At 70.9% G+C, this 53,962-nt stretch carries 61 protein-coding genes and 2 riboswitches (2 of these 63 cut by a window edge); of the genes, 32 read left to right on the top strand and 29 right to left on the bottom strand.

Annotated features, from left to right (window positions below):
• Positions 1 to 1,040, bottom strand: the 5' portion of a protein-coding gene (locus tag SM418_RS22350) for an acyl-CoA dehydrogenase (RefSeq protein WP_371943034.1). 796 nt of this gene lie to the left of the window's left edge; the window shows 1,040 of its 1,836 coding nt (coding positions 1-1,040); the start codon lies at positions 1,038 to 1,040; the stop codon falls past the left edge of the window.
• A gap of 281 nt (positions 1,041 to 1,321) precedes the next feature.
• On the opposite strand from SM418_RS22350, the gene SM418_RS22345 reads away from it, so the two are divergent.
• The 5 genes from SM418_RS22345 to SM418_RS22325 all read left to right on the top strand — a co-directional run bounded on the left by SM418_RS22345 (position 1,322) and on the right by SM418_RS22325 (position 6,365).
• Entirely contained in the window at positions 1,322 to 2,659 is a 1,338-nt protein-coding gene (locus SM418_RS22345) for a UDP-glucose dehydrogenase family protein (RefSeq protein ID WP_371943035.1), read from the top strand.
• 29 nt (positions 2,660 to 2,688) lie between these two features.
• A riboswitch (guanidine-III (ykkC-III) riboswitch) is annotated at positions 2,689 to 2,754 on the top strand.
• 31 nt (positions 2,755 to 2,785) lie between these two features.
• Positions 2,786 to 3,112: a DMT family transporter gene (locus tag SM418_RS22340; protein WP_371943036.1), complete on the top strand. Its 327-nt coding sequence runs from the start codon at positions 2,786 to 2,788 to the stop codon at positions 3,110 to 3,112.
• A 131-nt stretch (positions 3,113 to 3,243) separates the two neighbouring features.
• Positions 3,244 to 4,029, top strand: coding sequence for a sporulation protein (locus tag SM418_RS22335; protein WP_371943037.1), 786 nt, complete (start codon positions 3,244 to 3,246; stop codon positions 4,027 to 4,029).
• Positions 4,030 to 4,109: 80 nt separating this feature from the next.
• Positions 4,110 to 5,567, top strand: coding sequence for a hypothetical protein (locus SM418_RS22330; protein WP_371943038.1), 1,458 nt, complete (start codon positions 4,110 to 4,112; stop codon positions 5,565 to 5,567).
• 51 nt (positions 5,568 to 5,618) lie between these two features.
• A complete protein-coding gene (locus tag SM418_RS22325) occupies positions 5,619 to 6,365 on the top strand; it encodes an SDR family oxidoreductase (protein WP_371943039.1) in 747 nt (248 codons plus the stop codon).
• Here the strand turns inward: SM418_RS22325 and SM418_RS22320 are convergent.
• The gene (locus SM418_RS22320; RefSeq protein ID WP_371943040.1) at positions 6,362 to 6,949 is read right to left on the bottom strand and encodes a rhomboid family intramembrane serine protease; all 588 of its coding nucleotides are present in this window, start codon (positions 6,947 to 6,949) and stop codon (positions 6,362 to 6,364) included. The genes SM418_RS22325 and SM418_RS22320 overlap by 4 nt on opposite strands.
• Positions 6,950 to 7,038: 89 nt before the next feature.
• On the opposite strand from SM418_RS22320, the gene SM418_RS22315 reads away from it, so the two are divergent.
• Entirely contained in the window at positions 7,039 to 7,968 is a 930-nt protein-coding gene (locus SM418_RS22315) for an NADPH:quinone oxidoreductase family protein (protein ID WP_371943041.1), read from the top strand.
• A 35-nt stretch (positions 7,969 to 8,003) separates the two neighbouring features.
• Here the strand turns inward: SM418_RS22315 and SM418_RS22310 are convergent, their stop codons facing one another.
• Positions 8,004 to 8,405: a WhiB family transcriptional regulator gene (locus SM418_RS22310; RefSeq protein WP_371943042.1), complete on the bottom strand. Its 402-nt coding sequence runs from the start codon at positions 8,403 to 8,405 to the stop codon at positions 8,004 to 8,006.
• Between the two features lie 96 nt (positions 8,406 to 8,501).
• On the opposite strand from SM418_RS22310, the gene SM418_RS22305 reads away from it, so the two are divergent.
• On the top strand, positions 8,502 to 8,960 hold the full coding sequence (locus SM418_RS22305; RefSeq protein WP_371943274.1) for a GNAT family N-acetyltransferase: 459 nt from the start codon (positions 8,502 to 8,504) through the stop codon (positions 8,958 to 8,960).
• Between the two features lie 19 nt (positions 8,961 to 8,979).
• On the opposite strand, the gene SM418_RS22300 is transcribed toward SM418_RS22305, so the two are convergent.
• Genes SM418_RS22300 through SM418_RS22290 form a run of 3 tightly spaced genes read right to left on the bottom strand, consistent with a single transcriptional unit; the run spans position 8,980 to position 11,324 of the window.
• Entirely contained in the window at positions 8,980 to 10,293 is a 1,314-nt protein-coding gene (locus SM418_RS22300) for a phosphotransferase family protein (RefSeq protein ID WP_371943043.1), read from the bottom strand.
• On the bottom strand, positions 10,290 to 10,691 hold the full coding sequence (locus SM418_RS22295) for a nuclear transport factor 2 family protein (protein ID WP_371943044.1): 402 nt from the start codon (positions 10,689 to 10,691) through the stop codon (positions 10,290 to 10,292). Before SM418_RS22295 ends, SM418_RS22300 begins: the two co-directional genes overlap by 4 nt.
• Before the next feature lie 12 nt (positions 10,692 to 10,703).
• Positions 10,704 to 11,324 (bottom strand): TetR/AcrR family transcriptional regulator, encoded by a 621-nt coding sequence (locus tag SM418_RS22290; RefSeq protein ID WP_371943045.1) that lies wholly within the window; start codon positions 11,322 to 11,324, stop codon positions 10,704 to 10,706.
• Between the two features lie 120 nt (positions 11,325 to 11,444).
• Between SM418_RS22290 and SM418_RS22285 the strand changes: the two genes are divergently transcribed.
• Genes SM418_RS22285 through SM418_RS22265 form a run of 5 tightly spaced genes read left to right on the top strand, consistent with a single transcriptional unit; the run spans position 11,445 to position 16,356 of the window.
• Complete coding sequence (locus SM418_RS22285; protein ID WP_371943046.1) at positions 11,445 to 12,950, top strand: AMP-binding protein; 1,506 nt, start codon at positions 11,445 to 11,447, stop codon at positions 12,948 to 12,950.
• On the top strand, positions 12,947 to 13,519 hold the full coding sequence (locus tag SM418_RS22280) for a VOC family protein (RefSeq protein WP_371943047.1): 573 nt from the start codon (positions 12,947 to 12,949) through the stop codon (positions 13,517 to 13,519). Before SM418_RS22285 ends, SM418_RS22280 begins: the two co-directional genes overlap by 4 nt.
• The gene (locus SM418_RS22275; protein ID WP_371943048.1) at positions 13,503 to 14,144 is read left to right on the top strand and encodes a carboxymuconolactone decarboxylase family protein; all 642 of its coding nucleotides are present in this window, start codon (positions 13,503 to 13,505) and stop codon (positions 14,142 to 14,144) included. The genes SM418_RS22280 and SM418_RS22275 overlap by 17 nt, the downstream gene beginning before the upstream one ends.
• Positions 14,144 to 15,298: an acyl-CoA dehydrogenase family protein gene (locus tag SM418_RS22270; RefSeq protein ID WP_371943049.1), complete on the top strand. Its 1,155-nt coding sequence runs from the start codon at positions 14,144 to 14,146 to the stop codon at positions 15,296 to 15,298. Before SM418_RS22275 ends, SM418_RS22270 begins: the two co-directional genes overlap by 1 nt.
• Positions 15,295 to 16,356 (top strand): SMP-30/gluconolactonase/LRE family protein, encoded by a 1,062-nt coding sequence (locus SM418_RS22265; protein ID WP_371943050.1) that lies wholly within the window; start codon positions 15,295 to 15,297, stop codon positions 16,354 to 16,356. Before SM418_RS22270 ends, SM418_RS22265 begins: the two co-directional genes overlap by 4 nt.
• Positions 16,357 to 16,375: 19 nt before the next feature.
• Here the strand turns inward: SM418_RS22265 and sepF are convergent, their stop codons facing one another.
• Complete coding sequence (sepF, locus tag SM418_RS22260; protein ID WP_371943051.1) at positions 16,376 to 16,582, bottom strand: cell division protein SepF; 207 nt, start codon at positions 16,580 to 16,582, stop codon at positions 16,376 to 16,378.
• Between the two features lie 231 nt (positions 16,583 to 16,813).
• Here sepF and SM418_RS22255 point away from each other — a divergent pair, with 231 nt between their 5' ends.
• A complete protein-coding gene (locus SM418_RS22255; protein ID WP_371943052.1) occupies positions 16,814 to 17,287 on the top strand; it encodes an ATP-binding protein in 474 nt (157 codons plus the stop codon).
• Between the two features lie 45 nt (positions 17,288 to 17,332).
• Here SM418_RS22255 and SM418_RS22250 read toward each other — a convergent pair whose 3' ends face one another.
• The 6 genes from SM418_RS22250 to SM418_RS22225 all read right to left on the bottom strand — a co-directional run bounded on the left by SM418_RS22250 (position 17,333) and on the right by SM418_RS22225 (position 22,841).
• On the bottom strand, positions 17,333 to 17,977 hold the full coding sequence (locus tag SM418_RS22250) for a choice-of-anchor P family protein (RefSeq protein WP_371943053.1): 645 nt from the start codon (positions 17,975 to 17,977) through the stop codon (positions 17,333 to 17,335).
• A gap of 31 nt (positions 17,978 to 18,008) precedes the next feature.
• Positions 18,009 to 18,857 (bottom strand): L,D-transpeptidase, encoded by an 849-nt coding sequence (ldt-CoaP, locus tag SM418_RS22245; RefSeq protein ID WP_371943054.1) that lies wholly within the window; start codon positions 18,855 to 18,857, stop codon positions 18,009 to 18,011.
• A gap of 142 nt (positions 18,858 to 18,999) precedes the next feature.
• The gene (locus SM418_RS22240) at positions 19,000 to 19,473 is read right to left on the bottom strand and encodes a MarR family winged helix-turn-helix transcriptional regulator (RefSeq protein ID WP_371943055.1); all 474 of its coding nucleotides are present in this window, start codon (positions 19,471 to 19,473) and stop codon (positions 19,000 to 19,002) included.
• A gap of 73 nt (positions 19,474 to 19,546) precedes the next feature.
• Positions 19,547 to 19,984, bottom strand: a complete 438-nt coding sequence (locus SM418_RS22235; protein WP_371943057.1) for a response regulator — start codon at positions 19,982 to 19,984, stop codon at positions 19,547 to 19,549.
• The gene (locus SM418_RS22230) at positions 19,984 to 21,642 is read right to left on the bottom strand and encodes a sensor histidine kinase (protein ID WP_371943058.1); all 1,659 of its coding nucleotides are present in this window, start codon (positions 21,640 to 21,642) and stop codon (positions 19,984 to 19,986) included. Before SM418_RS22230 ends, SM418_RS22235 begins: the two co-directional genes overlap by 1 nt.
• The gene (locus tag SM418_RS22225) at positions 21,642 to 22,841 is read right to left on the bottom strand and encodes a PP2C family protein-serine/threonine phosphatase (protein ID WP_371943060.1); all 1,200 of its coding nucleotides are present in this window, start codon (positions 22,839 to 22,841) and stop codon (positions 21,642 to 21,644) included. The genes SM418_RS22230 and SM418_RS22225 overlap by 1 nt, the downstream gene beginning before the upstream one ends.
• A 359-nt stretch (positions 22,842 to 23,200) precedes the next feature.
• Between SM418_RS22225 and SM418_RS22220 the strand changes: the two genes are divergently transcribed.
• Positions 23,201 to 23,752, top strand: coding sequence for an RNA polymerase sigma factor (locus SM418_RS22220; RefSeq protein WP_371943062.1), 552 nt, complete (start codon positions 23,201 to 23,203; stop codon positions 23,750 to 23,752).
• Positions 23,749 to 24,912, top strand: coding sequence for a CU044_5270 family protein (locus tag SM418_RS22215; RefSeq protein ID WP_371943063.1), 1,164 nt, complete (start codon positions 23,749 to 23,751; stop codon positions 24,910 to 24,912). The genes SM418_RS22220 and SM418_RS22215 overlap by 4 nt, the downstream gene beginning before the upstream one ends.
• 68 nt (positions 24,913 to 24,980) lie before the next feature.
• Here the strand turns inward: SM418_RS22215 and SM418_RS22210 are convergent, their stop codons facing one another.
• The gene (locus SM418_RS22210; RefSeq protein WP_371943064.1) at positions 24,981 to 25,244 is read right to left on the bottom strand and encodes a hypothetical protein; all 264 of its coding nucleotides are present in this window, start codon (positions 25,242 to 25,244) and stop codon (positions 24,981 to 24,983) included.
• A 273-nt stretch (positions 25,245 to 25,517) separates the two neighbouring features.
• On the opposite strand from SM418_RS22210, the gene SM418_RS22205 reads away from it, so the two are divergent.
• The 3 genes from SM418_RS22205 (at position 25,518) to SM418_RS22195 (ending at position 30,050) form a co-directional block, all read left to right on the top strand.
• Positions 25,518 to 26,972 carry a pentapeptide repeat-containing protein gene (locus tag SM418_RS22205; RefSeq protein WP_371943065.1) on the top strand — a complete coding sequence of 485 codons (1,455 nt, stop codon included), beginning with the start codon at positions 25,518 to 25,520 and terminating at the stop codon, positions 26,970 to 26,972.
• A gap of 128 nt (positions 26,973 to 27,100) precedes the next feature.
• A complete protein-coding gene (locus tag SM418_RS22200) occupies positions 27,101 to 29,182 on the top strand; it encodes an RNA degradosome polyphosphate kinase (protein WP_371943066.1) in 2,082 nt (693 codons plus the stop codon).
• Entirely contained in the window at positions 29,175 to 30,050 is an 876-nt protein-coding gene (locus SM418_RS22195; protein ID WP_371943067.1) for an NUDIX hydrolase, read from the top strand. Before SM418_RS22200 ends, SM418_RS22195 begins: the two co-directional genes overlap by 8 nt.
• 46 nt (positions 30,051 to 30,096) lie before the next feature.
• On the opposite strand, the gene SM418_RS22190 is transcribed toward SM418_RS22195, so the two are convergent.
• The gene (locus tag SM418_RS22190) at positions 30,097 to 31,587 is read right to left on the bottom strand and encodes a CYTH and CHAD domain-containing protein (RefSeq protein WP_371943068.1); all 1,491 of its coding nucleotides are present in this window, start codon (positions 31,585 to 31,587) and stop codon (positions 30,097 to 30,099) included.
• 152 nt (positions 31,588 to 31,739) lie between these two features.
• Here SM418_RS22190 and SM418_RS22185 point away from each other — a divergent pair, with 152 nt between their 5' ends.
• Both SM418_RS22185 and SM418_RS22180 read left to right on the top strand, forming a co-directional pair.
• Entirely contained in the window at positions 31,740 to 31,949 is a 210-nt protein-coding gene (locus SM418_RS22185; protein WP_371943069.1) for a hypothetical protein, read from the top strand.
• 23 nt (positions 31,950 to 31,972) lie between these two features.
• On the top strand, positions 31,973 to 32,281 hold the full coding sequence (locus SM418_RS22180; protein WP_371943070.1) for a hypothetical protein: 309 nt from the start codon (positions 31,973 to 31,975) through the stop codon (positions 32,279 to 32,281).
• Between the two features lie 42 nt (positions 32,282 to 32,323).
• On the opposite strand, the gene SM418_RS22175 is transcribed toward SM418_RS22180, so the two are convergent.
• From SM418_RS22175 to SM418_RS22160, 4 genes are all read right to left on the bottom strand, one after another.
• Complete coding sequence (locus SM418_RS22175) at positions 32,324 to 32,608, bottom strand: putative quinol monooxygenase (RefSeq protein WP_371943071.1); 285 nt, start codon at positions 32,606 to 32,608, stop codon at positions 32,324 to 32,326.
• Between the two features lie 276 nt (positions 32,609 to 32,884).
• On the bottom strand, positions 32,885 to 33,331 hold the full coding sequence (locus SM418_RS22170) for a lamin tail domain-containing protein (protein WP_371943072.1): 447 nt from the start codon (positions 33,329 to 33,331) through the stop codon (positions 32,885 to 32,887).
• Positions 33,332 to 33,559: 228 nt separating this feature from the next.
• The gene (locus SM418_RS22165; protein WP_371943073.1) at positions 33,560 to 35,341 is read right to left on the bottom strand and encodes a serine/threonine-protein kinase; all 1,782 of its coding nucleotides are present in this window, start codon (positions 35,339 to 35,341) and stop codon (positions 33,560 to 33,562) included.
• Between the two features lie 114 nt (positions 35,342 to 35,455).
• Entirely contained in the window at positions 35,456 to 36,247 is a 792-nt protein-coding gene (locus SM418_RS22160; RefSeq protein WP_371943074.1) for an SDR family NAD(P)-dependent oxidoreductase, read from the bottom strand.
• A 121-nt stretch (positions 36,248 to 36,368) separates the two neighbouring features.
• Positions 36,369 to 36,574, top strand: a riboswitch (cobalamin riboswitch).
• A gap of 99 nt (positions 36,575 to 36,673) precedes the next feature.
• Here SM418_RS22160 and metE point away from each other — a divergent pair.
• On the top strand, positions 36,674 to 38,911 hold the full coding sequence (gene metE / locus SM418_RS22155) for a 5-methyltetrahydropteroyltriglutamate--homocysteine S-methyltransferase (RefSeq protein ID WP_371943075.1): 2,238 nt from the start codon (positions 36,674 to 36,676) through the stop codon (positions 38,909 to 38,911).
• A 69-nt stretch (positions 38,912 to 38,980) separates the two neighbouring features.
• Here the strand turns inward: metE and SM418_RS22150 are convergent, their stop codons facing one another.
• The 5 genes from SM418_RS22150 to SM418_RS22130 form a co-directional block, all read right to left on the bottom strand.
• Entirely contained in the window at positions 38,981 to 39,736 is a 756-nt protein-coding gene (locus SM418_RS22150) for a hypothetical protein (RefSeq protein ID WP_371943076.1), read from the bottom strand.
• 348 nt (positions 39,737 to 40,084) lie between these two features.
• Positions 40,085 to 40,282: a DUF397 domain-containing protein gene (locus SM418_RS22145; RefSeq protein WP_371943077.1), complete on the bottom strand. Its 198-nt coding sequence runs from the start codon at positions 40,280 to 40,282 to the stop codon at positions 40,085 to 40,087.
• Positions 40,283 to 40,288: 6 nt separating this feature from the next.
• Positions 40,289 to 41,131: a helix-turn-helix domain-containing protein gene (locus SM418_RS22140; RefSeq protein ID WP_371943078.1), complete on the bottom strand. Its 843-nt coding sequence runs from the start codon at positions 41,129 to 41,131 to the stop codon at positions 40,289 to 40,291.
• A gap of 125 nt (positions 41,132 to 41,256) precedes the next feature.
• Positions 41,257 to 41,472: a DUF397 domain-containing protein gene (locus SM418_RS22135; RefSeq protein WP_371943079.1), complete on the bottom strand. Its 216-nt coding sequence runs from the start codon at positions 41,470 to 41,472 to the stop codon at positions 41,257 to 41,259.
• Positions 41,469 to 42,299 carry an SAM-dependent methyltransferase gene (locus SM418_RS22130; protein ID WP_371943080.1) on the bottom strand — a complete coding sequence of 277 codons (831 nt, stop codon included), beginning with the start codon at positions 42,297 to 42,299 and terminating at the stop codon, positions 41,469 to 41,471. Before SM418_RS22130 ends, SM418_RS22135 begins: the two co-directional genes overlap by 4 nt.
• Before the next feature lie 180 nt (positions 42,300 to 42,479).
• Here SM418_RS22130 and SM418_RS22125 point away from each other — a divergent pair, with 180 nt between their 5' ends.
• Positions 42,480 to 43,307, top strand: coding sequence for an MBL fold metallo-hydrolase (locus SM418_RS22125; protein WP_371943081.1), 828 nt, complete (start codon positions 42,480 to 42,482; stop codon positions 43,305 to 43,307).
• On the opposite strand, the gene SM418_RS22120 is transcribed toward SM418_RS22125, so the two are convergent.
• From SM418_RS22120 to SM418_RS22110, 3 genes are all read right to left on the bottom strand, one after another.
• Positions 43,298 to 43,561: a hypothetical protein gene (locus SM418_RS22120; RefSeq protein WP_371943082.1), complete on the bottom strand. Its 264-nt coding sequence runs from the start codon at positions 43,559 to 43,561 to the stop codon at positions 43,298 to 43,300. The two genes, SM418_RS22125 and SM418_RS22120, sit on opposite strands and share 10 nt — an antisense overlap.
• Positions 43,558 to 46,155 (bottom strand): MFS transporter, encoded by a 2,598-nt coding sequence (locus SM418_RS22115; RefSeq protein ID WP_371943083.1) that lies wholly within the window; start codon positions 46,153 to 46,155, stop codon positions 43,558 to 43,560. The genes SM418_RS22120 and SM418_RS22115 overlap by 4 nt, the downstream gene beginning before the upstream one ends.
• A 147-nt stretch (positions 46,156 to 46,302) precedes the next feature.
• Positions 46,303 to 46,866: a hypothetical protein gene (locus tag SM418_RS22110; protein ID WP_371943084.1), complete on the bottom strand. Its 564-nt coding sequence runs from the start codon at positions 46,864 to 46,866 to the stop codon at positions 46,303 to 46,305.
• Between the two features lie 228 nt (positions 46,867 to 47,094).
• Here SM418_RS22110 and SM418_RS22105 point away from each other — a divergent pair, with 228 nt between their 5' ends.
• The 4 genes from SM418_RS22105 to SM418_RS22090 all read left to right on the top strand — a co-directional run bounded on the left by SM418_RS22105 (position 47,095) and on the right by SM418_RS22090 (position 49,865).
• On the top strand, positions 47,095 to 47,931 hold the full coding sequence (locus SM418_RS22105) for an SAM-dependent methyltransferase (protein WP_371943085.1): 837 nt from the start codon (positions 47,095 to 47,097) through the stop codon (positions 47,929 to 47,931).
• Between the two features lie 82 nt (positions 47,932 to 48,013).
• Positions 48,014 to 48,208, top strand: a complete 195-nt coding sequence (locus SM418_RS22100; protein WP_371943086.1) for a helix-hairpin-helix domain-containing protein — start codon at positions 48,014 to 48,016, stop codon at positions 48,206 to 48,208.
• A gap of 40 nt (positions 48,209 to 48,248) precedes the next feature.
• Positions 48,249 to 48,584, top strand: coding sequence for an MmcQ/YjbR family DNA-binding protein (locus SM418_RS22095; RefSeq protein WP_371943087.1), 336 nt, complete (start codon positions 48,249 to 48,251; stop codon positions 48,582 to 48,584).
• A gap of 336 nt (positions 48,585 to 48,920) precedes the next feature.
• Positions 48,921 to 49,865, top strand: a complete 945-nt coding sequence (locus tag SM418_RS22090; protein WP_371943088.1) for a pyridoxamine 5'-phosphate oxidase family protein — start codon at positions 48,921 to 48,923, stop codon at positions 49,863 to 49,865.
• A gap of 358 nt (positions 49,866 to 50,223) precedes the next feature.
• Here the strand turns inward: SM418_RS22090 and SM418_RS22085 are convergent, their stop codons facing one another.
• Positions 50,224 to 50,559, bottom strand: coding sequence for an ATP-binding protein (locus tag SM418_RS22085; RefSeq protein ID WP_371943282.1), 336 nt, complete (start codon positions 50,557 to 50,559; stop codon positions 50,224 to 50,226).
• Here SM418_RS22085 and SM418_RS22080 point away from each other — a divergent pair.
• The 3 genes from SM418_RS22080 (at position 50,440) to SM418_RS22070 (ending at position 51,551) form a co-directional block, all read left to right on the top strand.
• Positions 50,440 to 50,769: a Scr1 family TA system antitoxin-like transcriptional regulator gene (locus tag SM418_RS22080; RefSeq protein ID WP_371943275.1), complete on the top strand. Its 330-nt coding sequence runs from the start codon at positions 50,440 to 50,442 to the stop codon at positions 50,767 to 50,769. The two genes, SM418_RS22085 and SM418_RS22080, sit on opposite strands and share 120 nt — an antisense overlap.
• Complete coding sequence (locus SM418_RS22075) at positions 50,760 to 50,948, top strand: DUF397 domain-containing protein (protein WP_371943089.1); 189 nt, start codon at positions 50,760 to 50,762, stop codon at positions 50,946 to 50,948. The genes SM418_RS22080 and SM418_RS22075 overlap by 10 nt, the downstream gene beginning before the upstream one ends.
• 198 nt (positions 50,949 to 51,146) lie before the next feature.
• Positions 51,147 to 51,551 (top strand): VOC family protein, encoded by a 405-nt coding sequence (locus SM418_RS22070; protein WP_371943090.1) that lies wholly within the window; start codon positions 51,147 to 51,149, stop codon positions 51,549 to 51,551.
• Positions 51,552 to 51,726: 175 nt separating this feature from the next.
• On the opposite strand, the gene SM418_RS22065 is transcribed toward SM418_RS22070, so the two are convergent.
• Positions 51,727 to 52,194 (bottom strand): ArsI/CadI family heavy metal resistance metalloenzyme, encoded by a 468-nt coding sequence (locus SM418_RS22065; RefSeq protein ID WP_371943091.1) that lies wholly within the window; start codon positions 52,192 to 52,194, stop codon positions 51,727 to 51,729.
• A 140-nt stretch (positions 52,195 to 52,334) separates the two neighbouring features.
• Between SM418_RS22065 and SM418_RS22060 the strand changes: the two genes are divergently transcribed.
• The 3 genes in view from SM418_RS22060 to SM418_RS22050 are tightly spaced (each overlapping or abutting the next) and all read left to right on the top strand, a layout consistent with a single transcriptional unit that may run on beyond the window.
• Positions 52,335 to 52,712, top strand: a complete 378-nt coding sequence (locus tag SM418_RS22060; RefSeq protein ID WP_371943092.1) for a metalloregulator ArsR/SmtB family transcription factor — start codon at positions 52,335 to 52,337, stop codon at positions 52,710 to 52,712.
• Positions 52,709 to 53,812 (top strand): ACR3 family arsenite efflux transporter, encoded by a 1,104-nt coding sequence (gene arsB / locus SM418_RS22055; protein ID WP_371943094.1) that lies wholly within the window; start codon positions 52,709 to 52,711, stop codon positions 53,810 to 53,812. The genes SM418_RS22060 and arsB overlap by 4 nt, the downstream gene beginning before the upstream one ends.
• A protein-coding gene (locus SM418_RS22050) for an arsenate reductase ArsC (RefSeq protein ID WP_371943095.1) crosses the window boundary here: on the top strand, positions 53,809 to 53,962 show its start. The gene runs 266 nt beyond the window's last position; the window shows 154 of its 420 coding nt (coding positions 1-154); the start codon lies at positions 53,809 to 53,811; its stop codon lies beyond the right edge, outside the window. The genes arsB and SM418_RS22050 overlap by 4 nt, the downstream gene beginning before the upstream one ends.

Here is a 53,962-nt window from a genome sequence, read left to right as displayed (position 1 = left end):
GGGTGGTGGGTGATCGTGACGCGCGGGGCGGTCTTGTCCGCCATCTGCGTCATGTCCGCACCCTGGACGCGCTCCTTGGCGTACTCCAGCGCGTTCAGGTAGCCGGTCGACAGGGTCGCGATGGCCTTGGTGCCGACCATCATCCGGGCGTACTCGATGACGAGGAACATCTGCTTGATGCCCTCGTGCACGTCGCCGACCAGGTGACCGATGGCGGGGTGCTTCTCGCCGAAGGTCAGCTCGCAGGTCGTGGAGACCTTGAGGCCCATCTTCTTCTCGACGTTCGTGACGTAGGCGCCGTTGCGCTCGCCCAGCTCGCCGGTCTCGACGTCCACCAGGTACTTCGGCACGAGGAACATCGACAGGCCCTTGGTGCCGGGGCCGGCGCCCTCGGGACGGGCCAGCACCAGGTGGAAGATGTTCTCGGACATGTCGTGCTCGGCCGAGGTGATGAAGCGCTTGACGCCCTCGATGTGCCAGGTGCCGTCCGGCTGCTGGACGGCCTTGGCGCGGCCGGCGCCGACGTCGGAGCCCGCGTCCGGCTCGGTCAGCACCATCGTGGCGCCCCACTGCCGCTCAAGGGCCAGCTCGGCGAACTTCTTCTGCTCGGGCGTCCCGATGTGCCACAGGATCTGGGCGAAGCCGGGGCCGGAGGAGAACATGTAGACGGCCGGGTTGGCGCCCAGCACCTGCTCGGAGACGGCCCACGTCAGGGAGCGGGGCGCGCCGCTGCCGCCGAACTCGGGCTTGAGGTCGAGCCGGTACCACTCGGCGTCCATCCACGCCTTGTAGGACTTCTTGAAGCCTTCCGGCATCTCGACGTTGCCGGCGGCGGGGTCGAACTTCGGCGGGTGGCGGTCGGCGTCCTCGAAGGAGTCGGCGATCGGGCCCTCGGCCAGCCGGTTCACCTCGTCGAGGATGCTGCGGGCGGTCTCCTCGTCCAGTTCCGCGTACGGGCCGCTGCCGAGGAGGTCCTGGCGCCTGAACACCTCGAAGAGGTTGAACTCCAGGTCCCGGAGGTTGCTCTTGTAGTGCCCCATTCGAGACTCCGTTTAGCTCCGGCGGCGCCGGCGGCCCCGCTGCGTACTGGCTAGTAACTCGCCATCATGCTACCCGCTGGTAACCAGTGGCAACCACTCAAACCGGCCGGATCCGGAAGGGTGCACGGCCATCGATATCACGCCAGAGCGCCTCGCGTGACGCAACTCACGAGGTCGTGCCGCTCCCGTGCGCCACCCACCGGACCCTCCTCCGGGCGGCCGGACGGTGGTGGGAAGATCGGGCGGGGGGCTTGACCATCGTGAGGCACGAGGAGGTGCGCATGAACCACGAGGAGCCCGAGACCCCGAGGCTCACCGTCATCGGGACCGGCTACCTCGGCGCCACGCACGCCATCTGCATGGCGGTGCTCGGCTTCGAGGTCCTCGGCGTGGACGTCGACCAGCACAAGATCGACAGGCTGGCGTCCGGCGAGGTCCCGTTCTTCGAGCCCGGGCTGCCCGAGCTGCTCGGCAAGGCGCTCGACTCCGGCCGGCTCCGGTTCACCACCTCGTTCGAGGAGGCCGGCGCCTTCGGCGACGTCCACTTCGTGTGCGTGGGGACGCCGCAGCAGGCCGGTTCGGACGCCGCGGACCTCTCCTACGTCGACGCCGCCGTCCGCTCCCTCGCCCCGCACCTGCGCCGCCGCGCCCTCGTCGTCGGCAAGTCCACGGTGCCGGTCGGGACGGCCGCGCGGCTCACCGGCCTCGTCCAGGACCTGGCGCCCGCCGGGAAGGACGTCGAGCTGGCGTGGAACCCCGAGTTCCTGCGCGAGGGCTTCGCCGTCGACGACACCCTGCGCCCCGACCGGATGGTGTTCGGCGTCACGTCCGACTGGGCGGACGAGCGGCTGCGCGCGGCGTTCAAGCCCGTCCTCGACCTCGGCACGCCGGTCGTCCGGACCGACCTCGCCACCGCCGAGCTGGTCAAGGTCGCCGCCAACTCCTTCCTCGCCACCAAGATCTCCTACATCAACGCGATGGCGGAGGTCTGCGAGGCGGTCGGCGCGGACGTCAAGGACCTCGCCGACTCGCTCGCGCTGGACGACCGGATCGGCGGCAAGTTCCTCAAGCCCGGACTCGGCTTCGGCGGCGGCTGCCTCCCCAAGGACATCCGCGCGTTCGCGCACCGCGCCGAGGAGATCGGCGTCGGCCAGGCCGTGTCGTTCCTGCGCCAGGTCGACGCCATCAACCGGCGCCGGCGGGCGCGCACGGTCGACCTCGTCCGGGAGCTGCTCGGCGGCGACTTCGCCGGCAAGCGCATCGCCGCGTGGGGCGCGGCGTTCAAGCCCAACTCCGACGACATCCGCGACGCGCCCGCGCTGGACGTGGCGCACACCATGCACGAGCTCGGCGGGGACGTCCGCGTCTACGACCCGGCCGCGCTCGGCAACGCCCGCGGCGCGTTCCCCGAACTGCGGTACGGCGAGAGCCCGTTCGACGTCGCGCGGGACGCGGACGTCGTCGTCCTGCTGACCGAATGGTCGGACTTCCGGGAGGTCGACCCGCGGGCGCTGGCCCAGGTCGTCCGGCAGCGGCGGATCGTGGACGGGCGGCACGCGCTCGACGCCGCGCAATGGCGCGCGGCGGGCTGGGAGTACCGCGCGCTGGGCCGCTCGTAGCGGGAATTCCCTGCCGTACGGGGCCGTTGGCGACGGTGAGGGCATCACCCTCCCGGACGAGGTGCGCCGTACCCGGATTGCGAAGACGACGCGTGACCACCGCCGTCTCGCACCGGGAGCACGATCATGGCCTGGATCCTCGTCATCGTCGCCGGCCTCTTCGAGGTCGCCATGGCCCTCTGCCTGAAGGGCAGCAAGGGCTTCACCGAACCGCTGCCGTCCGTCGGATTCCTCGTGTTCGCCGTGACCAGCTTCGGCCTGCTCAGCCTGGCCCTGAAGAACCTCGACGTCGGCACCGCCTACGCCGTCTGGGTCGGCATCGGCGCGGTCGGGACGGCCACGCTCGGCATGCTCGTCATGGGCGACCAGGTCTCCATCGCCAAGGTCGTCGCACTGGCGTTCATCGTCCTCGGCGTGGTCGGCCTGAACCTCGCCGGGGGCGGCGGCCACTGAGTGTGGCCGCAGATGGCCACACCGCCCTGCGGTTCGCAGGTCACGGACACTTTGCCGGAACGTAATCTCCCGTAACAGCGTCTATGGGACGAGAGAGCGCGGGGAGTGCTCCGACACGGGAGGGACCGGTCTTGGTCTTCAAGAAGCTGCGGCAGGCGATGGGCATCGGCGGGCCGTCGATCGAAACGATCCTGCACGACCCGAACACGACGCCGGGCGGCGTCGTCACCGGAGAGGTCACCATCATCGGCGGCCAGTACAACTCCGACATCAAGGCGGTGAACCTCGCTCTGCGCACCAAGGTGGAGGTCGAGTCCGGCGACAACGAGTACACCTCCAACCTCGAGTACGCCAAGATGCCCGTCGCCGGCGGGTTCAGCTTGCAGGAGGGCGCGCGGCACGGCATCCCGTTCCAGATGCCCATCCCGTGGGAGGCTCCGCTCACCCACATGTACGGACGCCAGTTGCACGGCACCACGGTCGGCATCGCGACCGAACTGGAGGTCGCGGGGGCGCTCGACCCGGGCGACCTCGACCCGATCGCCGTGCACCCGCTCCCCGCGCAGGAACGCATTCTCGTGGCGTTCTCCAACCTCGGTTTCCAGTTCCGCAACGCCGACTGCGAGAAGGGCCGCATCTGGGGCGTCCACCAGGAGCTGCCGTTCTACCAGGAGATCGAGTTCTACCCGCCGCGCCAGTACGCGCGCGGCATCAAGCAGCTCGAAGTGACGTTCGTGTCGAACCCGCACTCCATGGAGGTCGTGCTGGAGCTGGACAAGCGCGGCGGCGTGTTCACCGAGGGGCATGACGCGTTCAGCCGGTTCACCGTCGACTACGCGACCGTCGAGCACACCAACTGGGAGCAGCAGCTCGACGGCTTCCTGCAGGACGCCGGGCGCCGCCGGGGCTTCTTCTAGACGTCCGCTTCCAGACGTCCGCGAAAGATCCCCTCCGCGACGTTGATCGCGGAGGGGATCGCCGCGTAGAAAGAGGTTCCGTGCCCCAGCCCCCCGGACTGAACAACGCGGAACGGCGGCTCTGGTCCGCTTTCCCCACCGGCGCGACCGTCGTCCTCGGCGACGACCTCCCCGCCGGGCCCGACCCCGACCGCATCGTCCGCGCCGAGACCATCGCCCGGCTGCTGCTCGGCGCCGGCGAGACCCGGGCGGGCGCGGTCGCCGCCGTCCGGCTCCGCGGCGCCTACATCACCGGACGGATGGACCTCAAGGGCGGCACCGTCGAGCACGAGCTGCGCCTGGAGCACTGCCGGCTCGTCGAGGAACCCGACTTCTCCAACGCCGAGACCCGGCAGCTGCGGTTCTCCGACTGCCGGATGCCCGGCTTCGACGGCGGCGGCCTCCGCGTGGACGGCTACATGAGCCTGTCCGGGTCGCGGATCGAAGGCTCGGTGCGGCTGCCCAGGGCGCAGCTCGGCGGCGGCCTGCGGATGAACGGCACGCGCATCATGGTGACCGACCCCGAACAGTGGGCGGTCTTCAGCGGAGGTCTCGTCGTGGACGTCGGCGCCTTCATCCGGGAGGCCGAGATCACCGGCGGCGTCCGGCTCGTCGGGGCGCGGATGAACGGCGGCCTGTTCATGGAGGGCACCACCCTGGCCAATCCCGGGCGACTCGCCCTGGACGGGCAGAACATGGTGGTCGAGGACACCGCCGAGTTCAGCAACGGCTTCACCGCGCTCGGCACCGTCCGGCTGCGCAGCGCCCGCTTCAACGGCATCCTGTCGTTCAGCCGGGCGCGCCTCGACTCCACCGACCCGGCGCGGATGGCGCTGCACGCGAGCCACATCCAGGCCGACGAGCTGCTCCTGTGGCCCGAGGAGAAGATCCGGGGCCGGGTGTCGCTGTCGTACTCCCGGATCGACTTGATCATGGACCATCCGTCCGTCTGGCCGGACGAGCTGTACCTGAACGGCATGACGTACCAGACGCTGCGCGGCGCCGAGTTCAAGGACCGGCTCAGCTGGGTGTCGCGGGACAAGGAGTTCCACCTCCAGCCGTACGAGCAACTCGCCTCCTGGTACCACGGCATCGGCCACGACGACCTTGCGCGCAAGGTGCAGCTCGCCAAGCTGCGGGCGCGCCGCCGCGGCCTGAACCCGGTCGGCAAGGGGTGGAACCACGTGCTGGACTGGACGGTCGGCTTCGGCTACCGGCCGTGGCTCGCGTTCGCCTGGTTCGCCGCCCTGCTCGCCCTCGGGACGACGGTGTTCTCGATCGAGAAACCCCGTGCGATCAAACCGGGCGACGAGCTCCCGGCGTTCCACGCGCTGATCTACACGCTGGACCTGCTGATCCCGCTCGACACGTTCGGGCAGCAGCTGTCGTACGACGCGGTGAGCTGGTCCCGCTGGGTCGCCTACGGGCTCGTCACGACGGGCTGGGTCCTCGCCACGGCCCTGATCGCGGGGGTCACGCGCGTCCTGCGTCCGAACTAACCCGCCGTCCGAGGCGTCCATCCGGATAGGGATCGAGGAGAATGGGGCTCCATGGGCACGTATCTGATCACGGGGGCGACGGGCGGCATCGGCACGGCGGTGGCCGAACTGCTGCGCGAGCGCGGGCACGACCTGATCCTCACCGGCCGCTCCGCCGAGCGACTCGAAGGGCTGGCGAAGAGGCTGGAGACCGGCGCGCACGCCGCCACCCAGGTCATCAACCCCGGCGCGGTCACCTCGCCGCCGCGCAACGCGTCCGTCACCACGGTCCCGCTCGACCTCACCGAGCCGCGCCGCATCGAGGCGTCCCTCGCGATGTCCGGGATCCCCGCGCGGCTGGACGGCGTCGTCCACGCGGCGGGCATGGTGCACCTGTCGCCGGTCGCCGAGCTGGAGGCCGACGAGTGGATCGAGCACCTGTCGGTCAACCTCGTGTCGGCGGCGGAGCTGACCCGGCTGCTGCTGCCCGCGCTGCGCGCCGCCGAGGGGCACGTCGTCTTCGTGAACTCCACCGCCGGGCTGCGCGCGAACCCCGAGTGGTCGGCGTACGCGGCGAGCAAGTTCGGGCTGCGCGCCCTCGCCGACTCGCTGCGCGCGGAGGAGACGTCCCTGCGCGTCACGACCGTCTACCCGGGCCGGACGGCCACGGAAATGCAGCGCAGGGTGCGCGCCCAGGAGGGCCACCCGTACGCGGAGGACGACTTCGCCGCTCCCGGCACCGTGGCCCGCGTCCTGGTGGCCGCCTTGGAGACGCCCCGGGACGCGGTCGTCTCCGAGGTGACCGTCCGCCCGAACTAGCTCCGGCGCAGGAACCAGGAGGCGAGGACGCCGCCGAGCAGCCCGAACAGGTGGCCCTGCCAGGAGATGCCGGGATCGCCGGGGATGACGCCCAGGATCATCGTCCCGTAGACGGCGACCACGGCGACCGCGATGCCGATGTCGAGGAGCCGCCGCTCGAAGATCCCGCGGCCGACCAGGTAGCCGAAGAAACCGAAGATCAGGATGCTGGACCCGAGGGTGTTCGCCGAGCTGAGGAACCACACCCCGAGCCCGCCGACCACGATGATGATCAGGCTGGCGGCCAGGAACTTGGCGATGCCGCGCGCCGCCGCGATGAACCCGAGGATGAGGAACGGCAGCGTGTTGGCCATCAGGTGCCCGAAGCCGGCGTGCATGAACGGGGCGGTGAAGATGTCCGGCAGGTCGTTCACGTCGCGCGGCTGGATCCCGAACCGGTCGAGCCAGCCGTTCGTCGTGTAGTCGAACGCCTCGAGCACCCACATCACCGCGGTCACGGAACCGATCAGGATCAGCGACGACAGGGCGCGGACGCCGTGCTTCGCGAACTCGTCGGAACGTTGCCGGTCGGGGGTGTAACTCATGTCTTCCACCGTAGGTCTGGGCATGGCTGAACCGTCAACGAGCGGGGCGTCCGGAAGGTGCCACCGAGCATTTCCGGCATAGTGGACGGATGCGCGCAGCGATCTGTGAAGAACTCGGCTCTGTCGTCGTGACGGAGACCGACTCCCCCGTCCCCGGGCCCGGTCAGGTCCTCATCACCGTGGAGGCGGCGGGGGTCAACTACGTGGACGCCCTTTTCGTCCAGGGCCGGTACCAGATCAAGCCGCCGCTCCCGTTCGTGCCGGGCAGCGAGGTGGCGGGGACGCTCCCGTCCGGCGAGCGCGTCCTCGCGATGTGCGGCCTGGGCGGTTTCGCCGAGAAGGTCGCCGTGCCCGCCGCGTCCGCCGTCCCGATCCCGGACGAGCTGGACTTTGCGTGCGCCGCCACGTTCACCCAGAGCTACAGCACGGCCCTGTTCGCCCTCCGCGACCGCGCCGGCCTGCGGCCGGGCGAATCGGTGCTCGTCCTCGGCGCCGGCGGCGGCGTCGGCCTGGCGGCGGTCCAGGTGGCGAAGACTTTGGGCGCCCGGGTCCTGGCAGCCGCCTCAACGCCGGAGAAACGGGAGGTCGCCCGTAGCGCGGGCGCCGACGAGACCCTCGACACGGCCGACGACATCAAGACGGCCGCCCGCGCCTGGTCGGACGGCGGAGTGGACGCGGTCTACGACCCGGTCGGCGGCGCGCTGGCCGACCCCGCCCTGCGCGCGCTGCGTGAACGGGGCCGTTACGTCGTGATCGGGTTCGCGTCCGGGGAAATCCCGTCCCTCCCGCTGAACCAGGTCCTGCTGCGCAACCGCGCGATCGTGGGCGTCGACTGGGGCGCCTGGTCGATGACGAACCCGCTGGACCAGCGCGCCCTCCTGGACGAACTCCTCGCCGTGGTGGCGAAGGGGGACCTCACCCCGGTGCCACCCCGCACGGCGGCACTGGCCTCGGCGTCCGACGTCCTGGACGACCTGCTGCACCGCCGCGTCGTGGGCAAGGTGGCCCTGCTCCCCTAGGGCTCCGCTCAGCGGGCTCTCCCAGGTGGGCTCGTCTAGGCGGCCGACGCGTGCTCCGACTCGGACGCGTCGCCGCGCACCACGATGACTGGCAGGGGCTTGCGGACCGGGGCCTCGGCCGTCCGCCGCAGGTAGCGGCGCTCCTCCGGGGTGGTCCCGCCCCAGATGCCGTCGGGCTCGCCCACCTTGAGCGCCCAGGACAGGCACTCGGCCTTCACGGGACAGTTCGCGCAGATCGCCTTGGCCGCGTCCTCCTGCGCCTGGAGCACAGGCGCGGAGTAGCCGATCGGGAAGAAGAGGTCAGGGTCGGCACCGCGGCAGATGGCGTGGTCGGTCCAGTGTTCCTCGTTCTCGTCGTTCTCGTGGCTGTGCATTCGCTTCTCCCTGCGCCGCGACGAGACCACCGTGCGGTTCTCCTCGGACGGGGTGGTCTCCACTCAACGTAGTACTACATCCCGTAGTACTACAAGACATGCGTGAACGTTGCAACTTAGCGTCCGGATAACCTGTGAGGTGTGCAGCGTGATCAAGAAGTGACCTTCCGCGAGGCGACGTCGGCCGATCTCCCCCAGATCGTCCGGCTCCTCGCCGACGATCCCCTCGGTTCGACCCGCGAAACACCGGGGGAGGAGATCCCGGAGGCCTACTTCACCGCCTTCGCCGCGATCGAGAAGGACCCCTGCAACGCCGTGATCGTCGCGGAGGTCGACGGCGAGCTCGCCGGCACCCTGCAGCTGACCTACATCCCCGGCCTCACCTACACCGGCGGCGAGCGCGCCCAGATCGAGGGCGTCCGCGTCGCCGCCGAGCAGCGCGGCCGCGGCGTCGGCCAGCTCATGATCAACTGGGCCATCGACCAGGCCCGCGCCCGCGGCTGCCGCGTCGTCCAGCTGACCACCGACCGCCAGCGCCCCGACGCGATCCGCTTCTACCAGAAGATCGGCTTCCGCCCCTCCCACATGGGCATGAAGTACCCCCTCACCGACCAGTAGCGCCCGCGTGCTCGGCGGGTCAGGCGCCGGGGAGGGACAGGTGGCGAGGGTTGGCGACGGTGAGTTTGTCCGCTATCGAGGCGCGTACCGCTTCGTTCACCTCGTCCATCCGGGCGTCCAGGGTGCCTTCGCGGATGGCCTTGGCGAGGTCGGCGTCGGTTTCGCAGTTCAGGTTGCGCAGGCGTTGCTCATGGGCGGTCTTGTGAGCTTCACCTAGGAGGAGTTCGCGGCGGGCTATGCGGAGGGCCGACGCCGCTACGCGGGAGTGGAAGCGCAGGCGATCGTCCGGCTGGTCGGCCTGAAGCAGGAAAGCGCCCACTGCGTCTATGAGGGTGGACGCGTTCGGACGGTCGTGTGGTGGTGCGTCACTGGTCTGCGCGGTTTCCAGGGGGTCTTGGACGGTCGTGGGTTCCGTCAGGCCCAAGGCCAGGAGTAGGTCGTGCTCCTGTTCGCAGACCTTGCGCCCGAGGACGGCGTACTCGATCGACAGGTCCGAGCCGTTCAGGTAGCGCTCGGCCTGGTGGCGGCACAGGATCGTCCAGCGGAGGGTGCCGTAGACCTCCCACCAGTGGAGTTCCTCCAGGGTGGGCGGGGTGCCGCCGGCGTCGGCGTAGCCGGCGAGGAGGTCCTCGCGGGAGCCGAAGCCGCCCACGGGGTCCGGGGAGCCGAAGCGCCAGGCCTTGGCGCAGAGCCAGCCGAGGTCTTCGGCCGGGTCGCCGAGGTGGGTCAGCTCCCAGTCGAGGACGCCCCGCACGCCGGTCTCGTCGATCATCAGGTTGCCGTTGCGGAAGTCGCCGTGCACGACCGCCTTGCGGCCGGACGCGGGCGGGCGGTGGTCCGCCAGCCAGCGGAGTGCCAGTTCGACGGCAGGGCGGGACTCGAAGTTCGCGTAGTGCTCGGCGAGGGCGTCGAGGGGGTCGGCGTCCGGGAGGTCCGGGACGGGCGACATCGTGTGCAGGCGGGCCAGGATGGCGCCCAGGTCGCGGGCCAGGCGCGGGCGGACCCCGGCGAAGCGGTCGTCGCGCAGGAGGCGGCGGGGGATCGTCTCGCCGGGCAGCCGCTCCATGATCAGGAAGGGCGCGCCGGCCAGGTCGCCGCCGTGGTCGGCCAGGGCGGGGACGGGGACGCCGGCCGCGGCGGCGGAGGCGAGCAGGGCGGCCTCGCGGGCCATCGCGGTCGGGTCGAGCGAGCCGGGCGGGTCGCGGCGCAGGATCAGCTCGCGGTCGCCCGCGTCGAACGACCAGGTCTCGCGGCTCGCGCCGCCGGACAGGCGGCGCAGCCCGGTGATCTCCGCGCCGAGGCGGGCCGCCAGCGCGGCCTCCACGGCGGTCACGCGCGGGCCGCGTGCTGGGCCGCGGCGAGGTCGCGGAGCGGGTCGCTGCCCCGGGAGTCGGCGTACTCCTCGATGCGCGTGATCCGGCCGGCGGACACGGTGGCGAACAGGCACGCGGCCATCTCGACCGGCGTCCCGTCCGGGAGGGTCCCGCGCAGGACGTGCCGCTGGACATAGCCGTCCGGCAGGGGGTCGCGGCGGATCTCCTCGTAGCGGAAGCCCTCCAGGTTGCGCGACAGCCAGCGCAGCGTGCGGAGGTTGTCGTCGACGCTCTGCTCGGAGCCGCCGCCGGGGCCTTCGTCGTTGTGCCAGATCCGCGCGCCCGGCGCGTAGAGGGCGCGCAGCGCGTCGACGTCCCCGGAGGTGATGGCGGTCATGAAACGGTCGGCGAGTTCCACGGGTCTCCTTCGTCAGGACGGCAGGCCGAGGGCGCGCACGGTGAGCGCGTCCAGGGTGTCCAGCAGGCGCTCGGTGCCCTGAGGATCATCGCCCTGAACGAGCCAGAGGTACAGGGAGTGGTCGACCATCGCGGCGAGCGCGCGGGCGGTCATCTCGGGATCGACGTCGGCGGAGACGAGCCCCTCGCGCTGCCAGCGCGCGATCGCCTTCGCGGAACGTCCGACCGAGGCGGCCCGGTGCTTTCGCCGGAGCTCCTGGAACTCCACGTTGAACGTGGCGACCTGCTCGATGATCGCCATCATCCTCGCGTTGCGCCGGTATCCCTCGTAGTAGGCGCGGTTGGCGCGGCGGACGCGCGCGGCCGGGGACGACCCGGTGGACGGGACGAGGTCGTGGTCCGTCATGTCCGCGAACAGCCGGTCGGCGACCTCCAGGAACACCGCTTCCTTGGACGGGAAGTAGGTGTAGAAGGACCCGTAGGCCACGCCGGCGTGGCGGGTGATGTGCGCGACGCGGGTCTCCGGGAAGCCGCGCTCCTCGAACACCTCGCGCGCGGCGAGCAGGAGGCGCTCCCTCGTCCGGGCGCCGCGTTCGGTGAGCGGCTGGCCGCCGGGCTCGTCGCCGCTCCGCATGTCAGTGGTTCCTTTCTCGGGGGGTTGACAACCCGATGTTCGGAGGAACAGTATCCGAGCATCGAACAAGTTGATATGACTGTCAAGTCAACTTCTGGGAGGCGCGATGGCGAGCCGTCCATGCTGATCAACGACATCGTCGAGTACGCGGCGCGCAAGCATCCGCGGCGCGCCGCGGTCCTGTTCGAGGACGAGACGGTCACCTTCGCCGAGCTGCGCGACAGGGTCCGGCGCACCGCCAACGCCCTGCGGACGATCGCCGAACCGGGCGACCGCGTGGCCGTCCTGTCCGGGAACCGGCCCGAGTACTTCGACCTCTACTACGGCGTCCCCGCGGCCGGAATGGCGCTGACCTTCCTCAACCACCGGCTCCACCCGTCCGAGATCGCGGGGCTCGTCGACCACGCGCAGGCGTCGGTGCTCGTCGTGAGCAGCGAGTACGCCGAGGCGATGGACGGGCTCCGCGACGCGATGCCGACCGTGAAGGTCGTCGTGAACCTGGACGAGGACTATGCCGATCTGGTCGCGAAGGCCCCGGTCACCGAGCCGCCGCGCCCCGACGAGGACTCGATCGCCTGGCTCGTCTACACCAGCGGGACGACCGGCGCGCCCAAGGGCGTCATGCTCAGCCACCGCAACCTGGTCACCGGCGTGATCAGCTCGGTCGCGCAGTGGGACATCCCGGACGCCACGCGGTTCCTGTTCTGCTTCCCGCTGTGCCACGTCGGCGGCTACACGGCCGTCGTGTACCACATGCGGTCGGCGACGGTCGGCATCGTCCGGTCCTACGACAACGAGACCTTCCTGCGGCTGGTCGCCGAGTGGAAGATCACCCAGACCGGGCTCGCGCCCACGATGATCGCGTTCCTGCTGTCGCATCCCGGGATCGAGGACCACGACCTCGGCACGCTGGAGGCCATCGGGTACGGCGCGTCCGCGATCCCGGCCGAGGTGCTGCGCCGCGGGATGGACGTCCTCGGCTGCGACTTCTACCAGGGCATGGGCATGAGCGAGCTGGGCGGCAACATCCTGCACTTCGGGATCGCCGAGCACCGCCGCGCCGCCGCCGGGGAGACGCACCTGCTCGCCGCCGCCGGCCGCGTCATGGACCTCGCCGACATCAGGATCGTGGACGGGGAGTTCCGCGACGTCCCCGACGGCGAGCCCGGCGAGATGGTCGTCCGCTGCGACCAGGTGATGCGCGGCTACTGGCGCGAGCCCGAGCTGACCGCCGCCGCCTTCGAGGACGGCTGGTTCCGCACCGGCGACGTTGTCCGGCGGGACGCCGAGGGCATGGTCTACATCGTCGACCGCATCAAGGACATGATCATCACAGGTGGGGAGAACGTGGCGTCCCGCGAGGTGGAGGAGGTCCTGCACCGGCACCCGGCGGTCGCGGACGCGGCGGTGTTCGGCGTCCCGGACCCGCGCTGGGGCGAGGCGGTCTGCGCCGCCGTCGTGACCCGCGAGGAGATCGGCGCCGACGACGTCATCGCGTTCGCCCGCGAGCATCTCGGCGGCTACAAGGTCCCGCGCCGCATCGAATTCGTCGACGAACTCCCCCGCAACCTCGCCGGCAAGATCCTGAAACGCGACCTGCGATCCAGATTCAAGGAGGTCTCATGAACACCGAGTTCGAGCTCAGCGGCATCAACCATCTGGCGCTCGTGTCGTCCGACATGAAGCGCACCATCGACTTCTACTCCGGCGTCCTCGGAATGCCGCTCGTCAAGACCCTGGACCTGCCCGCCGGCATGGGCCAGCACTTCTTCTTCGACTGCGGCGGCGGCGACTGCGTCGCGTTCTTCTGGTTCCCGGACGCGCCCGACGCCGTCCCCGGGATCTCCGCCCCGGCCGGCCGCCCCGAGCAGGGCGAACTGCTCAGCGCGGTCGGGTCGATGAACCACGTCGCCTTCAACGTCCCCGTCGAGAAGTTCGACGAGTACCGCAAGCGGCTCAAGGAGAAGGGCGTCACGGTCAGTCCAGTCCTGAACCACGACGACAGCCCGATCGGCATCTCCCGCGACGTGAACGACGGGGTGTTCGTCCGCTCCTTCTACTTCCAGGACCCCGACGGGATCCTCCTCGAATTCGCCTGCTGGACGCGCGAGTTCGACGAATCCGACGTCTCCCACGAGCCCAAGACCGCCGCCGACCGCACCCTCCCTAAGGAAAAGCATGCCGCGACTGCGTGAAGTGCCCCGCGCCGAGGTCACCGACGAGCGCATCCTGTTCTTCTACGACCACCTCTTCGCGCCCGACCGCGACCCCGCCGTGGACCACGGCACGGCGACCGGCTCCCCCGGCGACTGGTGGACGGTGTTCGCGCAGGACTCCGCCGTGTTCCGGCACGCCGTCCGGGGCTTCGCGCTGTACCGGAACGCCAGCCTCGACCCCGTCCTGCGGGAACTCGGCCAGTGCCGGGCGGGCTGGGCGCGCGGCAGCCAGTTCGTGTTCTCGCAGCACTGCAAGCAGATGCGGGCGCTCGGCATGGACGAGGACAAGATCCAGTCCATCCCGCACTGGCAGACGGCCGAGTGCTACTCGCCGCTGGAGCGCGCCGTCCTCGCCTACACCGACTGCCTCGTCCTGGAGGGCGGCCGGACGCCCGACGCCGTCTTCGGCATCCTCCAGGAGCACCTCTCCGACCAGGAGATCCTGCAGCTCACCTACATCACCTGCATGTACGACATGCACGCGGTGATGTCCCGCGCGCTGCGCCTGGAGTTCGACGACCGTCCCGAGCCGATCACCGAGGTCGCCGCCCCGGAGGGCTACGGCAACCGCGACATCTCCGCCGACCTGACCGGAGGGGCTTGATGCTGTTCCCCGTGCCCGACCACGTCCGGGGCGTCCGGGACGCCGTGCACGCCTTCATGACCGAACGCGTCGAACCGGCCGAGCCCGCCCTCAACTCCGGCGATCGCGACAAGCTTCGGCAGCTCCGCGAGGAGGCCAAGGCCGAGGGCCTCTGGGCGCTCGGCCACCCGAAGGAGCTGGGCGGCGGCGGCCTGCCCTTCCTCGACTACGTGTACGTCAACGAGGTGCAGGGCCGCAGCGAGTGGGGCCAGCTCGCCCTCGGCACGTTCACCCTCCAGGACTCGCTCATGCTGCACAAGTACGCGAGCCCCGGCTGGCGTGAGCGCTACCTGGCCCCGATGGTCGCCGGCGAGGTCTCCCCGAGTTTCGCGATGACCGAGCCCGACATCGCCAGCTCGGACCCGACCCAGCTCCAGACGAAGGCCGTCCTGGACGGCGACCACTGGGTCATCAGCGGCCGCAAGTGGTTCACCACGGGCGCCGGCGACGCCGCCTACACCACGGTCATGTGCCGCACCGAGCCCGAGGGGACGGCCCCGCACCGCTCCTTCAGCATGATCGTCGTCCCGACCGACACGCCGGGCTACCGGATCGTCCGGGAGACGCCCGTCCTCGGCCTGAACGGCGGACACTACGAGGTCGCCTACGACGACGTCCGGGTGCCGGCGGACAACCTGCTCGGCCCGCGCGGGCACGGCTTCGTCATCGCCCAGGACCGCCTCGGCCCCGGCCGCATCTTCCACTGCATGCGCTGGCTCGGCCAGGCCCAGCGCGCCTTCGAGCTGATGTGCGCCCGCCTCGGCACCCGCGTCGCCTTCGGCGAGCCGCTCTCGGCGAAGCAGCTCATGCAGCAGCACGTCTTCGACTCCTACACCGAGATCCAGGCGTCCCGCCTGCTCACCCTGCAGGCCGCGGAGCAGATCGACGCGGGCGGCCAGGCGCGCATCGAGATCGGCTCGATCAAGGTCGTCGGCGCCCGCATGCTGCACAACGTCATCGACCGCGCCATCCAGGTCCACGGCGCCGCCGGGCTCACCGACGACACCCCCCTGTCCCGCATGTACCGCCACGCCCGCGAAGCCCGCATCTACGACGGCCCGGACGAGGTCCACATCCAGAGCACGGCACGCCGGATCCTGCGCCAACTCGGGTGAGCCTCACCCGCAGGTCGCTACTCGGGGGGCTCGGCACGGCGGCCGCCCTCGGTGCGTCCGGCGCCGTTCTCGGCACGCCGGGCACCGCGGCGGCCGCCGGCCGCCCGCCGCGCCCGCGAAAGGGGAAGAAGTTGAAGATCACCAAGCTGGCCGACGGGCTGATGTTCCCGGAGGGGCCGACCGTCCTGCCGAACGGGGACGTGCTCGTCGTCGAACTGCACCGCGGCACGCTGACCCGCGTCAGGCCGGACGGCACCACGTCGATCGCCGCGGAGACGGGCGGCGGCCCGAACGGGTCGGCGCTCGGCCCGGACGGGCGCGTCTACATCGCCAACTCCGGCGGCCTCAACCGCTTCGAGGTCGGCGGCTTCGTGTTCGCCGGCGGCATCCCGGACGACTACGAGAGCGGCAGCCTCCAGGCCGTCGACCTGTCGGACGGCTCCGTCGAGACCCTCTACTCCGCGGGCCTCCGCGGCCCCAACGACCTGGTCGTCGACGAGCACGGCGGCATCTACCTCACCGACTACGGCAAGAGCGACGGCGTCACCGGCGACAAGGGCCGCATCTTCTACGCCAAGGCCGACGGCTCGTCCATCGAGATGATCGCCGCCGGCATGGAGGGACCGAACGGCATCGGCCTCTCCCCGGACGGCAGGCGCCTGTACGTGAGCGAGACGTACACGGCCCGTGTCTGGTGGTGGGACGTCACCGGCCCCGGCGAGATCCAGGGCGGGAGGTCGCTCGGCGGCTCCGGCGGCGGCAACTTCCTCTACACCGCGCCCGACTACACCAACTTCGACTCGCTCGGTGTGGACGGCCACGGCAACGTGTGCGTCGCGTCCATGATCCACACGGGCATCTCGATCGTCAGCCCCGAGGGCGACCTGGTCCGCTTCGTCGACATCGAGGTCGACGACGACCCGGGCATCACCAACATCACCTGGGGCGGCGACGACATGCGCACCGCCTACGTGACCGCCTCCAGCACCGGCCGGCTCCTCAGGATCGAGGACTGGCCCTTCCCGGGCCTCGTCCTCAACCACGCGGACGGAGCGTGACCGGCGGCGGGTGACCTCGTCAGGGCTGGAGGAGGAAGATCCTCCGGTCCACCCGGTCGAGGGCGCCGCCCCGTCCGAAGACGAGACCGGTCGCGAAGTCGACGAGCTGCTTGGCTTCGGCGTCCGGCAGGTCGCTCAGGTCCATGAGGACGGGCACGCCCTTGCGGAAGAAGTGCCCGACGTAGAGGACCTCGTTGTAGTTCTGGGGACGCAGCGACTTGACCACCACCCCAGTCTGCCCGTCCCGCCGCCGAGGTCAAGGCGAGATCTTCATGACCACTCCAGCCGCGATCGAACGGGTCGTCACGCTGCGACGGCTCGCCGGACGGGCCGACGGGTGGATTCGGGCGGCGGGGACAGTTTCTGGAATATGCGGTCGTCGCGTTTTTCGGGTGGTGGAGTTTCCCGGGGTGACGGGTGGGAAATCTGCCTTCTAGAGGGAACGGAGGCGATTGGCATGGAGGTCGTTCTTGAAATGACCCTGCCGAGGAACGCCGAGAGCGCACCGCTCGTGCGCCACACGCTCGACGCCTCGCTCCGCGGGCTGGGGGTGGGATCCGAGATCCGTGCCGATATCGCGCTCGCTCTCGGGGAGGCGTGCGCGAACGTCATCCAGCACGCCGCGGCCGGAATGGAGTACGAGGTGCGGGCGCGGATGGACGGGGCGAGATGCGTCGTGGAGGTCATCGACGGGGGGTCGGGAGCTCGGGAAGCGGACCCGAAAGAGGCGATCACGGCAGAGACGGTCACGGCAGAGACGGTCGCGGAACCCGGTGCCGAGTTCGGCTGGGGGGCCGTACGGGCGGCGCCGCTGGCCGAGCACGGCCGGGGGCTCCAGTTGATGCGGGCGTTCACGGAGGATCTACACATAGCCGATCGCGTTCACCGCAACGGCGCGATCGTGCATTTCGAGAAGTCGCTGGCCGGCTGACGGCCCGGCGAGCCGCTGCCCGCCGGGCCGCGCTCGCGGCGCCGGTCAGCCGGTGACCGGCAGGTCGTGCTTGACCGGGGTCGGCGCGGGCGCTTCGGCCGGGCCCCGCGCCGGGGCACCGCGCCCGCAGGTTGCGGATGCGATCCTCACCGCGCCCTTGCCGCCGGGCAGCCGCAGCTCCATCGCGGTGACAGCGAGCCGGCCGTCCGCCGTGCGCTGCTGCTTGTTGAGGGTCAGCGCGGTCCGGCCGAAGCCCTCCACGTCGACCGGGACGGTGGTGTTGGGCGGCGGGGAGACGTCCAGCCGCCGACCGGCGAGGACGGCGCCGGCGAGCCGCGCCGAGCCCCGGCCGTCGACGCACTTCGCGGACGCGGCGCCCGCCGCCAGCTTCGCGGTCGGGACGGCGATCCGGGCGGCGGACGAGGTGGCCCTGGCGGCGGAGGCGCTGACGTCCAGCGCGGACGCCTTGACCAGCTTGGTGCGGTCCTCCCGCAACAGCCTCTTGTTGACCTCGCCGGTGGTGGAGGACACGGCGGGCGCCGGCGGGACGGCGAGCGGCCCGGTGACCGCCAGCCCGTACGCCGAGCCCTCGCCCGCGGGGGCGGCCAGGGCCGGGGTCCCGGCGGCGACGAGGCCGCCGGCGAGGAGGCCCGCGGTGGCGAGGCGCTTGACGGCATGGCTGTGACGCATGGATGTGCTCCGATTCTTGAAAGATCTGGGGTCAGGCCGAGATGAACACCAGCGAGCCGAGCGGGACGCGGGACAGCGCCTTCAGCGCGTCCGCGGGGACCCGCACGCAGCCGTGCGTGACGGCCTTGCCGAACACGGAGGCGTCGGGCCAGCCGTGCAGGGCGACGGTGCCCGGCCCGCCGCCGAAGGTGTCGAGGGTCGCCGAGTGGGCTCCGAGCGGCAGGACGATCGGGCTCGGCTTCTTCCCGGCCGGTGCGAGCGTGGCCATGACGAACGTCCGGCCGGGCGGCGTCGGGGTCTTGGCGCCGCCGACCGCGACCTTCCATCGGCCGGCCTCCCGCGCGGACTTCAGCAGGGTGAGCCTGCGCCGCGCGAGGTCGACCCGGACGGTGTAGGGCGTGTGCGCGGTCCGCAGCCCCGCACCGGAGATCCAGCCGCTCGCCTGGTTGGGGCGGCTCGGCAGCAGCACCCGCCGCCAGCCGCCGGAGGTCTCCACCACGGGCACCCAGGTGGGGCCGCCCAGCTCGGTGATGGGAAGGGTGGCGACGCGGCGCCCGCCCGGACGGTCGAGGACCGGCGCCGGACGGGTCGGGTGCACGACCAGTCCGTCGGTGACGCCCTCAGGTGTCGTGTCCTTGGGCGCGCCGGGGACGGTGTTGAACGTGGTGGCCTCGGGGACCGTGCCCGATCCGGCGGTGGAGCCGGGCGGGCTGTCTGGGCCGACGCCCTTCCCGCCGATGCCTTTCTCACCGGCGGATGCCGTGCCGTGCGGCGGGGAGCCGCCGCAGCCGCCGAGCAGCAGCGCGGCGGCGGCCGCCGGAAGCAGCCCGGCGGCGGTGACGACGCGGCGGGAATGTCGCGGGGCAATTGTGGTCGCCATGGGCCGGGATGTTAGTAGCGGCGAGGGCGCGCGTATCGAGAATTGCGAAATCGCACCGCCGGCCACGATTGCAAATGATGATAACCAACAATTTTATTGGAGCTTTGTGGAGCGTTCCGACTTACCTGAAAAAACAGACAGCTCAGGCGAGCATGGAGAACGGGTGTCCCTCGTCGTCCGGCTTGGACGCCGCCTCGTGGAACTCGCTGAGCCCCCACAGCAGCGCGGCGCGCGCGGACGCCGGCATCAGCGCGAGCACGCGGGCGAGCTCCTCCAGCCGCCGCACGCGGAGCCGGTCGAGCAGCGCCTCCCCCTCCGCGCTCAGCCGGACGGTGACCTCGCGGCGGTCCCGGCCGGAGTCGCGGGTGAGCAGCCCGGCCGCCTCCAGCCGGTCGCACAGCCGGCTCGCCGAGGACACCAGCGCGCCCATCTCGACCGCCAGGTTGCTCACGTTGACCGGGCCGCGCTCCAGCACGAAAAGCGCGCGGAGCTGCCTGGACGGGACGGGCACGTCCGGGGCGCCGTGGACACGTGACCAGATGGTCATCAGGGTGGCGGCCGCGTCGTCCAGCGCTACCGCGGAGTCCGCGGCTCCCGCACCCGACGCGTCGACCATGGTTCCACTGTTACACACCATGTCGCCCACGGCATCATGAGGGACCTGCGCTTGCGCGGCCGGGCGGGCCGGGTCAGCGCGGCAGCTTGACCACGCTGACGAAGAAGTCGTCGATCCGGCGGACGACGGAGATGAACTGATCGAAGTCGACCGGCTTGGTGACGTAGGCGTTGGCGTGCAGGTGGTAGCTGCGCAGGATGTCCTCGTCGGCCTCGGACGTGGTCAGCACGACGACGGGGATGGAGCGCAGATCGCCGTCGCCCTTGATCTCCTCCAGCACCTCGCGGCCGTCCTTGCGCGGCAGGTTGAGGTCGAGCAGCACCAGGTCCGGACGGGATGCGTTCTCGTACTCGCCCTCCCGGCGCAGGAACGCCATCGCCTGCTCGCCGTCGTTCACGACGCTCAGGTTGTTGTGGACCTTGTTGTGCTCGAACGCCTCGACGGTCAGCAGGACGTCGCCTGGGTCGTCCTCCACCAGCAGGACCTCGATGGGGCGCGGACCTTCGTTCATCAGTCGTCTCCGTTGGTGAGGTGCGAGCGGACCGGCAGGGTCCACTGGAAGGTGGTGCCGGGCCCGTCGCCGTGTTCGGTGTCCAGCCAGATGCGTCCGCCGTGGAATTCGACGATCTTCTTGCAGAGTGCCAGCCCGATGCCCGTGCCGGTGTACTCGTCCCGCGGATGCAGCCGCTGGAAGAGCAGGAAGATGCGGTCGGCGTAGCGGGGCTCGACGCCGATGCCGTTGTCGGCGCAGCTGAACACCCACTCGTCGCCGTCGGGGCGGGCGTCGACGGCGACCCGGGGCGGCACGCCCTCGCGGCCGAACTTGATCGCGTTGCCGATGAGGTTCTGGAAGAGCTGGGTGAGCTGCGTGCGGTCGCCCGGCAGGTGCGGCAGGTCACCGACGGCCACCTCGGCACCGGTCTCCTCGCGCAGCGTCGCGAGATTGTCCATGGCCTGCCGGACGACGTCCGCCAGGTCGATGGACTCCTCCGGCCGCGTCATCCGCCCGACCCGGGAGAAGCTCAGCAGGTCGTTGATGAGGGCCTGCATGCGCTTGGCGCCATCGACGGCGAACGTGATGTACTGCCGGCCCCGGTCGTCCAGCTGGTCCCCGTACCGGCGCTCGATCATCTGGCAGAAGCTCGCGACCTTGCGCAGCGGCTCCTGCAGATCGTGGCTGGCGACGTAGGCGAACTGCTCCAGCTCGGCGTTGGAGCGGCGCAGCTCCGCGGTCTGCTCGTCGAGCTGCCGGGTCTTGTCCTCGCTGGCGCGCCACTGGCGGACGATCCGGTTGCGCATCGCGTCGATGATCGCCGCCAGCTCGTTGATCTCGGCCGGGCCGCGGACGTCCAGCGGGTGCCCGAAGTCGCCCCGGGCCACGGTGCGGACGCGTTCGGTCAGCGTGGAGACCGGCGTCAGCACCGTCCGGCGGAACAGCACGGCGAGCAGCACGGCGGCCACGAGCACCATGGCGAGCGCGCCGATCGCCGACCACATCGCGGCGGACGCGCGGGAGCGCAGCTGGCCGGCGGCACGGTCGTGCAGCTTCGTGATGCCGATCTGGAGCGGGGTCATGTCGCCGCGCGTCTGGTTGAGCAGCCGCCGCGCGTCCCGGCTCGCGTCGGGGTCGATGCCCCGGCCGCCGGGCCCGGCCGCGATCTCGTCGGCGAACGCGGCGCGCCACGCGCGGGAGTCGGCGGTCGTCCGGTCCAGCAGGCGGTCGACCTCCCCGGCGCCCGGCACCCCGGACAGCAGCCGGCGCATCGTGGCCGCCGACTCCGCCTCCTGCCGGACGGCCTCGCGGTACTTCGCGATGTGCTCCGCCCCGCCGTCCTGCGCGTAGTCGCGGATGGCCATGTCCTGGGTCGTGACGGCGGTGGTGAGGCGGAACTGCTCCAGCGTCGCCGGATCGACGTGGTTGAGCACGACGTCACGCGCCTGGTTGTTTCCGTACAGCGCGACCCCCGCCTGAGCGGTGGCGCCGAGGAGCAGCACGCCGAGGATGAACGCGCCGATCTGGTAGATGCGGACGAGCCGCATCCGGCCCATCCCGTGCCCCTCGGGCAGGTCCGCCTCGGGCAGCACGACGGCCGGGCCACTGATCTTGTACTCCTGGCCCGGCTCGGCGGGGCGCGGCACGGCCTCGCCGGTCGCGGGGTCCGCGGCCATCAGTCCTCCCCCCGGCTCAGCAGCAGGACGGCAAGGTCGTCGGACAGGACGCCCCCGTTCAGCCGTTCCGCCTCGGCGATGAGCCCGTCGATGAGCACGTCGCCGCGCTGCCCGTCGCCGTGCGCGATCTTCGTCAGTTCGACGAGTCCGGACAGGTCGAGGTGCTGGCCGTCATCGCCTGCATGCCCCTCGATCAGCCCGTCGGTGTAGAGGAGCAGCCCCCAGGAGTCGCCGAGCTCCAGGTCGACCGCGGGCCAGGCGACGCCGGGGAGCAGTCCCAGCGCCGGGCCGCGCGGCTCGTCCGGGATGGCCTCGACGCCGCCCGGCCCGAAGAACAGCGGGCGCGGATGCCCGGCGAGGTACACCTTGGCGGTGCGCCGGTCCGGCGCGATCGTCAGCATGCACACTGTGGTGAATATCTCCTCTGCCCACCGCTCGTGCTGCAGGACGGCGTCGAGGGTGGCCAGGATCTGCGGACCCGTGTGCCCGGCGAGGACGAGCGTGCGCCACGCCATGCGGAGCCGCACCCCGAGGGACGCCTCGTCGGCGCCGTGCCCGCTGACGTCGCCGATCACCACGTGGACGGCGCCGTCCTCGGTCTGCACGGTGTCGTGGAAGTCGCCGCCGAGCAGCGCCCGGTCGCGGCCCGGCCGGTACCGGGTGTGGTGCCGCAGCTCCCGGTCGTGGAGTATCGGGACGGGCAGCAGCCCGCGCTCCAGCCGGGCGTTCTCCCGGCTCACCGCCCGCGCCTCGACGAGCTGCCGCTCGGACTCGTCGGCCCGCTGGCGCTCGATCGCGTAGCTGATCGCCCGGGTGAGCAGCGCGCCGTCCACGTCCTGTTTGACCAGGTAGTCCTGGGCGCCGGCGGCGACCGCCGCCACCCCGACGTGGGCGTCGGCGAGGCCGGTCAGCACGAGGACGGCGGTGGTCGGGGCGTGCGTGCGCACCTGGTGGAGCGCGTCCAGGCCCTGCGCGTCCGGCAGCGAGAGGTCGACGATGACGCACTGGATCTCGGGGCGCAGCGCGGCGAGCGCCTCGCGGAGCGTCGCCGCGACGGTGATCCGGAGACCGGGCTGGGCCTCGGTGAGCAGTTCCTCGAACAGGAACGCGTCGCCGGGGTCGTCCTCGACCAAGAGCAGGTGCGGGGAGCCGGCCATGCCGAGAAGCCGCTCCGCACCGCGACTGTGCACCGCGGCCATGTCTCAGCTCCTTCGGTTCACCGCAACCGGGTGGATCAGGCGAGTTCGGTTGTCATCCAGCAAATATTAAGGGCACCAGATCACCGACGTGCCCAGCAAACGGCCAAAACGCAGTTTTCTCGGCCACACAACCTACTGGCGCCGCCCCGGTCCGCGCACGGTCCCTCAGCGGACCGGTGGGGAGGACGGCCGTGCCCGTGGGGGCCGGCCGCCTGTTCGAGACGGCCCGTTCGCCGCCCGTCTCCTCGATCCGGTGTAACAAGGACGCTTCCCCGGCCACTACCTCCTGTCATGAACACCTGGACGGACGGAGAAGCGGTGGCGGACGACAGCGGCGGAGCGAGGGGCGGTGGCGCGGCGTGACTCCCGATGAGCGGCGCTTCACCGCGATCTACGACGCGTACCGCCAGAACGTGTGGGCGTTCGCCGCAGCGCACGGCGGGCGGCAGGCCGCGGACGAGGTGGTGAGCGAGACGTTCGCGGTCGCGTGGCGGCGGCTCGCCGACGTCCCCGACCCGGCCCTGCCGTGGCTGCTCGGCGTCGCGCGCAACGTGCTGCGCGACGCCCATCGGGCGCGGGTGCGAAGCGAGTCGTTCACGGCGGAGCTCGGCCGCGGGGCCGCGCGCCCCGCCGGCGACATCGCCGAGGACGTCGCGGAACGGCTCGCCGTGCTGCGCGCGATGGCGGCGCTGCCGGAGCGGGACCGGGAGATCCTGATCCTGATCGCCTGGCAGGGGCTGACCCCGCAGGAGGCGGCCAAGGTCGTCCGCTGCTCGCCCGCCGCGCTGCGGGTGCGGCTGCACCGCGCCCGCCGCCGGCTGCTGCGGGCGGCCGAGCGGGAGACTGCCGACGCCCGGGAGTCCGTCGGGCCGCGTCCGCAGGTGGGGATCGTCAGCGAGGAGATGCCATGAGGGACATGCTGAACGTGCTGCGGGAGGCCATGCCCGCCGAACTGGACCCGGACCTGCCGGTGGACGAGGGCGTCCGGCGGGCGGAACTGGCCCGCGCCATGGCGGGCGCGCAGGGCGCGCAGGCGGCGCCGGAGCGCCGGCGGGTGCGTCCGGTGTGGGGCCTGAGCCTGGCCGGGGCGGTGGCCGCGGGGGCGATCGTCGCGGCGTCCTTGGTCGCGACGGGCGGGGACCCCGCCGGGGTCGCACCGCCGGGACCCGGCGCCGGCGGGGCCGGTCCCGCGCTCGACGCGAAGACCGTGCTGCTCGCGGCGGCGGAGAAGGCGGACGGGCAGTCCGACACGATGCTCGCGTACTGGCATCGGGCGACGATCTCGTCCCACCTCTACATGGTCGGGACGGGCACGGAGCAGTACGGCGTCGTCGTCCGCGACCGGGCGGAGATCTGGGCGCCCGGCAAGCCGGGCGTCCCGTCGTGGACGCTCCAGCAGAATCTCGGCGCCAAGCCCGCCACTATGGCGGATGTTGCGGCGTGGCGGCGTGCCGGGTCGCCGGCCGCGTTCAAGATCACGGTGCCCCCTCCCCCCAACACCAAGCCGGCCACGGGGCGCACGAAGTCGTTCACGGTGAAGAGCGCGCCGGGGCGTGCCGAGGTGAACAGCGCGCCGCTGGTCGACGGCGACAAGATGTTCTGGCTGGGCCGGAACGTGAGTGTCAAGGATCTGCGGTCGCTGCCGTCCGACCCGAAACGGCTCAAGGCCGAACTGATGCGCTGGTACAAGGGCCACGACACCGAGTCGAACCTTCCGATGCCCGCGGACGAATGGCTCTACGAGGTGGCGCGCGGCCTGGTGATGGACATGCCGGTGAAGCCGGAGGTCCGGGCGGCCGGATTCCGGATGCTGGCCGCGCTCCCGGCGGTGAAGTCGGTCGGAAAGGCGACGGACTCGCAGGGGCGGACGGGCGACGCCATCGCGGTGGAGAAGAAGACCGGCCGCGGCCTGATCCGCCATCAGATGATCATTGATCTGTCCTCGGGCGTCGCGCTGGCCTACGAGGACGTCATGCTGGCCCCGGCGGCCGGGACCCGGATCCCCGCCGGACGGACGGTGGACTCCACCGTCATGGTCACCACGGAATGGACGAACTCCCACCCGCGCTGACCCGTCGGCGGAAGGGGCGGTGCCACCCACGGCGCCGTCCCTTCCCGGCGTTAGTGGCCGAGATGTGATCAGGCGCTTTTGGGGGTCCGGCGGGCCGTATTCTGCGCGGCCCTGCGCTGCGCGGCGACCGCCTTCGCGCGGTTGAGGCTTTCCCTGACCTTGGCGGCGCCGCGCGTCGCGGTCACGGTGTCCTTGGCGCGCCCGGCGTAAACGGCGAGGACCTCGGCGACGGGCGGGGGCTGCCATTCCTCCTTGGCGACGATCGGCAGGACGGAGACGGGCGCGGGCACGGTCGCGGTAGCGGAGTTTCCGGCCACGGGGTTTGCGGGCACGGGGTTTCCAGACACGGCGTTTCCAGACACGGCGTTCGCGGGCAGGGCGTTTCCAGACACGGGGACGAGCGCGAGATGCGATTGGCAGTGCGGGCACTGCACCCCCGGATGGGTGTCTCTGCTCATAACACAAATCATTACGCAAGGGTCTGACAAAACAACCCCCACCTTTTAACCGGATCCCCGCCGCCCCGGGCGGCCGGCCCGAAGGTCGCACGTACCTGGCCACCGCGGGACCTTCACTACGCGCGGCACGGCGGGTACAACGTCACCGTGACTTCTCACGAGCCTTCCTCACCGGCGGTGTTCTGGCCTCGATGTTCGGCCGTCCACGGATGCAGCGGACGGGCGACCGGGCGGCTCGGGGGGTGCGCCGCCCACCTGCGTCCCCGCGAGTTCGACGAGTTCGTGGGCGCGCTGCGTCCGGGCTCCGACCTCGATCTGCGCGGCGTCACCGTCCCGCTGTGGCTGCTGGACGCCGTGCTGGACGCCGTCACCGGCCCCGACGGCCGTCCCCACCTCGGCCGGGCGCGCTTCGACGGCGCCGTCCTGCCCTCCGACGCGGTGCTGCGCGGCGTCTGCGTCGAGGGCGACAGCTCGTTCGACGGGGCGTGCTTCCTCGGCGGCGTGTCCTTCTACGACGCGCGGTTCTTCGGCAACGCCTCGTTCCGGGGCGCGCGGTTCGGCCGGAACGTGTCCTTCCACGAGGCGCGCTTCCACCGGTTCGCCTCGTTCGAGGAGGCCGTCTTCACCTGCGACGCGCTGTTCGGGGAGGCGCGCTGGCACGCCGACGCCTCGTTCCGGACGGCCGTCTTCATGGGCGCGGCCTGCTTCGACCGCGCCCGTTTCGGCCGGGACGCGGCGATGCAGGGGGTGTGCTTCGGCGGGCCCGTCTCGTTCAAGCGCGTCCAGGTGACGCGGCACGCCAGGTTCGAGCGGACGCGGTTCCGGCAGGGCGCGTGGCTCGGCCCGCTCGTCGCGGGCGGCCGGATCGCGCTGGCGGACGCGACCGTGCACGGCGGCCTGCGCGTCCACGCGGCGGCCCGGCAGGTCACGGCGCGCGGCGTCATCGTGCACGGGGAGGCCGGATTCCGCCTGCGGCACGCGGAACTCGACCTGGAGGACGCGGTGTTCGAGGGCCCGGCCACCGTCCGGTCGCTGGCCCACCCCATCCAGGGGCTCGTCTCGCCGTCCGGGGGGCGGGCGGCCGTACGCGTCACCTCCGTGCGCCGGGTGGACGCGGCCCACCTCCACCTCGCCGACATCGACCTGAGCGGCTGCGGCTTCCTCGGCCTGCGCCGCCCGGACGCGCTGGCGATCACCGGCGACTGCTCGTTCGCGACCGTCCCCGACCGGCGGGCGTTACGGCCGTGGGGACGCACGGAACGCGCCGTGCTCGCCGAGGACCACCACGCGGGCGACGCCGACCGCCTGCGGGTGCTCTACCTGGAACTGGCCCGCGCCACCGCCGGCGCCGACCGGGGCCGCCTCGCGCAGGACTTCCGGTACGGCGCGCTGGAGATGCGGCGGCGCGGCGAGCGCGACCCGCTGCGGCGCCTCGTCCTGTACCTGCTCTGGATCACCTGCGGCTACGGGCTGCGCGCCGGACGCGTCGTCGCCTGGCTCGCCGTGATCGTCGCGCTGGCGTGCTGCGGCGGGGCAGTCCTGCACCACGGCGGCCGGGTCGGCACCGCCCACACCGCGCACCTGACCGGCAGGAACACCTGAAACGTTACGGAAGGCGCGGGGAAATACGGAGTGATCAGCGGGAACCTGGGGCATGGTCGGAGTGTCTGATACTTCGGTGAAACATCCGAGTTCGACCGCCGTTCATCTTGCTCAGGGAAAATCACGGTATGACCGTCAACCCAGGACAGCTCCCCCAGGCTGAAGCGCTGCCGGACGACCGGTTCCTCGACCGGGAGGAGAGCTGGCTGAGATTCAACCAGCGCGTCCTGGAGCTCGCCGAGGACCCGGCCCTGCCGCTGCTCGAACGCGTCCGGTTCCTGTCGATCTTCTCCAGCAACCTGGACGAGTTCTTCATGGTCCGCGTCGCCGGCCTCGCCCGCCGGATGGCGACCGGGCTGGCCGTCCAGTCCGCGAGCGGCCGGCAGCCCCGCGAGGTGCTGGCGCGCACCGGCGAGGTCGCGCACGGGCTGATGACCCGGCAGGCGTCCTGCTTCCGCAACGGGATCCGGCCCGCGCTCGGCGAGGAGGGCATCGACATCCTGCGCTGGGACGAGCTGGCCGAGACCGAGCAGGAGCGGCTGCGGCGGCTGTTCCGCGACCGGATCTACCCCGTCCTCACCCCGCTCGTCGTCGACTCCGCGCACCCCTTCCCCTACATCTCGGGCCTGTCGCTGAACCTCGCGGTGATCGTCCGCGACCCGGAGACCGACGCGACCATGTTCGCCCGCGTCAAGGTGCCGCCGCTGCTGCCGCGCTTCATCGAGGCGTCCCCCGACCGGTTCACGCCGCTGGAGGACGTCATCGCCGCGCATCTCGGCCAGCTGTTCGTCGGGATGGAGGTCGTCGAGCACCACGCGTTCCGCGTCACCCGCAACCAGGACCTGGAGATCGACGACGACATCAGCGAAGGCCTGCTCCAGGCGCTGGAGCGCGAGCTGCTGCGCCGCCGGTTCGGCCCCGTCGTCCGGCTTGAGGTCGAGGAGTCGATCTCCGACGGCGTGCTGGACCTGCTCACCTCCGAACTCGCGGTGGACGAGGGCCAGATCTACCGCCTCGTCGGGCCGCTCGACCTCGCCGGCCTCGCGTCCATCGCCGACCTCGACCGGCCGGAGCTGAAATACCCCCCTTTCGTGCCGTCGAAGGAGGCGCTGCCCGAGGACGCGAGCATCTTCAGCGCCATCCGTGAACGGGACGTGCTCGTCCACCACCCGTACGACTCGTTCACCACGACCGTCCAGCGGCTGATCGAGGACGCGGCGGCCGACCCGCGCGTCCTCGCGATCAAGCAGACGCTGTACCGGACGAGCGGCGACTCCCCGATCGTGGACGCGCTGATGAGCGCCGCCGAGGCGGGCAAGCAGGTCGTGGTCGTCGTCGAGCTGAAGGCCCGGTTCGACGAGCGCGCCAACATCGCGTGGGCGCGCAAGCTGGAGACGGCCGGCTGCCACGTCGTGTACGGGTTCGTCGGGCTGAAGACGCACTGCAAGCTCGCGCTGATCGTCCGGGAGGACGACGAGGGCCAGCTGCGCCGCTACTGCCACATCGGCACCGGCAACTACCACCCGAAGACCGCCCGCCTCTACGAGGACTTCGGGCTGCTCACCGCCGACCCCGAGGTCGGCGAGGACGTCAGCGCCCTGTTCAACCACCTCACCGGCTACTCGCGGCAGAGCTCCTACCACCGGCTGCTCGTCGCGCCGAACAGCCTGCGATCCGGGCTCGTCCAGCGGATCGAGCACGAGATCGACAACCGGCGGGCCGGGCATCCCGCCCGCGTCCGCATCAAGTGCAACTCGCTCGTCGACGAGGTGATCATCGACGCGCTGTACCGGGCGTCGCGGGCCGGGGTGCCGGTGGACGTCTGGGTGCGCGGCATCTGCGCGCTGCGTCCCGGAGTGCCCGGCCTGTCGGACATGATCCGGGTGCGCAGCGTCCTCGGCCGGTTCCTGGAGCACTCCCGCGTGTTCGCGTTCGAGAACGGCGGCGAGCCCGAGGTGTGGATCGGCAGCGCCGACCTCATGCACCGCAACCTGGACCGCCGCGTCGAGGCCCTCGTCACCGTCACCGACCGCGCGCAGCGCGACGACCTGCTGTCCCTGCTCGACCGCGCCATGGACCCCGGCACCCACGCGTGGGCGCTCGCCGGCGACGGCACGTGGACCCGGGCCCGGCCCCGTCCCGGCGAGACGCTGCAGGACATCCAGACCCACCTCGTCAAGAGCCGCCGGTGGAGGACGATCGATGGCTGAAGTCGTCCACGCGGCCGGCGCGCTGCTGTGGCGGGACGGCCCGGAGTTCGCGCTGATCCACCGTCCCCGCTACGACGACTGGTCGTTCCCCAAGGGCAAGGTCGACCCGGGCGAGCACGTGCTCCGCGCCGCCGTCCGCGAGATCGAGGAGGAGACGGGCATCGTCGCCCGCCTCGGCCACCGCCTCCCGACCAGCACGTATCCGGTCGGGGAGCGGACGAAGCACGTCGACTACTGGGCGGCCAGACCGGTCGCCTTCAGCGCGTTCACGCCCAACCACGAGGTGGACGAGCTGGTCTGGCTGCCGGCCGCCGAGGCGGAGGAACGGCTCAGCTACGGGCACGACGTCGACCTGCTCCACGAGTTCCTGCGCGGCCCCTCGCGGACATCGCCGCTGGTGATCCTGCGGCACGCCTCCGCCGGGAAGAAGCACGAGTGGCGGGACGCCGACGAACTCCGCCCGCTGGACGCAACAGGCCGCCGCGAGGCCGCCGCCCTCGCCGGTCTCCTGCACTCCTACGGCTTCCTCCAGGTGATCAGCTCGGCGACGGCCCGCTGCCTGGAGACCGTCCTGCCGTACGCGCGCTTCGCCCGGACGTCCATCGGAACAGACGCGGCGTTCACCGTCGGCGACACCGGCCCGGAACGTGCCATGGAGCGGCTGCTCTCCCTGAACGGCGCCCCGACGATCGTGTGCACGCACGGCGAGATCGTGTCAGCACTCGTCACCGGCCTGTGCAGGGAACTCGGCGAGAAGGTGCCGGACGACCCGAGCCTCCACAAGTCGGAATTCTGGGTCGCTCACCTCGCCGAAGACTCGCTGGCGTCCCTGGAACGGCACAGTCCCCTGGAACGGCACAGTCCATGAGAACGGCACAGCCCTCAGCCGCGCGATCCGTGAAACGGCACAGCCCTCAGAACGACGGCCCGAGCGTCCGCGACCAGGTGGTCGCCAGCTGGTCGCGGGCCCTCTCGGCCTCGCATTTCTCCTTGCCGTAAAGGACGCCGAGCGTGAACGCCTCCGCCGGGACGCGGGTGCGTTTCGCGGCCTCGGCGAGATGCTCCATGGCGATGACGCCGTCCTGGTAGCCGCCGAGGACCCCCTGGATGCGCTTGGCGTCCTCGACCACCCGCTTCGCCGCAACGCCCAGCACCGGGACCGCCAGTTCCGCCGCGTACCGGGCGCGCTTGGCCTCCTTGCGGGTCTCGTGGCGCGCGGTGTCGGGGTCGGCGGCCGTCTTGATCGACGCGTACTCCCCGGCCATCCGGTCCCACGCCTTCGTGACGAGACCGGGCAGTTCCTTGCGGGCCTTCTTGCCCGCCTCGGCGTTCAGCGGCGGGTCGGCGATCAGCCTGTCGAGTTCGTCGAGCAGCTCGAAGTACCTCGGCTCCTTCAGGCAGGCGTTCAGCCGCCGGTACGCGGCCCGCTCCTGCCTCTCCAGATCGTCCAGCAGGAAATCGGGCGCGCCCTGGAAACGCATGCGCAGCACCTCGCGGTCGCGCACCTCGCCCAGTTCCTGGGCCAGCCACCGCAGTTCCGGGCCGAGCGGCCTGGTCCGCCCGGTGTCCACGACGGAACGGTAGCTGCGCAGCGCGCTCCGCGTCCGGCGGACGGAGACCCGCATCTTGTGGACGGCGTCGTGTTCGCCCAGCCGCGCCTTCGGGTCGAAGTGCACGATGGCCTCGACCTGCTCGGCGAGGTAGGCCAGGACGACCTCGCCGGTCGTGAGGGCGGGCGCCTTCCCGTTGCCGGTGGCCGCCGCGATCCGCGACCTGGCCGCGGACCGCGCCGCCGCGGCCTGCGACGGCACCACGGCGTCCCCGAGGAGCCGCCCGAGCTTGGACGACGACTTGGCCTTCTTCGCGCCGCTCTTGCGGAGCCGCTTGCCCGCCGCCTTCAGCAGCTCCGGGGTCCCGGTCCCGAGCTCGACCTCGATCTCCCGCCACCGCTCGGGCTCGGCGTCCAGGCCCCGCCCGGTCACGAGGTCGTCGGCGACCTCCGCCAGTTCGGCGCCGTCGGCCGCGAACAGCCGGACCACCGTCCGCGTGGTCTGCAGCGTCGCGACCGGGCGCAGCTCGGCCCCCCGCGTGTGGACCGCGACGAGCCCCGCGAGCCGCGCCGGGACGACCAGCGGCCGGCCGAGCGGCGCCCGCAGCTCCTGCTTGCCGTCCGGCCCGGCCGGCATCTTCAGATGCCAGCCCGCGTCCGTCCCGCCCCGCCTGCGCCGCAGCGTGATCCCGTTGGCGGCGAGCCGCAGATCCGCGGTGTCGAAATAGGTGGCGTGCAGCTCGTGGACCTCCGGCTCCCCGAGCGCCGCGACGCCCGGCAGGCCGTCCAGCCCCGGCAGGACGAAGTCGGCGGCGGCATCGTACTTCTGCTCGATTTCGAGATGCCTCTCGGCCACGCTCTGCTCCTCAAGGACGTTCGATGACCAACCCGCACACCCAGGTGACAAGCATTTCACGCCCGGGTGAATACCGGTGAAATTCTTTACTCGCGACAGACCCGGCATACGTGCATGCCGGGACGCCGCGCCGGCCACGGAGGCGGGCCGCGATGAAGGTGCACGCCCGGGAGCAGATGAAGCCGGCCCGCCGCGGCTCGCGGTTCCGCATCGCCCCGCGCCGCATCCAGGCTCGGCGCGAGGTGAACGGACTCCCCGACCGCGACCCGATGCGCGACGGCGCCGCCGGCCGACCTGACCGCTTTCAGCCAGCGGACGATCGGGAGGAACCCGCCGGGCAGACGATGCATCAATATCCCTGACATCGTCCGACCTGGGGGTTTTTGTGAAGCGTGCAGTCCCGGTTCTCTCCGTTCTGGCGGTCGGCGGCGTCCTGCTGCTCAGCGGATGCCAGAGCAACACGCAGCGCTGCACCAACGGCAAGTGCCACGTGACCGTGACCGGCGCCGGACAGACCGTCGAGGTCAACGACGTCGACGTCACGGTCTCGCAGATCTCCGACCGGGGGATGACGGTGTCGGCGGGCGGGTCCGCACCGGCCACGATCGCGAACGGGGAGCGTTCCCAGGTGGGCCCGGTCACGATCAAGGTGACGTCGATCGACGGCCAGAAGGTCAAGTTCGACCTGGAGTGAACCCCGGGGCCAGGGAAGCGAGCGCGCTCCTCTGGCCCGTGGCTAAGGGGCCTCGACCCCCGAAACCAGGTACCTCATCACCTCGGCGTGGCGGATCCGGGCCGCCTGCCCGGGCTCCGGCCCAGCGCCGCGGAAGCGCTCCACGTCCTCGCCGCTCTCCCACCGCTCGTACACGTTGATCCGGTCAGGCTCGACCAGGTCGGCCGACAGGGCGAAATCGAGACACCCGGCCGCGCCCCGCGCCAGTTCGACGACCTCCCGGCACCCCGCCAGATAGGCGTCCCTGTCCCCGGGCTCCAGATAGAGCCTCCCCGAAATGATGATCACCTGACCGCCTCCTCCGCTCCGCGTCATTCGCAAGTCTGGCGGGCCACCCCGACAAAAGAACGACCGACGGCCGACGCGGCCCACCGGCGCCCGCCTCCCGGCCGACGAGGGACGTCACGTGAACGCCTGCGCCGGTACGGCGGCGACAAGTGGGCGGACCGCCTGGTGACCTCCTAAGAGAGCGGCGGCGGTACCGGCGGCTATCCGTCGAGCAGGTCGGTGCGGGTCCCGCGGCTCGGCTCTTCCTGTGGAGGCCGAGCCGCGGGCACCGAGGGGTCAGCAGTACTTCGAGGAGCCCGTCCTTCCCCAGGAGCATTTGTCCGCCAGGCGGCCGCTGGGGTAGAGCAGGTACGCGGTGTCGCCGGTGTTGTTCCAGACGTACCAGGTCTTTCCCCAATGGCGGTGGGTGGCGGTATTGCTCCCCTTGCCCGTGTGAATGTAGACCGACTTCCGGCCCTTGATCGTGTAAGAGCCGAAGGTGTAGGTGTAGCCGGTCTTGTCGCGGAGCTTGACGCCCTTGAGATTCTTGGACGAGCGGGACGTGTTGAACAGCTGCACCCATTCGGCGTTCAGCGACTTGTTGGACCCCGTGTCGCTGCCCGGCGAGTCGTAGTACACCCGGTAGATCTGCACCGGGCTCGCGGCCTCGGCCGGCGCCGCGAGCACCACCCCGGCTCCCGCCACCGCGATCGCGGCGGCCCCCGTGACGAGAAGCTTCCTCACCGTGTGAATCCCTTCTGATCGAACGAATCCCTAGATGTATCGGTATTCGCGCATCCGTGGGGGTTCCTGGCCGACTCCGGGTGCACTGTCAACCGTGCCCGCTCACCCCGCGTCCTATGTATCGCGTTCTCGCAGGTCATCCGGGAAAACACGGAGTCCGGACGGCCCCCGTCCACAGAGGGGCCGCGCCGTGGACGGCGCGGCGACCCTCTCCACGGGACGGTTCGATCAGACGACGCGGGCGCAGAGGACGCCCTCGCGGAAGTCGTCCCATCTCAGGGAGCCGTCCGGGCAGGTGCTCTCGTAATAGCCGGTGAATTGAAGGATGTAGTTGAATCCTCGTGGGACGGTGTTCTTGTTACATGACCACGAAGTCATCAGGCCGTGCCCGGTAATGGCGACCTTGCCTTTCGCGCTCCCGTTCTTGCCCAGGAAGCATTCGCCCTCCCTGAACTGCCGCCGCAGGCAGAGATAGATACGCTCCCCGTCGTTCGTGGGGGAACTCCACCATGATTCCCCGTCGAGCGCCTCGGAAGAGCATGCGCTGGCCGATGACCTTATCCCGGTCACCTGCACGTACGCGTCGCTGCGGCCGCAGGCGACCGCGTTCGGCATGTCCTCGCTCCATTCGCTGGCGTCGTAGGGGTCCTCGTACGCGTCCAGGCAGTCATTGACCGTGATCTCGTCGAACGCCTCCCAGGTCGGGTCCGGCGTCGGCGTGGGGGTGTACTCCGTGTCACTCGGGCTGGGCGTCCACCGCGAGGACGGGGACCAGGACGAGGACGGCGTCGAATTGCCGCTGACGTTGCTCGGCGTTCCGGAATCGTCGTGCTTGGCGGCGAAGATGATGAGCAGCACGACCGCCAGGACCCCGATGACCCCGGCCACGCTCCCGCCGTTCTGCTTCGCCGGCGGCTTGGGCTGCCCGGGAGGCTGCCCCTGCGGCGTCCGCTGCGGTGGACCCTGCGGCGGCCGTGGCGGGCCCTGCTGCTGCCCCTGCTGCTTGCCCTGCTGCTTGTCCTGCGGCGGTCGTTGCTTCGCGCCACCCGGCGGCGGCTGCTTCGCCTGCTGGCGTGGCGGACGCCGGTCGCGCGGAGGACGCTCCCCCGTGTCGGCCTTTCCGGCGAAGACCTCGGTCTCCGCCACCCGCGTGGCGATCATCGTGGTGAACCGGTCCGGCAGGGTCATCCCCTCGTCCACGGCCAGCGCGGAGCAGCGGTCCAGGAAGTCCCCGGTCGGGGGACGGTCGTCCGGGTCCTTCTCCAGGCCCGCCGCGATCATCCCGAGCAGTGCCGCCGGGACGCGGGTCAGGTCCGGCTGCTCGTGGCGGACGCGGTAGCCGAGGGCGTCGGGCGGCCCCTCCCCGAAGGGGTGGCGGCCGGTGGCCGCGAAGGTCAGCACGCCGGCCAGGCAGAACACGTCGCTCGGCGGTCCGATCTCGCCGCCGAGGTACTGTTCGGGCGACATGTACCCGGGCGTGCCCACCAGGGTCAGGCTCTGGGACGTGGAGTCCAGCGCACGCGCGATGCCGAAGTCGATGATCCGCGGACCGTCGTGGGCCAGCAGGACGTTCCCCGGTTTGAGGTCCCGGTGGATCACGTTCTGCTCATGGACGGCCCGCAGCCCTTCGGCGAGACCGGCGCCGAGCGCGGCCACCGACACCTCGGGCAGCGGACCGTTCTCGTCGACGGCGTCCTGCAGCGTCGGCCCCGCGATGTACTCCGTCACCAGCCACGGCTGGTCGGCGTCGGCGTCGGCGTCCACCACCTGCGCCGTGTAGAAGCCGCCGATGCGGCGCGCCGCCGCGACCTCTTTCGCGAACCGGCGCCGGAACGACGCGTTGTCGGCGAAATGCGGATGGATAATCTTGACCGCGACCAATCGCCGGCCCCGCGAGCGGCCCAGATAGACTTGCCCCATCCCGCCGGCTCCCAGCCGCGCCAGCAGCCGGTACGGACCGACCCGCGCTGGATCACCGGCCCTGAGCGCCTTGAGTCCTGCGCCGGACATATCACCTGCCTCACGTCAGCTGAACACAGTTGTCTATCTGGTCGCAGCGTAGCGAGAGTGATCGTTTCGATCTGCGTCCTTGGACTCACTCGTCGATCGACGCTCCGGAGGAGCTCAGGCCTCCTCGGGGTCGCGGCCCACGGCATGGCGGCCGCCGTCGACGGGGACGACGGCTCCGTTGACGAAGCTCGCCCCGTCCGAGAGCAGGTAGGCGACGGCTGCGGCCACCTCGTCCGGACGTCCCACCCGGCCCAGCGGGTGGAGCAGGCGCATCTCGTTCGCCACTCGCGCGGCTTTGGCAGGCTCCTGGCTTTCCAGAAAGCTCTCGTAGCGTTCGGTTGTGATCGAGCCGAGCGCGACGACGTTCGTGCGGATTCCGTAGGGGCCGTAGTCGACCGCCAGCGCCCGGCTGAAGCCCTCGGTCGCCGCCTTCGCCGTCGCATAGGGCAGCGAGCCCCGCACCGGACGCTGTGCCTGGTGGGACGAGACGTTGACGATCGCGCCGCCCGTCCCGGCGTCCAGAAAACGGCGCACGGCGGTCACGCTGCCGACGACAGCGGGGTCGAAGTTGAGCGCGACGAGATCCAGGACCTCGCGGGCGGACGGGTTCGGGACGTCCCGGAAAATGGCGGCATTGTTGACCCAGCCGGTGAGCGTCCCGGCTTCTTGCGCCAGATCGGCCGCGCGCTCGGCGACATCCTCTTCGGCAGCGCTACCGACAATCGGAGCGACGTCCGGAAGGCCCTCCGCCCATGCGACCGCCGCCGGATCGAGTTCGATCACGACGACCCTGCCTCCATCGGCGAGCAGACGTTCGACGATCGCACGGCCCACGCCTCGCCCTCCTCCGGTCACCACATAGGACCGACTCACGGCACACCCTCCTGTCGACGGCTTCCCACTCATCGTGGCGCGTCCGGAGATCTCGGATTCCCGGCCGATCCGGATTACTCCACATCAGCTCAGTGCAGTGTGTCCTGATCGTCCCCGGGTTCCACCGCTTCGCCCCCGCCGGACCGCCGCCCGGTAGACTCGCGGTTGCGGACGGTTCACTCGTTTCGAGTGTCGTAAGAGGGAACCCGGTGCGAATCCGGGACTGCCCCGCAGCGGTGAGCGGGAACGACCGCCGTCATCACGCACTGGGCCACCGGCCTGGGAAGCGACGGCCAGTAGGACGCCTCGGACGAGGCGACGCCCGCGAGTCCGAAGACCTGCCTCCGCCCGCGCGCCGGCCGGTGCGCGGTGGTCCGCGGCCTCGTGGGACGGCCGGTGACACGGCTTCGCCGTGCGCCCTCCCACGGGTCCGCCCGTGGCACAGCGAGGGAAGCCGCCATGAACACGACAATCCTCGGATACCCCCGAATCGGGGCAGGCCGGGAGCTGAAGTTCGCCACCGAGGACTACTGGGGCGGACGCGCCGACGCGGACGCGCTCGCCGAGACGGGCGCCGAACTCCGTGCCAGGGTCTGGACGGCGCTGCGCGACGCGGGGATCGACGCCGTCCCGTCCAACACGTTCTCGTTCTACGACCAGATGCTCGACACCAGCGTCCTGGTCGACGCCGTCCCCGACCGCTACCGGCAGCTGACCGGCTTCGACCGGTACTTCGCCATGGCGCGCGGCGTGCAGGACGTCCCGCCGCTCGAGATGACCAAGTGGTTCGACACCAACTACCACTACATCGTCCCGGAGCTGGGTCCGGGCACCCGGTTCCGGCTGGCGGACGGGGCGGCGGCCAAGCCGCTGGCCGAGTACCGGGAGGCGAAGGCGCTCGGCATCGACACGCGCCCCGTGCTCGTCGGGCCGCTCACGTATCTGCTTCTCGCGAAGCCGGCGGAGGACGGCTTCCGTCCGCTCGACCTGCTGGACGGCCTCGTCGACGTGTACGCCGAAGTCCTGGAGCGGCTCGCCGGGTCGGGCGCGCGGTGGGTGCAGCTGGACGAGCCCGTCCTCGTCGCCGACCGGAGCGAGGAGGAGATCGACGCTCTGGCCCGCGCCTACGCCCGTCTCGGGCAGCTCACCAGCAGGCCGCACCTGATGGTCGCCACGTATTTCGGCACGATCGGCGCGGACGCGCTGCGCGTCCTGGCCCGCAGCCGTGTCGAGGCCGTCGGTCTCGATTTCGTCGCCGGCCCTGGCAACGTGGACGTGCTCGCGTCGGTCGGCGGGCTGCCGCGCAAGACGCTCGTGGCGGGCGTGGTCGACGGCCGGAATGTCTGGCGCACCGATTCACGCAAGGCCCTGGCCACCTGCGCGTCCGTGCTCGGCCTCGTCGACCGGGTCGTGGTGAGCACGTCCTGCTCGCTGATGCACGTCCCGATCGACCTGGACGCCGAGACGACGCTCGACCCGGGTGTGAAGGGACGGCTCGCGTTCGCCCGCCAGAAGGTCGCCGAAGTCGTCGCGCTCGGACGGGCGCTCAGCGAGGACGCCCCGATCCCGGACGGAGCGCCCCTCCCCGAAGCCGGCGTCGACCGGGCCGTCCGTGAGCGCCTCGGGTCCTTCGGCGACACGCGCCGGGGCGACCGCGCCGCCAGGTTCGCCGCGCAACGGGACGCGCTCGGCCTGCCCGAACTGGCGACGACCACGATCGGCTCGTTCCCGCAGACCCCCGAGATCCGCCGGGCCCGCGCCGACCGACGCGCCGGACGCATCACCGGCGACGCGTACGTCACGGCCATGAAGGACGAGATCGCCCGCGTCATCGCGCTCCAGGAGGACCTCGGCCTGGACGTCCTCGTGCACGGCGAACCCGAACGCAACGACATGGTGCAGTACTTCGCCGAGCAGCTCGACGGCTACGCGGCGACCGACCACGGGTGGGTGCAGTCGTACGGGTCGCGGTACGTCCGCCCGCCGATCCTGCACAGCGACGTCGCGCGGCCCCGTCCGATGACCGTCGACTGGGCGACGTACGCGCAGTCGCTGACCGGCAAGCCCGTCAAGGGGATGCTGACCGGCCCGGTCACGATGCTCGCCTGGTCGTTCGTCCGCGACGACCAGCCGCTCGCCGAGACCGCCCGCCAGGTCGCGCTCGCCCTCCGGGACGAGATCGCCGACCTGGAGGCCGCCGGCATCCGCGTCATCCAGGTGGACGAGCCCGCCCTGCGCGAACTGCTCCCGCTGAGGACCGCCGACCGTCCCGCCTACCTCGACTGGGCGATCGGCGCGTTCCGGCTGGCCACGTCGGGCGTCAAGGACACCACCCAGATCCACACCCATATGTGCTACTCGGAGTTCGGCGAGATCATCGGCGCGATCGGGGCGCTGGACGCCGACGTCACCAGCGTCGAGGCGGCCCGCTCGCACATGGAGCTGGTCGGCGACCTGCGCGCCGCCGGCTACGAGAACGGGATCGGGCCCGGCGTGTACGACATCCACTCGCCGCGCGTCCCGGCCGCCGAGGAGATCGAGGAGAACCTGCGCCGCGCGCTGCGGGCCGTCGAGCCGGGACGGCTGTGGGTCAATCCCGACTGCGGGTTGAAGACCCGCGCCTACCCCGAGACGGAGGCGTCGCTGCGCAACCTGGTCACGGCCGCCCGCCGCGTCCGCGAACGGCCGGCCGGCTGACCCCCGCCGCCGCATGGCCCGCCCCCACCCCGGGCCATGCGGCGGCCGATCAGGCGGCCGGAACCGGCCTCACTCGTTCATCGACTCCCACAGCTCGACGAGCTGCTCGCACACCTCGGTGATCTCGGCGATCGGCAGCTTGCCCGCCTCGCCCGTCCGGGCGCGCCAGCGGAACGTCGCCGACTCGCACCAGACCGTCAGGTCGCCGTGCCCGGACAGGACGGAGACGCCGAGTTCGTCGATCGGCGTGAGACCGTCGATGCCGCGCTGGACGAGCAGGCCGTGCAGGTCTTTCGTGGCGTGCGGCTCGCCCGTCCGCCAGGCGTGCCGGTGGCGGCGCACGGCGCGCGGCAGGGGCAGCGCGAACCAGGTCGCCTTCCCCCGGACGGCCGGCGTCCGCAGCCGCGACCGGGACGGATGGTGCCCCCACCGGCCCTGGGTCAGCAGTTCGATGATCTCCAGCCCGCGGCCGCATTCGACCATCGGGCCGGCCGGCGCCCGCGGGCGCCATTCGCGCAGCGTGTCGAAGGCCTTGACGACCAGTTCGTCCCGGCCCCGGCCGTCCGTGCGCTGGTAGACCCACAGTTCGGCCCCGGCCTCGCCGACGCCGGGCACCGCGTGCTGCAGGACGTTGGTGGCCAGCTCGCTGACCATGAGGGTGATGTCGTCGACGTCCTGGACGGAGAGCCCGAGTGCGGGGAGCAGGCCGGTGACGTGCGCGCGCGCCACCCGCGCGATCGTCTCGTCGGTGGGCAGCGGGAGGGCGGCGCAGCCGCCGTTCTCCAGCCTCCAGGGAATCCCGCAGGTCGCTGCGGCCTTCGTCATGACGCCCACCTCGGGGGTTAACGGAGACATTCGCGATTCGGACATTCGCGACCTGGCCCTCCACGGTTCGCGACTCGCTATGTGTGAATCACAGAACCCAGCTTCGCACATTTCCGCCCTCCTGGCGCGGAACATCGCAAGGATCATGCGGCCGGTATTGAGATGTTCACCAAATACGGCTGAAAGCGCCCAAACTACCTCGCCAGGAGGTATAAGAAACGTGTACCGGAGGACCCGGGACGGCCGCCGCAGGCCCCTGTAGCGTGGACGGCGCCTGAGAGAGGGCCGCACACAAGAAGGATCCCCCAGGGGTGCAGCCCTGGGGGATCCTGTGTGCGGCCCGGTCAGTCAGCGGTCGAACCTGCCGGCCCGCACGTCTTCGAGGAACGAGGCGAAGACCGAACGGGGCACCACGTGCGCCCCGGCCTCCGGCGTCCTGCTGTCGCGCAGCCCCGTGGCCGTCTCGAGGTCGGCGACCTCGACGCACCCCCCGTTGCTGCTCGCACTCGCGGTGGCCTTGAACCACCGTGCCTGAGAGAGGTCCATGAGTTCTTACTCCAGCGTCGCGATGAGTTTCTCCAGGTGGGCCGCGGTGTCGGCGGCACTCAGCGCTGCCGCGCGGATCTCTTCGAAGCTCTCGCCATACGCCTCCACTTTGCCGGGGTCATCGATCTCCTGGATGTCGGCGTCGTTCTCGAGAAAGACCATGGACGGCTCCCCGCCGGGGAACTGGAAGATGTTGACCAGCGTCGACATGCCGGGATGCAGGCCGTCCGACAGGCGCAGCAGCCGCAGTTCGACGTTCTGCCGGGCGGACATGCTCAGCAGGTGGCGCAGCTGCGCGCGCCGCTCGCCCGGAGCGCCCCACTCGTACATCAGGGACGCCTCGGTGATCACCGCGGACACTTCCGGCTCGGTCCCGTCGCCGCGGTCGAGGATCTGCTGCTTGCGCAGCCGGGCCCGCAGCGCCTGCTCCCGCCACTCCGGCGTCCGCGTCCCGGACGTGAGCAGCGCCTGCATGTACGGCAGGGTCTGCAGGAGCCCGGGGATGACCAGCGGCATGACCACCCGGATGCTGGACGCGTCCCCCTCGTAACCGGGGAACTCGTTGTCGAACACATCCGGGTAGTCACGCCACCAGGCCCGCTGCCGGGCGCGCGTCGCCAGTTCCTCGAGCTCGTCGAGGTCACTGCCCTCGTAGATGCGCGCCAGGTCGCGGATGTCACTGAGTTCGGGACGAACCCAGTTGTTGGCCTCGAACCGGCCGACCTTGCCCCTTCCCCAGTTCAGCCGGTCGCAGACCTGGTTGGCCGTGTATCCGGCCTCGACGCGCAGATCCCGCAGGCGGCGCGCCAGCCCCCGCTTGGCGATGGTGGCGCCGTAGGCCTCGTTCATCGGCGCCACCTCCCTTGACATACGGCCGACATCAGCATACGCCTTCCGAATTTGTGAATCACAGATTTGGCCGGATGAGGAAGCGCTTCACGAATTGCGTCAGTGGACGGTGTCACGGCGCGGCCTCACGATGCGGCCCGGTCGAACTCGCCCTTCTTCGCGCCGTCCAGAAAGCAGGCCCACTCGTGCTCGTCGAAGACCGAGATGAGCTCGCCGGACGTGCGCAGCAGCGTCCACTCGCCGACGAAGGCGACCTCGATCGCGCCCTCGTCACTCTCCGAGCGCAGCCAGCCGAGGGCGTCCGGCTCGACGCCCAGTTCCGCCGTGGTCGGCTTCCTCATTCTGGTTTCCTCGCCACAGCGCAGTACCCCCACCGCGACCCATCACTATCGGCCGCGTCAGGGTCTTCGGCGCCCCACTCCCCGAAGTAGCACACCTCCGCCGCCGCCCCCTCGTACGGCGGGACGATCTCCAGGCCGGTGAAGTAGCGCTCGATCTCCGCGCGGCTCCGGGGGTAGCCGCCGCGGGACGACGACCTCGCGAGGACGCCCTTGATGTCGTCGATCCGCCCCTCGACCTGGCGGTCGCTGGTGACGGCGGACAGGGCCAGGTAGCTGCCCGGCGTCAGCCGGCTCATGTACTCGCGGACGAGACCCCAGGGGTCCTCCTCCTCCGACACGAAGTGGGTCACCGTCACCAGGAGCAGGGCCACCGGCTGGGTGAAGTCGATCGTCGCGAGGGTCCTCTCGTCCCCGAGCAGCCCGTCCGGATCGCGGAAGTCCGCCGTGATGACCGCCGTGCCCGAAACGCCCTCCAGCAGGGTCTTCGCATGGATCTCGACCAGCGGGTCGTAGTCGGCGTACAGGACGCGCGCGTCGGGGGCGACCGCCTGCGCCGCGTCGTGCGTGTTGTTCCCCGTCGGCAGGCCCGCGCCGATGTCGATGAACTGCCGGATGCCGCGCTCGGCCAGCCACCGCACCGAGCGCTGCAGGAAACCGCGGTTGGCCCAGGCGGTGTCCACCATGTCGGGCATCGCCTTGCGGAGCTGCTCCGCGGCCTCGCGGTCCACCTTGTAGTTCGCCGTGCCGCCGAGCATGTAGTCGTACATTCGAGCCGGACTGGGGACGGTTATGTCCACCCCGGGTGGAGCCTGCTCGATGTCGCTCATCGTTTGGCCTCCGTAGCCGCGAATTGTGATGTCCGAATTATGAAGCAACTGTCCGCCCGACGCGATGGCCCGCCTTGGGGCGTGTATGCGCCCGTTCAGGGGGCGGGCGCGGCGGCGAGGTTCGGTGGCCCCGACTCGGGCATGACCTCGCGAAAGGGCACGCAGAAGGGGGGAACGACCATGAAGACCGCGCCGGAACTAGCGCTGCGCCAGCTCACGATGCAGTTCATCGGGAACGCTACGGCGCTGCTGCGCTGCGGGCCGTTCACGCTGCTGACCGACCCCAACTTCCTGCACCGCGGGCAGCGCGCCTACCTCGGGTTCGGCCTCACCTCCGCGCGGCTGACCGAGCCGGCGCTGCGCGCGGAGGACCTGCCGCGCCTGGACGCCGTCGTCCTGTCCCACCTGCACGGCGACCACTGGGACCGGGTCGCCCGCGCGAAGCTCGACCGGGGTCTGCCGATCGTCACCACGCCGCACGCGGCCCGCCGGCTGCAGGGCTGGCACCGGTTCAGGCACGCGGTCGGGCTGCGCTCCTGGGAGTCGCACACCCTGGTGAGGGACGGGGCGCTACTGCGGATCACCGCGATGCCGGGACGGCACGCGCCCGGCCCCGCCCGGATGCTGCTGCCCCCGGTGATGGGCAGCCTCCTGGAGTTCGCCCCGGCCGCGGGCGAGGTGCAGTACCGCCTCTACATCACCGGCGACACGCTCATGTTCGACGGCATCAACCAGATCGCCCGCCGGACGCGGGACATCGATCTCGCGATCCTTCACCTGGGCGGCACCAAGCTGCCCGGCGGGCTCATGGTCACGATGGACGCCATGCAAGGCGCCGACCTATTCGAGACCATCCGTCCTGGACGTGCGGTACCGGTCCACTACAACGACTACGGCGTGTTCCGCTCTCCTCTGGAGGACTTCCGCCGCGAGATGGAGCGCCGGGGCTTCGGTGACCAGGCGACCTACATCGAGCCGGGCCAGACCCACACGTTCACTCAAGCCTGACGCCGGCCCTCGACCCGTTTGCGCATGGCTCGGGCCATGCGCAAGGGGAAGAGGCCCATGAGCGGAGCGCGCCGCCCCAGGTCGTCGGTGTCCTTCCGGTCGAAGGCGCGGGCGTAACGCTGTGCCTGGGCCGCGCTCTCGTACTCCTTCGAGCCCCCGGCCCCGCACTCGCGCACGCAGGACCACCGCATCGTCGTGCCTTCGGCGGTGAACTGGTAATCGTGGCCAAATACCCGGCATGTCAGCGGTGTCATGACTCCGGGCTCGCGTTCCTGGCCTCGGGCGGCCCGTACTGGTTACGGGAGAGCGGCCGCGCCCGTCCCTCGTGGACGGCCTCGCGCAGCGCGGCACGGAACCGTCCCGGCCCCCAGTAGCGGGCGCCCACCATGTCGGCGAGCCGGCCCCGGGCCGTCGGACCGTGCTCGGCGAGCGCCTGCGCGATGGCGTTGACCTCGCGGTCCAGCGCGATGTCCGCGTCGGACGCCCAGTCGCTCGACCACGCGCCCAGCATGCCCGGCGCGTAGAACGCCCGCCCCGGACCGGGACGGAACCGGCGCAGCCCGGCGCGCTGCTCCCGCTCGCGGCGCAGCACGCGCTCGCGGATGCGCTCGTCGCGCTCCCGCGCCGCCCGCTCCCGTTCCGCCGCCTCGGCGCGCTCGCGCTCCGCCCGCTCGGCCGTGCCCGACTCCGCGGCGAGGAATTCCGCGGCGGAGCGGTGCTGCGCGGCCTCCGTCCGGTCGGCGGCCGACTCGGCGCGCATCCGGTGGACGCCGGCCTGCCGGTCGTGCGCTTCGGCCGACTCTTCGTCGCGTTCGGCGCGGGCCGCGTGCGCGAGCGCCAGCTCGATGTGCATGCGCTCCCATTCGTCGTATGTCTCGGCCTGGTCCAGGGCGATCTCGGCCTCGATCCCGTCGAGCCGCTCGGCGCGGCCGCGGGTCTCGGCGGCCATCGCCCGCTGCTCGCCGGCCCGCGCCCGCTCGGCCGCCGCCTCCGCCAGGGCCGCGTGGGTCTCGGCGTCCTCCTCGTTCTCGGCGGCCAGCGCCTCCGCCCGTTCGTGGAGCGCGCGGGCCCGCTCGTCCGCGGCCCCGGCGCGACTCAGGGCGCTCGCGCGATCGGTCTCGTTCTCGGCGTCCTCCGCGTCGGCGCGCTCGTGGTGCGCGGTCGCCTCCTCCACCAGGCGCTGCGCGTGCCAGTCGGCGATCTGCGCGAGGACCCTCTCCACCCGCACCCGTTCGGCGGCGTCGGCGTCCCCCGCGTCCGCGCGCGGACTCATCTCGTGGATGACGGCTCGGTGCTCGGCGGCCCGCGCCCGCTCCTCCTCGGCGTGCCGCCGGGCCTCCAGCGCGGCGCGGTGCCCCGGCCGGCCGGCCGCCGCGGGCTCGGTTCCGGGCTCCTGCGCTTCCGCCTCGTGGGCGGTGAGCGGCTTGGCGATGTTCTCCAGCGACGCCTGCTCGGCGCGGACGCCGAAGGCCAGCTCCGCGATACCGCCCACCGCCATGATCACGGCACCGATGAAGAACCCGATCGCGACGTTGCTCGCGACGCCGCTGTCGATCATCTTGCCGAAGATGAGCGGGCCGGAGATGCCGCCGACCGCCGTCCCGATCGCGTAGAAGAACGCGATGGCCAGCGCGCGGGTCTCCATCGGGAAGATCTCGCTGACCGTCAGGTAGGCGGAGCTGGCCCCGGCCGAGGCGAAGAAGAACGTCACGCCGACCAGCGCGATGAACGTCCAGCTCGTCAGCCCGCCGCCGGCCAGGAAGACGCCGAGGACGACGGTCAGCGCGGCCGAGACGAAGTACGTCCCGGAGATCATCGGTTTCCGGCCCACGGTGTCGAACATCCGGCCGAGCAGCAGCGGGCCCAGGAAGTTGCCCATCGCGAACAGGACGATGTAGTACGGCACCGCGCCGGACGCCACGTCGAAGTACTTGCTCAGGATCGTGCCGAGGTCGAACGTCACCGCGTTGTACAGGAACGCCTGCCCGACGAACAGCGCGAATCCGAGCGTCGCCCGCTTCGGGTACCTCCTGGCCGCGACCTGGGCGATCTCCCGGACCGGGATGGCCTTGCGCTGCCGGACGGTGATGCTCTGGCCCGGTTCGTCCAGGATCTGGTCCGTCTCGCGGTGGATCTCCGCTTCGATGCCGTCGACGATCCGCTCCGCCTCGTCCTCCCGGCCGTGGATGAACAGCCAGCGCGGGCTCTCCGGGACGTGCCGCCGGACAAGCATGATCGCGAGGCCGAGCACGGCGCCGAGCCCGAACGCGAGCCGCCAGCCGAGGTTCTGCGCGAAGAACGAGGTGTCCAGGAGGAACAGCGCGGCGACGGCGCCGCCCGCGGACCCCACCCAGTAGCTGCCGTTGATCGCGAGGTCGACCCGGCCGCGGTTGCGGGCCGGGATCAGCTCGTCGATCGCCGAGTTGATCGCGGCGTACTCGCCGCCGATGCCCATCCCGGTGACGAACCGGCAGGCGAAGAAGTACCAGGGGGCGAACGCGAACGCGGTCGCGACGGTGGCGAGGATGTAGACGACCAGCGTGAGGATGAACAGCCTCTTCCGGCCGAACCGGTCGGTGAGCTGCCCGAAGAACAGCGCGCCCAGGCACGCGCCGGTGACGTAGATGGCCGCCGCGATTCCGATGTCGCCGGCCGTCATGTGCACGCCGCTGCCCGGCTCGGTCAGCCGCGCCGCGACGGACCCGACGATGGTGACCTCGAGGCCGTCCAGGATCCACACCGTGCCGAGTCCGACGACGACCATCCAGTGGAACCGCGACCAGGGCAGCCGGTCCAGGCGCGCGGGAATCCGCGTGGTGATCGTCCCCACGCGCGTGTCAGCGGTCATGCGGTATCGCTACCCGCCTGCCGGACGTCACACCTCCCGGTACCATGTAGATCAAATTGTCACCATTCCCGGTGCCCGTCCGGCACAAATCCGGGCAACGCGAAAGGCGCCCGCCGTGGCGGGCGCCCCTCGGGGTGGTCGGTCGGGTCACTTGAGGATGGGGAGGCGCTTGACCAGCGGGAGCTTGCCCCACCAGCGGCCCAGGCCCAGGGTGTCGCCGGCGCTGACCAGGGCCAGCCCGACGACCAGCAGCGCGTAGATCAGGTGGTCGTCCATGAAGACGTTGTTCTCCGGAGGAAGAACCGCGGTCCACATCATCACCAGCAGCGCCGCACCACCGACCGCCGCGATCCGCATTCCGATGCCCAGGATCAGCGCCGCACCCACACCGGCCAGACCGATCATGAACAGCCAGTCCGCCCACGCCGCACCGGCCAGGTCGTTGTAGAACCCCGCGAACGGGCCCTTGGGCGCGTGCGCCAGGAACCCCTCGGTCGGGCTCCCGCCGTCCAGCCAGCCCTTGCCCGCCGGGGTCGCGTGCCCCAGCCCGAACAGCTTGTCCACGAACGCCCACGCGAACACCCAGCCCAGCGCCAGCCGGGCCGCGGCCCAGACGTAACGGGCGGCGGGCGTCTCGGCCAGCGGCTCCGGAGCCACCACCCGGATCAGGGTGTGCCGCCCCACGTGCGTCTTGTGCTCGGTGACTGCCATCGCCGTCTCACCTTCCACCACATCGCCGGTTCCTTCTGCACTCCTTACTCAACCCCAGCCCGCCCCCCGCACGTAGGTCCGTTCGGTCCCAGATCAGCGGGCCAAAAGTCCCAGAGCGGGACATCCGGCGCGCATCCAAAGCCCCGCCCCCACGGGACCTCCGGCCCTATCCCGCATTGATGCGGTTTCGGCCCGCCACGATCGCGGGAAATGGCTACTCTCGGGCATATGACCGATATCTCCAGTTCGGACGTGAGGTCCGGCGAGTCGCAGCAGCCGTCGAATGTGGATTCCTCCGTGCCGCACACGGCCCGGGTCTGGAACTACTGGCTGGGAGGCAAGGACAACTACATCGTCGACCGGGAACTCGGCGACCAGATCCAGGCCGTCCTCCCCGACATCGTCGCCTCGGCCCGCGCCGACCGGGGATTCCTCGGACGGGCGGTCGGCCACCTGGCCGGCGAGGCGGGCCTTCGCCAGTTCCTCGACCTCGGGACCGGGCTGCCCACCGCCGGCAACACCCACGAGGTCGCCCAAGGCATCGCGCCCGAGGCCCGCATCGTCTACGTCGACAACGACCCGCTGGTGCTCACCCACGCCCAGGCCCTGCTGACCTCCACTCCCGAGGGCGCCACCGACTACATCGAGTCCGACGCCCGCGAGCCCGAAAAGATCCTGGAGCAGGCCGCCGCCACCCTGGACTTCGGCCGGCCTGTCGCGATCATGATGCTGGGAATCCTGAACTTCATCACCGACGACGACCAGGCGCACCAGGTCGTCGACCGGCTGCTGGACGCCGTCCCGTCCGGCAGCCACCTGGCGATCGCCCACCCCACCGGGGAGGTCGACGGCGAGGCCGCGCAGCAGGCGGTCGACATGAGCAACCAGGCCGGGGTCGCCCCCATGCGGCTGCGCAGCCGCGCGGAACTGGAGAGCTTCTTCGACGGCATGGAGATCCTGGAGCCGGGCGTCGTCTCCTGCTCCCGGTGGCGCCCCGCCGTCAGCGACCCGGCCCGCCTCCCGAAGCCGGTCTACCAATTCTGCGGCCTGGCCAGAAAGCCCTGACCGCCGCGGGCTCCGGTGCGTTGATCGACTGTCACAGGCCGTCGTTAGGTTGGAGGACGCCCGACAGGAAGCGAGGCACCTGATGAGCACCGACCTGCCCAAGCTCGCCGCCCCTGCCAGGCGGGCCCTTGCGTCCGCCGGCTACGGCGACCTCGAGCAACTGGCCGCGGCCCGCGAGAAGGACGTCGCGGCGCTACACGGAATGGGCCCCAATGCCATGAAAACGCTCCGGCGGGCCCTCCAGGAACAGGGCCTGTCATTCCGGACCGAAGGCTGAGACCCGTAAACCGTCCGACGCGGCTGATACGGATGGCTAAGTGAGCGTCAAAGAGTTCCTGGAGATCGCGCACGGGCTGCCCGAGGTGGCCGAGAACGAGTCGTTCGGGGAGATGACCAGCTTCCGGGTGCGCGGCAAGAGCTTCGGCTACCTGGACGAAGCCGAGAAGTCCGTCATGCTCAAAGCCACCCGCGAGGAGCAGGCCGCGCTCGTCGCCGAGGCCCCGGACGTCTTCTCCCCGTCCTGGGCCGGCGGCCGTTTCGCCTGGGTGAAGGTCGACCTCGTCAAGGTCGACCCTGACGAACTGGCCGAGCTGGTCACCGAGGCTTGGCGCCTCTCAGCCCCCAAGCGCCTCGCCGTCGAGCTGAACGACTAGACCGGTTCCGTGCCTTCGGCCAACGCCGGGCGTCACCGCCGCGAGGCCGGCGGCGTTGGCAGGGCGTAAGCGGACCGCTTGACCGCCAGCACGCCCGGTCCGGCACCACTCGCCGCAGCCGCGGCGGCCTGAACCAGGCCCTCTCAGCGGTATGGCCCGACAGCACATGTTCACCGTCGCCATGTTCGACCGGTTCACCCGCGACATGCACCCAGTTCGAACGTGCCCTGGGATGTCTTTCTGGCGTATTCCGGCTGGCACCCGTCGACCGCCCCTTCTTCTGAACAAACAAAAATGTCTGTTAGCGTGGCGGTCGCCGGACCGAGGAGGCGATCGATGAGCTCCGCGCTCTGGCCCGACGTCGTCGATGACATCATCGGCGGCGACCAGGCCGTCATGCTCGCCACGGTCACGCCGGCCCGCGGCGTGGTGCTCACCCCGGTGACGAACTTCGCGGCACGGGACCGCGACGCCGGCACCGTGACCGTGAACAGCTCGGTCGGGGGCTGGAAGAAGCTGGAGCGGATCAGGCGCGATCCCCGCGTGGCCCTGGCCTTCCATACCAGGCTGCACGGCTACAGCGACCGTCCCGAGTACGTGCTGGTCCAGGGCACCGCGTCGCTCTCGGCCCCGCGCGACGACTATCCCGCGTCCCTGGGCGCGGACTGGGAGCGGTTCGACGGTCCGCGCGCCACCGGCCCCTTCTGGGGCCCCTGGCTGCGCCCCTACTACACCCGCGTGGTCATCGACATCGCGGTCGAGCGGGTGGTCGTGTGGCCGGACCTCTCCTGCGAGGGGGCCCCTGAGGTTTTCGGCCCCCGGCTGCCGGGCCCGCCGCCGCCGCAGAAGGCGCCGGGCCTCGGGACCGGTCCGCGCATCGACCACGCCAAGGCGGCGCCCCGCCTTGAGAGCCTCCCCGACGCCCTGCTCGGGTGGACCGGCACCGACGGCTTCCCCATGGTGATCCCCGTCGGCTTCAGCGGTCAGGACGCCGACGGGCTACTGCTGCACGTCCCGCTCGGAGTCCTCCCCGACGGCGGACGCCGCGCCGGCCTGACCGCCCACTCCTTCAGCAAGTTCGTGCAAGGGCAGCACCAGCGCGTCCACACGGGCTGGCTGGACAGCGGCCCGCAGGTCCACTACGCCCCGCACACCGAACTCGCCTATCGGACGCCGCCGTCCAAGCTCCTCTACCGGCTCGGGATAGGGGTGGCCATGCGCGTCGCCCTGCGCCGCGCCCGCAGCGCGGGCCACGACATCGTGAGTCCGGTCACGCCATAAGCGGTTCAGAAGGGAAACTGTTTCCAGAGAAAGAGCTCCACGCGCCAATTTCTTGAGTCTCTGCGACAGCGATCGGGTGACGTGGACTACGTCTCGCAACGTTCCAATCTGGACCTGAGATGCGGGCCGAAGAACCACGAGATCACCAAGTATGGTGCGTACCGGACAAGGGATGCTGTGCTCGCCAAGTATGACCAGATGGCCATTTTGGCGCGGCTCTCGGCAAGGCACTCTATTGCGGCAGGAACTCCATCCCGACTCTTACTGCGAAGCCAGGGCAGGGGCCTCGCCACGTCTGACAAACTACGGGGCGGAAACGCGGAGGGACGGACCGGGGGGGTCGTCCCTCCGCGGCTCCTCACTGGCGGTCGATGACCGCGAAGACGACTTTTCCGGCGTTGCCCGCCAGGGGACGGACACCCCAGCAGCGAGCGAACTGGTCGACGATGAACAAGCCCCGGCCCGCCTCACTGATCACGTCCACCTCCTGCATGTGCGGCAGCTCGTAGGTGGCGTCCTGGACCCCCATCCACAGCGCGCCGTCCTCGGTGCGCCCCAGCCGCAAGGTCACGTCATCGTCCGACGCGGACGCGTACCGCAGCGCGTTGGTCACCAGCTCGCTAGCCACCAGGCACGGGACGAAGTCGTCCATGCCCCACTGACAGTCCAGATCGTGCTCAGCAGCGGCGAACATGGAGGAAACGGCAGCAGCTTCGTGATCGCTACGATGGCCGACATGAGCCAGGTAGCCTATGTGGAAACGGCTATACGAGGGCTCACGACTGATGACGCCGCAGACCTCGCAGCGGCATCGCGTGTCCTGGCCGATCTGCGGAACAGGGCGCTCCCAGGAAACATGTCGCGCGACCTCATGAGGAAGGTGGCCGAGGAACGATGGACCTGAGCAAGGCCGAGTGGCGGAAGGCGACGCGGAGCCTGAACAACGGCGGTGAGTGCGTCGAGTTGGCTGGAGCGGCCAGTGTAGTGGCGGTGCGGGACAGCAAGGATCCGGAGGGGCCCGTCCTCCTGCTGACGCGTGCGGTCCTGCGGGCGGCCCTCCAGTCCGCAACCCGTACGCGCTGATCCCCGATCCGCTGAGTCACGGCGGTTCGTCACGCATTGGCCGGACGGGCTCGCGACGTGGAGCTTGTCGTGGGTCGTCTTCACGTCGCGGCGGAGGGCGGCCCGGTCAGGTTCCGCCGCACGTTGCGCGTCCACCGCCTTACGCACGAGGACCTGTCTCGAAGTCCGGCTTATTCGATCGTATGGAACGATCGAAGGATGCTGCGACTCACCGATTTCATCATCGACTGCCCGGACACGATGAAGCTGGCGGCCTTCTACTCCGAGGTGACGGGTCGCCCGGTCAAGGAGGGCAGCCACGAGAACTGGGCCGGTATCCAGTTCGGCGAGATCGAGCTGGCCTTCATCCGTGTGGAGGACTACCGCGCCCCGCAGTGGCCCGACAGCGAGCACCCCAAGCAGTTCCACCTCGACTTCGAAGTCGACGACGTCGAGGCCGAACAGGGCCGGATCCTCGCTCTCGGCGCGACCCTGCAGCAGGACTTCATCGGCCCCGACGGCTACGGCTGGCGCGTCTATACCGACCCCATCGGCCACCCCTTCTGCCTCTGCCACAACAAAGGTGTCGTCTGGACCGACCAGGGCCCCATCTGGCCCAAGTAAGACACGGTCAACGTACGCGGCCAGCGGCAAGTAAGACGAACCCGCGGGTCAGTGCCCATCCCCACACGTGAACGGGCAGCGCTTCACTTGCGGCGTGTTGCTGCTTCCGACACGCGAAACAACACGCCGCAAGTCGACGCACTCGGTGCACCTGGGTGGGCACCGCGCAAGGCGATCAGCAGCGACTCGACCCTGCGGCGGCCTCTGACGGCTCCGCGCCGGTGAACGGCCGGGCGGTGCCGCAGCAGACCGACTCGTCGGCCTTGGCGAGGGTGTCGGCGTCGTCCTTGACCGTGTAGACCTCCCAGGGTTCGCCGCCGGGGCCGTGGACCCAGACCTTGTCCTGCAGGGCGTAACAGCAGGAGGTGTCGTTCTCCTCCAGCGTCGCGAGCCCGGCGTCGGCGAGGCGCCGGGTCGCGTCGTGGACGAGGCCGGAGTCCTCGACCTCCACGCCGAGGTGGTCCATGCGGGTCGGCTCGCCGTCCTCGCCTTCGATCAGAACGAGCTTGAGCGGCGGCTCGGTGATGGCGAAGTTGGCGTAGCCGGGCCGGAGCTTGGCCGGCTCGGCGCCGAACAGCTGCGAGTAGAAGGCGATCGAGCCTTCCAGGTCGGACACGCGCAGAGCGAGCTGGACGCGGGACATGCGATTCCTCCTCGTTTCGTGGGCGGTGTCAACCGGTCGCCGGTCGGCAGGTGCCCCGGATGGACGCTGCTTAGATGTCTGTCTAAGCAGCCGGTGACCCGAGCTTGCATCTCAAGATAGATAGATGTCAAATTAGAGGCATGTCTAAGCAGCGATTGCCGATCTTGAGCCTCGTGGAGGACGAGGGCGCGTGCTGTGCGCCCCTCGTCTGCGAGCCGCTCAGCGAGACCGAGGCGGCCGAGTTGGCACCGCTGTTCAAGGCGATCGCCGACCCGGTCCGGCTGCGGCTGCTGTCGTTGATCGCCTGCCACGAGGGCGGCGAGGCGTGCGTGTGCGATCTGACCGCCGCGTTCGAGCTGACGGCGCCCACGATCAGCCATCACCTGAAGGTGCTCAAGCAGGCCGGCTTGATCGACTCCGAGCGGCGCGGGACCTGGGTCTACTACTGGCTGAATCCCGGCGTCCTGGGACGGCTGTCGGCGATCCTGGGGCCGCGCGTCACCGCGGCCGTGTCGTGACCGGCACCGAACCGGACGTGCGGGCGGCGCCTGCCGCCGCCCAGCCCACCGGCGCGGTGGCGTCCCGGCTGTCGGTGCTGGACCGGTTCCTGCCGGTGTGGATCGGCGCGGCCATGGCGCTCGGCCTGCTGGCCGGACGCGCCGTCCCCGGACTGGACGATGCGCTGGAGTCGGTGGAGGTCGACGGGATCTCACTGCCGATCGCGCTCGGGCTGCTGGCGATGATGTATCCGGTGCTGGCCAAGGTCCGCTACGACCGGCTCGGCGCCGTGACCGGAGACCGGCGCCTGCTGATCGCGTCGCTGCTGGCGAACTGGGTGATCGGCCCGGCGGTGATGTTCGCGCTGGCGTGGATCTTCCTGCCCGACCTGCCGGAGTACCGCACCGGGCTGATCATCGTCGGGCTGGCCCGCTGCATCGCCATGGTGATCATCTGGAACGACCTGGCACGCGGGGACCGCGAGGCCGCCGCCGTCCTGGTCGCGCTCAACTCGGTGTTCCAGGTGGTCGCGTTCGCCGGGCTCGGCTGGTTCTACCTGCACGTCCTGCCCGGATGGCTCGGACTCCACCAGGCCAGCCTCGATGTGTCGGCCTGGGACATCGCCCGCAGCGTGCTGATCTTCCTTGGCGTCCCGCTGGTCGCCGGGTACCTGTCCCGGCGGCTCGGCGAGCGCGCCCGCGGCCGCGCCTGGTACGAGGAGCGGTTCCTGCCGCGCGTCGGCCCGGCCGCGCTGTACGGGCTGCTGTTCACCATCGTCGTCCTGTTCGCGCTCCAGGGCGACGCGATCACATCCCGGCCGTGGGACGTCGCCCGGATCGCGGTGCCGCTGCTGGTCTACTTCGCGGTCATGTGGGCCGGATCGTTCGCGCTCGGCCGTGCTGCCGGGCTCGGCTACCCCCGCACGGCGACCTTGGCGTTCACCGCCGCGGGCAACAACTTCGAGCTCGCCATCGCGGTGGCGATCGCGACGTTCGGGGTCACCTCCGGCCAGGCCCTCGCCGGAGTCGTCGGCCCCCTCATCGAGGTTCCCGTCCTGGTCGGCCTCGTTTACGTCTCGCTGGCGCTGCGCCGCCGCCTCACCTTCCAGGAGGCTTCGTGACCGACACCGACGACGTGCCCGAGGTGCTGTTCGTTTGCGTCCACAACGCGGGGCGCTCCCAGATGGCCGCCGCGCTGCTGGACCACCACGCCGCGGGACGCGTCCGGGTCCGTTCGGCCGGGTCCGCGCCCGCCGAGGTCATCAACCCCG

The sequence above is a fragment of the Actinomadura chokoriensis genome, from assembly GCF_041463665.1.
Taxonomy (GTDB): domain Bacteria; phylum Actinomycetota; class Actinomycetes; order Streptosporangiales; family Streptosporangiaceae; genus Spirillospora; species Spirillospora chokoriensis_A.
Note: the sequence above shows the minus strand (reverse complement) of the source record. Positions and strands in the feature narration are given on the sequence as shown.

Bases quoted from the DNA above. Each gene is read 5' to 3' on its own strand.
- SM418_RS22345 (WP_371943035.1), top strand. From the start codon at position 1,322: ATGAACCACGAGGAGCCCGAGACCCCGAGGCTCACCGTCATCGGGACC.
- SM418_RS22340 (WP_371943036.1), top strand. From the start codon at position 2,786: ATGGCCTGGATCCTCGTCATCGTCGCCGGCCTCTTCGAGGTCGCCATG.
- SM418_RS22325 (WP_371943039.1), top strand. From the start codon at position 5,619: ATGGGCACGTATCTGATCACGGGGGCGACGGGCGGCATCGGCACGGCG.
- SM418_RS22320 (WP_371943040.1), bottom strand. From the start codon at position 6,949: ATGAGTTACACCCCCGACCGGCAACGTTCCGACGAGTTCGCGAAGCAC.
- SM418_RS22315 (WP_371943041.1), top strand. From the start codon at position 7,039: ATGCGCGCAGCGATCTGTGAAGAACTCGGCTCTGTCGTCGTGACGGAG.
- SM418_RS22290 (WP_371943045.1), bottom strand. From the start codon at position 11,324: ATGCGGAGCGGCGACGAGCCCGGCGGCCAGCCGCTCACCGAACGCGGC.
- SM418_RS22285 (WP_371943046.1), top strand. From the start codon at position 11,445: ATGCTGATCAACGACATCGTCGAGTACGCGGCGCGCAAGCATCCGCGG.
- SM418_RS22280 (WP_371943047.1), top strand. From the start codon at position 12,947: ATGAACACCGAGTTCGAGCTCAGCGGCATCAACCATCTGGCGCTCGTG.
- SM418_RS22275 (WP_371943048.1), top strand. From the start codon at position 13,503: ATGCCGCGACTGCGTGAAGTGCCCCGCGCCGAGGTCACCGACGAGCGC.
- SM418_RS22270 (WP_371943049.1), top strand. From the start codon at position 14,144: ATGCTGTTCCCCGTGCCCGACCACGTCCGGGGCGTCCGGGACGCCGTG.
- SM418_RS22255 (WP_371943052.1), top strand. From the start codon at position 16,814: ATGGAGGTCGTTCTTGAAATGACCCTGCCGAGGAACGCCGAGAGCGCA.
- SM418_RS22250 (WP_371943053.1), bottom strand. From the start codon at position 17,977: ATGCGTCACAGCCATGCCGTCAAGCGCCTCGCCACCGCGGGCCTCCTC.
- ldt-CoaP (WP_371943054.1), bottom strand. From the start codon at position 18,857: ATGGCGACCACAATTGCCCCGCGACATTCCCGCCGCGTCGTCACCGCC.
- SM418_RS22240 (WP_371943055.1), bottom strand. From the start codon at position 19,473: ATGGTCGACGCGTCGGGTGCGGGAGCCGCGGACTCCGCGGTAGCGCTG.
- SM418_RS22235 (WP_371943057.1), bottom strand. From the start codon at position 19,984: ATGAACGAAGGTCCGCGCCCCATCGAGGTCCTGCTGGTGGAGGACGAC.
- SM418_RS22230 (WP_371943058.1), bottom strand. From the start codon at position 21,642: ATGGCCGCGGACCCCGCGACCGGCGAGGCCGTGCCGCGCCCCGCCGAG.
- SM418_RS22225 (WP_371943060.1), bottom strand. From the start codon at position 22,841: ATGGCCGCGGTGCACAGTCGCGGTGCGGAGCGGCTTCTCGGCATGGCC.
- SM418_RS22215 (WP_371943063.1), top strand. From the start codon at position 23,749: ATGAGGGACATGCTGAACGTGCTGCGGGAGGCCATGCCCGCCGAACTG.
- SM418_RS22200 (WP_371943066.1), top strand. From the start codon at position 27,101: ATGACCGTCAACCCAGGACAGCTCCCCCAGGCTGAAGCGCTGCCGGAC.
- SM418_RS22195 (WP_371943067.1), top strand. From the start codon at position 29,175: ATGGCTGAAGTCGTCCACGCGGCCGGCGCGCTGCTGTGGCGGGACGGC.
- SM418_RS22185 (WP_371943069.1), top strand. From the start codon at position 31,740: ATGAAGGTGCACGCCCGGGAGCAGATGAAGCCGGCCCGCCGCGGCTCG.
- SM418_RS22165 (WP_371943073.1), bottom strand. From the start codon at position 35,341: ATGTCCGGCGCAGGACTCAAGGCGCTCAGGGCCGGTGATCCAGCGCGG.
- SM418_RS22160 (WP_371943074.1), bottom strand. From the start codon at position 36,247: ATGAGTGGGAAGCCGTCGACAGGAGGGTGTGCCGTGAGTCGGTCCTAT.
- metE (WP_371943075.1), top strand. From the start codon at position 36,674: ATGAACACGACAATCCTCGGATACCCCCGAATCGGGGCAGGCCGGGAG.
- SM418_RS22150 (WP_371943076.1), bottom strand. From the start codon at position 39,736: ATGACGAAGGCCGCAGCGACCTGCGGGATTCCCTGGAGGCTGGAGAAC.
- SM418_RS22145 (WP_371943077.1), bottom strand. From the start codon at position 40,282: ATGGACCTCTCTCAGGCACGGTGGTTCAAGGCCACCGCGAGTGCGAGC.
- SM418_RS22140 (WP_371943078.1), bottom strand. From the start codon at position 41,131: ATGAACGAGGCCTACGGCGCCACCATCGCCAAGCGGGGGCTGGCGCGC.
- SM418_RS22135 (WP_371943079.1), bottom strand. From the start codon at position 41,472: ATGAGGAAGCCGACCACGGCGGAACTGGGCGTCGAGCCGGACGCCCTC.
- SM418_RS22130 (WP_371943080.1), bottom strand. From the start codon at position 42,299: ATGAGCGACATCGAGCAGGCTCCACCCGGGGTGGACATAACCGTCCCC.
- SM418_RS22125 (WP_371943081.1), top strand. From the start codon at position 42,480: ATGAAGACCGCGCCGGAACTAGCGCTGCGCCAGCTCACGATGCAGTTC.
- SM418_RS22120 (WP_371943082.1), bottom strand. From the start codon at position 43,561: ATGACACCGCTGACATGCCGGGTATTTGGCCACGATTACCAGTTCACC.
- SM418_RS22115 (WP_371943083.1), bottom strand. From the start codon at position 46,155: ATGACCGCTGACACGCGCGTGGGGACGATCACCACGCGGATTCCCGCG.
- SM418_RS22110 (WP_371943084.1), bottom strand. From the start codon at position 46,866: ATGGCAGTCACCGAGCACAAGACGCACGTGGGGCGGCACACCCTGATC.
- SM418_RS22105 (WP_371943085.1), top strand. From the start codon at position 47,095: ATGACCGATATCTCCAGTTCGGACGTGAGGTCCGGCGAGTCGCAGCAG.
- SM418_RS22100 (WP_371943086.1), top strand. From the start codon at position 48,014: ATGAGCACCGACCTGCCCAAGCTCGCCGCCCCTGCCAGGCGGGCCCTT.
- SM418_RS22090 (WP_371943088.1), top strand. From the start codon at position 48,921: ATGAGCTCCGCGCTCTGGCCCGACGTCGTCGATGACATCATCGGCGGC.
- SM418_RS22085 (WP_371943282.1), bottom strand. From the start codon at position 50,559: ATGTTCGCCGCTGCTGAGCACGATCTGGACTGTCAGTGGGGCATGGAC.
- SM418_RS22075 (WP_371943089.1), top strand. From the start codon at position 50,760: ATGGACCTGAGCAAGGCCGAGTGGCGGAAGGCGACGCGGAGCCTGAAC.
- SM418_RS22070 (WP_371943090.1), top strand. From the start codon at position 51,147: ATGCTGCGACTCACCGATTTCATCATCGACTGCCCGGACACGATGAAG.
- SM418_RS22065 (WP_371943091.1), bottom strand. From the start codon at position 52,194: ATGTCCCGCGTCCAGCTCGCTCTGCGCGTGTCCGACCTGGAAGGCTCG.
- SM418_RS22060 (WP_371943092.1), top strand. From the start codon at position 52,335: ATGTCTAAGCAGCGATTGCCGATCTTGAGCCTCGTGGAGGACGAGGGC.